This is a genomic window from Streptosporangium subroseum, assembly GCF_900188345.1.
In the GTDB taxonomy this organism is placed as follows: Bacteria; Actinomycetota; Actinomycetes; order Streptosporangiales; family Streptosporangiaceae; genus Streptosporangium; species Streptosporangium subroseum.
In genome coordinates this window covers 1-57671 of the sequence record NZ_FZOD01000058.1, presented here as the reverse complement: position 1 = coordinate 57671, position 57671 = coordinate 1, and the positions used below count along the sequence as shown (strand labels likewise).

Sequence of the window (57671 nt, the reverse complement as noted above, 5' to 3'; positions counted from 1 at the left end):
GGGCTCGCCGCTGCGATGAGCGTGCTGCTGTTCGTGGTGCTCGCCGCGTTCTCCGCCGTCTACCTGCGGCTGACCCGCAACGCCGACTGAGGAGGGCCCGATGACCGTCACCACCCCCAGCCCGGCCCGCGGCCGGGCTCCCGTTCCCGCTCCGCCCGCCGTCCCCTCCCGTACGGCACGCCGCCGGCCGCCCGCCCAGCGGACGGCCGCCACCCGTACGCTGATCTCCGACGCCGACCTCAACCGCGGGCGAGGACGGCTCGTCTACCGGGTCACCCTGGTGACGATGGCGGTGCTGTTCGCACTGATCTTCATCTTCCCGCTCTACTGGATGGTCACCGGCGCGGTGAAGACCCCCGTCGAGCTGGCCCAGCCCACTCCCACGCTGATCCCGCAGACCTGGCATCCGGAGACCTACGCCGAGGCCTGGACGAAGCTGGAGATCGGCAGGTTCCTCCTCAACACCGCCTTCTACACCGTCGGCGGCTGGCTCATCCAGCTGATCGTCGACGTCGCCGCCGCCTACGCGCTGTCCAAGCTGCGCCCGATCCTGGGCAAACTGGTGCTGGGCATGATGCTGGCCAGCCTGATGCTTCCGGCCGCGGCGCTGCTGGTCCCCAGCTATCTCACCGTCGTCGATGTGCCGATCTTCCATGTGAACCTGCTCAACACGCCCTGGGCACTCTGGCTCCCCGGCGCGGCCAACGCGTTCAACATCTACGTGCTCAAGATGTTCTTCGACCAGATCCCCGGCGAGCTGATCGACGCGGCCAGCATCGACGGGGCGGGACGGTTCCGGACGCTGTGGAGCGTCGTGCTGCCGCTCTCCCGTCCGGTCCTCTCCGTGGTGTCGATCTTCGCGGTCGTCGGGGCGTGGAAGGACTTCCTCTGGCCGCTGCTGGTGCTGCGGGATCCGGAGGCGCAGACCATCAGCGTGGCCCTGAGCAGGCTCTCCTTCACCGGCTACGTGACACAGAACGAGATGTTCGCGGGCCTGGCCATCGCCAGCCTCCCCATGATCATCGTTTTCATGATCTTCCAGCGCGGCATCCTCAACGGCCTCTCCGCCGGCGCGCTCAAGGGCTGAGCCGCCCGGCGACCGCCCTCCCCTCCGCTTCGGCCGAGTTCGTCCCCGCCTCCTCCAGCCGGGCCGCGCTCCCTCTCCGACCTCTCCGACTCCAGCCACGCTCACCCCCCACCCAGTCAAGGAGTCCATCTCGCCATGCGCGGAAAAGCTCGCACCCTCTTACTCACCCTCGCCCTCGCCCTGGTAGGCGCCATGATCGTGGCCGCCCCTCCGGCGAGCGCGGCCACCACCACCTACCAGGCCGAGTCGGCGGCACTGTCCGGCGGCGCTGTCGTCGGCACCGACCACACCGGTTACACCGGCGGCGGATTCGTCGGCGGCTACACCGACGCCAACAAGGGCAACGCGGCCACCACCTTCACGGTGAACGCCACCCCCGCCGGCTCCCGTACCCTCTCCCTGCGCTACGCCAACGGCACCGGCGCGACCATGTCCCTGTCGATCTACGTCAACGGCGCCAAGATCCGCCAGACCACCCTCCCCGCCGCCGGTGACTGGAACACCTGGGGGACCAAGGCGGAGGCCCTCACGCTGCGGGCGGGCTCCAACACCGTCGCCTACCGCTTCGACACCACCGACCTGGGCAACGTCAACCTCGACAGCCTCACGGTGGGCGACGTGACCGCCCCGCCCGACCCGCCCGCCGGTCTGCCCTACCAGATGGAGACCGGTTTCCTGTCGGGCGGCGCCGCCGTCGCCACCTCGATCGGCGGCTTCAGCGGCACCGGGTACGCGAGCGGTTTCACCGCCGTGGGTGCCCGCGCCATCCGCACGGTCAACGTGGCCGCCGCGGGCAACGCCGTCACGTCGCTGCGCTACAGCAACACCACCGGCGGCGCGAAGACCCTGAGCACCTACGTCAACGGCCTCAGGACCGGCCAGGTCACCTTGCCCGCGGGCAGTGGCTGGCTCACGGCCACCCAGACGCTGTCGCTGCGCGCCGGTCTCAATCTGATCGGCTACCAGTACGACGCCGGTGACACCGGCGGCGTCGCCCTCGACGGCCTGAGCGTCGCCGGCGACCTCACGCTGAACGCCCGCGGTGCCACCGTGCCCTACACCGAGTACGAGGCGGAGAACGGCTCGACCAACGCCACCCCCGTCGGCCCCGACCGCACCTATCTCACCGTCGCCTCCGAGGCGTCGGGCCGCCGTGCCGTACGCCTCGACGCCACCGGCAAGTATGTCCAGTTCACCCTGACCAAGCCCGCCAACTCGATCGTCGTGCGCTACTCCATCCCCGACAACGCGGCCGGAACCGGCATCACCGCCCCGCTCGCGCTGTACGCGGGCGGCGCGAAACTGCAGGATCTGTCCCTCTCGTCGACCTACAGCTGGGTCTACGGCGAGTATCCCTACGGCAACGACCCCGCGGGCGGAAAGCCGCACCACTTCTTCGACGAGGTACGCGCCCAGTTCCCCACCCAGCCCGCGGGCACCGTGCTGAAGCTGCAGAAGGACGCCTCCTCGACCGCCGCCTACTACGTGATCGACCTCGTCGACACCGAGCAGGTCGCCCCCGCGCTCGCCGCTCCCGCCGACCACCTGTCGATCACCGGCTACGGCGCGGTCGCCAACGACGTCGGCGACGACACCGCCGCGATCAACAACGCCGTCGCGGCGGCACGCGCCCAGGGCAGGGGCGTGTGGATCCCGGCCGGCACGTTCGTCATCAACGCGCGCGTCAACCTGGCGGGCGTCAGTGTGCGCGGGGCCGGTCAGTGGTACACCACCGTCCGCGGCACCGCCGGCAAGGGCGGCTTCTTCGCCACCGGTTCCGGTGTCCAGGTCGCCGACCTGACCATCGCCGGCGACGTGCGCTACCGCGACGACGCCAACTTCGACACCGGCATCGAGGGAAACTTCGGCTCCGGATCGCTGGTGCACAACGTCTGGATGGAACACGTCAAGGTCGGCATGTGGATCGACTCCGGGACCGACGGCCTGTACGTCGCCGGCGTGCGGATCCGCGACACCTTCGCCGACGGCGTCAACATCCACGCAGGCGTCAGGAACACCCGGTTCGACCAGAGCGCCGTACGCAACACCGGGGACGACGGGCTGGCCATGTTCTCCCAGGGCTCCCCCGTCACGAACAGCGCCTTCACCTTCAACACCGTGTCCCTGCCGCTGCTGGCCAACACCGTCGGCATCTACGGCGGCACCGGCAACCGGGTCGAGGACAACCTGCTGTCGGACACGGTCACCGGCTCCTCCGGCATCGCGATCAGCACCCGTTTCTCCCCCGTGCCGTTCAGCGGCACCACCTCGGTGCAGCGCAACACGCTGAGCCGCACCGGTGGGTTCGAACCCAACTGGGGCTCCCAGCTGGGAGCTCTCTGGATCTACGCCGACACCGCCGACATCACCGCCCCGGTGCTGGTCAAGGACCTCACCGTCGTCGACAGCACCTACCAGGCGATCCTGCTCAGCTACCAGAAGACGATCACCAATCTCACCCTTGACCACATCACGGTCACCGGCGCCGGCGGCTACGCCATCGAGGCCAACGCCGCGGGCAACGCCACGGCGAACTACGTGACGGTCGCCGGAGCCGCCTCCGGCGGCCTGAACAACCTGACCGGCTACACGTTCACACGCGGTCCGGGCAACAGCGGCTGGTAGCCGCGGCGAGTACCACCGTGGGCGTCCCGCACAGCGCGGGACGCCCACCGCATGTCCATCAGCATCCAGTCAGGAGAACCCGTCCATGCCTCATTCCCCCGCCGCCTGGTGGCGCACCGCCTCGATCTACCAGATCTACGTGCGCAGCTTCGCCGACGGCAACGGCGACGGCATCGGCGACGTCGCCGGCATCCGCGAGCGCCTGCCGTACCTGCGTGACCTGGGCGTCGACGCACTCTGGCTCACCCCGTGGTACGTGTCGCCGATGGCGGACGCGGGCTACGACGTCGCCGACTACCGGGACATCGACCCGATCTTCGGCACCCTCGCCGAGGCCGAGGCCCTCATCGGCGAGGCCCACGAGAACGGCCTGCGGCTCATCGTCGACCTGGTTCCCAACCACTGCTCCGACCGCCACCCCTGGTTCCGGGAGGCTCTCGCGGCGGCGCCGGGTTCGGCCGCCCGCGAGCGGTTCTGGTTCGTCCCCGGCCGGGGCGAGCACGGCGAACTGCCGCCCAACGACTGGCAGTCCTACTTCGGCGGTCCCGCCTGGACTCGCGTCACGGAGGCCGAGGGCTCCCCCGGGCCCTGGTACCTGCACATGTTCGCCCCGCAGCAGCCGGACCTGAACTGGGAACACCCCGAGGTCCGGGAGGAGTTCGAGGACATCCTGCGCTTCTGGCTGGACCGGGGCGTGGACGGCTTCCGCATCGACGTGGCCCACGGCCTGACCAAAAAACCCGGACTGCCCGACGTCGGCCCCGACCCCGACCCCGCCGACCTGCCGTACCAGGACACCGACGGGGTCCACGCCATCTACCGCTCCTGGCGCGCCATCATCGACGCCTACGAGGGCGAGCGCGTTTTTGTCGGGGAGGTGTGGCTGCCCACCCCCTCCCAGTTCGCCCGCTATCTGCGCCCCGACGAGCTGCACTCGGCGTTCAACTTCGAGTTCCTGTGCTGCGCCTGGGAGCCGGGCCCGATCCGTGAGGTGATCGAGCAGACCCTCGCCGCGCACGTCCCCGTCGGCGCGCCGCCCACCTGGGTGCTCTCCAACCACGACACGATCCGTCACGTCACCCGGTACGGCAGGCAGGAGACCGGGTTCGACATGGGCAACAAGCGCCACGGCGCTCCGACGGACCTCGACCTCGGGCTGCGCAGGGCCCGGGCCGCGGCCCTTCTCACCCTCGCCCTCCCGGGCGGCGTCTACGTCTACCAGGGCGACGAGCTGGGCCTGGCCGAGGTCGAGGACATCCCCGACGACCTGCTCCAGGATCCCACCTGGGAGCGTTCCGGCCACACCGACCGCGGCCGTGACGGCTGCCGCGTCCCGCTCCCGTGGAACGGCGAGCATCCCCCGTTCGGTTTCTCACCGCCGGACGCCGCGACCGAACCCTGGCTTCCCCAGCCCCCGGCCTGGAAGGACACCACCGTCGAGGCTCAGATGGGCGAGCCCAGCTCCATGCTGTCGCTCTACCGCGCCGCCCTGGTCCTGCGGCGCACCGATCTGACCCGGCTGCCGGAAACCGTCTCCTGGCTCGACGCCGGCCCCGGAACGGTCGCCTTCGTCCGGGGCGACGGCTTCGCCTGCGTCGTCAACCTCTCCGAAGCCCCCATCGAGCTGCCCGCGCACCACGGCGTCCTGCTGGCCAGCGGTCCCGTCGTCGACGGGCTGCTGCCATCGGACACCTGCGTCTGGCTCCGTCTGGCCCCAGAGGGTACGGATGATCTTTAACTGGACCGCCGTCGCGGTGGTCGCCGGCGGTGCCACCCCGCCGCGCGACCCCGACGGCGGTCTGGTCGAGACCGATGCCCGCACAGAGCCGTGTCGTACGGGGGCCGCGTCGTACGGGGCCGTATCGCGCGGAGTTACGTCGCATGGAGCCGTACCATGCGGAGCCACGCCATACGGGTCCGTATCGCGCGGAGCCGCGTCACACGGAGCCGGAGCTATGCGGAGAAGCCCGGCTGGTCGCCGACGATGCCGTCGAGGTAGACCCAGGCCCGGTCGTGAAGCACGAAACGACTGTTCTCATGGAGTTCGCCCGCGTGTCCGCGCTCGGTGTAATGGGCGCGGAACTCGACCGTGCCCTCACCGGTGAGCGGGCTGCCGCCGGTGCTGCCGAGGACGTCCAGGCGCAGCCAGCGCGTCGCGGGGTCGAAGTCGATGCCCGGCGGTCTCGTCCTGGGGTGCCAGCTGCGGAGCAGATATGCCTCGTCCTGGACGGCGAACGCGCTGAAGCGGGAACGCATCAGCTGCTCCGGGGTGGTCGCCCGGGCCTCCCCGCGATGCAACCGGCCGCAGCAGTCGTCATAGGCCGCGGGCAGCCCGCAGGGGCAGGTCGTCGTCGAGGTGGCGCGGGCCCGCGGCGAGCGTGGCGTGCGTGAGGACATGCCTCCATTGTGGAGGCACCTGTGAGGGCACCGCGTCGTGAGGATGCCTTGGTACGACAACAACAGGTTGTGATCTGAACTTGTGTGGTGGACGATCCGGTCATGCCGGCGGAGACGGTGGCTCCGTCCCTGCCCGCTCGCTCGCGCCGACCGGCTGGAAGCCGGCCTGAGGCGTTCAGGATCGGGCCAGGTCGTCCGTCGTGTCCGCCCGGTCAGGCAGGAAGATCTCCTCGATGGTCAGGCCGAAGACGTCGGCGATGGTGAACGCCAGGGGCAGGCTGGGGTCGTACCGCTCGGTCTCGATGGCGTTGATGGCCTGTCGGGAGACTTGGCACCGGTCGGCCAGGGCGGCCTGGCTCCACCGGCGGGCTGCCCGCAGTTCGCGTAGTCGGTTCTTCATGGATGCGGCGCCTTCATCGGTGCAGGCGGGTGCGCAGGTCGGCGATCACCAGCCAGATCGCCACCCCGCCGAGAAGGATCAGCTGCGTGAGCTGATGGAGCTGGATGACGCCCACGGCGTCGAGCACGGTGGCCACCTGCAGTGCCACAAGGACCGCTGCGAAGGCGATGGCCATGCTTTCCAGCTGGATCTTGCGCAGGTACTCGTCCGCACGCCGGAACGCCCGCAGCAGGACCCAGGCCACGGCGAGCGCGAACACGGCGGTAGCCGCAATCCACCAGGCCTTCTGAGCGGTGCTCTGATCGGGATCACTGCCTAGCGCCAGGGCCACCGGGCCCAGAACGGCCACGGGTAGGCCATCGATGAGGACAGCGCGGCGGGCCGCGAGCGTCACTTGGTCCTGCTGTTTCGCCATGACACGAAGGTAAAGCGACCGTTCCATATAGTCAAGGATCCTTGACCATATGGAAGGCCAACCTTACATTTTTGCCGTGTTGAACGCGAGACGACCCCTGAGCCTGACCCAAAGCTCGCTGCTCGGCGCTGCCGCGGCGTCGGCCATCGCCCAGCCTCGACGCACCGCGGCTTCACCCGGTCCCGCGGCAGGGGCCCGTACGCCGGAGCGCGCCGAGCGCGTCGCGAACCCCTTCATTCCGCATACCGCCCGCTCGAACCCGTACGACCCACCCAAACGTGACCCTTACGACCTATCAGAAGCGAGCTCGTACGGCCCACTCGAAGCGGAATCCAGGACGCTTCGCACTCGTCATGATCTTCAGACGACCCTGTCGAGCGCCTGCTTCTCCTTGGCGGGGTCGAGCCCGACCTGGGGCCTGTCCGTTCGAAGGTGTGGGTCGCCCTCCGCCTGGAGCCAGGCCCAGGTGTCGGCGACCGTCTCCTGGACCGGTCGGCAGGTGAGCCCGGCGTTGTAGGCGGCGGAGACGTCTCCGCTGATCAGACCGCCGAACTCGGCGTTGTCCGGCAACCAGATCGGCAACTCGACCCACGGGCCGATACCCGCTTCCTCGATCACTTCGGGTGGGGTCCAGACCAGCTCGGCGTCTGACCCGACTGTCTTCACCGCCGTGGCGAGCAGTTCGCCCATGGTGGTGTGCCCGAGGCGGCTGACCGTGTTGAACGCGCCGCCGACACCGCGCTCCGCGGCGACGAGCATCCACGCCGCCAGGTCCCTCGCGTCGATGTACTGGAGCGGACGGGCGGGATCGCCGGGCGCCAGGACCCGGCCGCCGCGCTCGATGCGGCGCAACCACCAGGGCAGCCGCCCGATGTTCTCGTAAGGACCCAGGACCAGTCCGGCGCGGGCGAGCAGGGCTCTGTCACCGAACGCCCGCAGGGCGGCGAGCTCGCCGCCGCGTTTGGCCGCGGCGTAGTCCTCGGCGTCGTCCCCGTCCGGATCGCCGGCGACCAGTGGGGCGTGCTCGTCGGCGCCGATCGGCATCGGCCACTCGTGAACCGATCGGCTGGACACGTACCCGTAGTGACCGGCCCGGCCGGCCAGCAGCCCGCACGCGTCGCGGACCACGCGCGGCGCTCCGCTCCAGGTGTCGATGATCGCGTCCCACTCCCGGTCTCCGAGAGCCGTGCGCAGTGCCTCGGGGTCGGTCCGGTCCGCGATGATCGAGTCCGTCCCCGTCGCGGCGGGCCTGCTCATCCCCCGGTTGAGCGTGGTGACCTCGTCACCCCGCGCCAGTGCCGTCTCGACGACGGCTCGTCCCACAAAATGCGTCCCACCCAGGACAAGAAGCCTCATACCGGCCATCCTGACCCCGGAGGAGTCAACGGCGTCTCGAATTCGCCGAAAGCATGACCGCGTTCACCCGAGGCGTAGCCGACTGGGCATGGCGGACGTCAAGTGCGGCGGACGCTGGGTGCGGCAGCCCGGGTACGGCGGGCGGCCCGGATGCCACCTCCGCGCACGCCGACCGGACAAAGCCGGTCGGCGTGCGCGGGGCCAGGCTGCCCGCGGCCCGGACCGGCTCACTGCGGAGGGTAGTCCCCCAGACCGTCGCGGAGCCGGTCGAAGACCCGGCGGACATCGCGCTGGTGGGCGGACTCGATCGTCTCGTCGTCGTCGCCGCTCGCCACCCGCTCGCGCAGCCGGCGGTACAGCGTCCGCTGCGCGCCGATCAGGGTGGAGGCGACGATGGACGGGATGGGATCGTCGGCCTCCGCGCCGGCCTCGGACGCCAGCGCCTCCGCGAGGGTGCTCATGAGGTGGGCGTTGACCTCGTACATCTTGCGCTGCAGAGACGGGTTGCCGTTCACGAGGTCGTAGAACCCACGAGGACGTGCGAGATCCCGCCGGATCCCCGGAATCAGCCTGGCCTGCGCGGAACAGAGCTGCCGGAACGAGTCGAGGATGGAGACCCCGGGCGGACGCTCACGGACGGCGGCCAACGACATGGCCTCACGCTCGTCGGCCCGGTAGAAGACCAGGTCCTCCTTGGTGGGGAAGTGGTTGAACACCGTCTTCTTCGACACCTGGGCGGCCGCGGCGATCTCGTCGACCGTGACCTCGTCATATCCCTGAGCGCGGAAGAGCGAGGCCGCCGTATCGGCGATGAGCTGGCGTGTCTGGGTCTTCTTCAGCTCCCGCAGTCCACCTGCTCGCATGGTCACAGCCTACCGGTTTTCGACCTTGTCGCCATTTGACTTCACTAAGGGCATTCTTACACTAAGGGTAGCGAAAATGGGAGTACCGCGACGCGACCGGCGATACAACCTCGGTGAGACAGGGGATCGAACATGTGCGGAATCACGGGATGGGTGTCCTTCGAACGCGACCTGCGGGAGGAACGCCCCACCGTCGAGACGATGACCATGACCATGGCTCGCCGGGGGCCGGACGACGAGGGGATCTGGGTGACGGAGCACGCCGCTCTCGGCCATCGCCGGCTTGCGATCATCGACCTGCCCGGGGGGCGGCAGCCGATGAGCGTGCGGACTCCCGACGGTGACGTCACGCTGGTGTACTCCGGCGAGACCTACAACTTTCCCGAGCTGCGGAACGAGCTCCTGCGACGCGGCCACGTCCTGCGCACGACCTCCGACACCGAGGTCGTGCTGCACGGCTATCTGGAGTGGGGCGAAGCGGTCGCCGAGCACCTGAACGGCATGTTCGCCTTCGCGATCTGGGACGGGCGGCACAACAAACTGGTCATGATCCGGGACCGCATGGGCGTCAAGCCGCTCTTCTACTACCCGACCCCCGACGGGGTGCTGTTCGGCTCCGAGCCCAAGGCCATCCTCGCCAACCCGCTGGCCGAGACGGCCGTGGGGCTCGACGGGCTCCGGGAGCTGTTCGCCTTCGTCAGGACACCCGGCCTCGCGATCTGGAAGGGCATGCGAGAGGTGGAGCCGGGCACCGTCATCAGGGTCGACCGCAATGGTCTGCGCATCGACAGGTACTGGTCGCTGCGGACCGCACCCCACCTCGACGACCGTGAGACGTCGGTGGCGCACGTCCGCGACCTGCTCGACGACATCGTCCGCCGCCAGCTCGTCGCCGACGTCCCGCGCTGCGTGCTCCTGTCCGGCGGGCTGGACTCCTCGGCCCTGACCGCGATCGCCGCCGGGCAGCTGTCGGGCACCGGGGAGACCCTGCGCAGCTTCGCCGTCGACTTCGCCGGGCAGGCCGAGAACTTCGTCGCCACCGCGCTGCGCGCCACGCCCGACACCCCCTACGTGCACGACGTCGCCAAGCAGTCCGGCACCGACCACGAGGACATCGTGCTCGACTCCGCCGCCCTCGCCGACCCCGAGACGCGGGCGAACATCATCCGCGCCCGGGACACCCCGATGGGCCTGGGAGACATGGACGCCTCGCTCTACCTCCTGTTCTCCGCCATCCGCCGGCACTCGACCGTCGCGCTGTCCGGGGAGTCCGCCGACGAGGTGTTCGGGGGGTACCAGCAGTTCTTCAGTCCCAAGGTCCAGCAGGCCGACACCTTCCCCTGGCTGGCGTCCCTCACCGGTGAATCACCCCGGCGGACCTTCCTCAACCAGGAGTTCGGCCGGGCCCTCGACCTCGGCCGCTACATCCAGGACAGCTACGACGCCGCCGTCGCCACGATCGAGAGGCTGGACGGCGAGAGCGACTTCGAGTATCGGATGCGCCGCATCTCCCACCTGTATCTCACCCGCTTCGTCCGCGTGCTGCTGGACCGCAAGGACCGCACCAGCATGGCCGTCGGCCTCGAGGTCCGCGTGCCGTTCTGCGATCATCGCCTCGTCGAGTACGTCTACAACGCCCCGTGGGCACTCAAGACCTACGACGGCCGGGAGAAGAGCCTCCTGCGCGGCGCGACCGCCGACGTGCTCCCCCAGTCGGTGGTGGAGCGGACCAAGAGCCCCTACCCCTCCACCCAGGATCCGGCGTACGCGACGACGCTGCGGAACAGCGCACGCGACGTCCTCGCGGACGCCGCCAACCCGGTGTTCGACATCATCGACCGCGAGGGCCTGCGCCGCGCCGTCGAGGCCGACACCCCGCAGGCGATGCCCCTCGCCCGACGCGCGATCGAGCGCGCCCTCGACCTCTCGCTCTGGCTGGACATCTACAGGCCGACCATCACCACCTCGTGACCCGCTCCGCCCTGACGGCTGATTCGCCCCGCCCCGTCGAGACCGGCGGGCCGGGGCGAGGACGCCCATGCATGAAATGTGAACCGTCTGTAGACACAGGTACGACACGGTTGCCCCATGACTGATATCTCCCCTGAGGATGTTGTCCGCAACTACTGGGCGCAGTTCGGCCCGACCTTCGACGACGCGGTGGCGTCCTCCAGGCGCTGGCTGCACGAGGACCTCGAGCTGGTCTCGTTCATGTCTCCGGACAATCCGATCAAGAAGCTCGACGCGATGCTCGAGGACCTCGAACGCGCACGCGCCAACGCGGGCATCCACGGATACGCGGTCGAACTGCCGAACGTCGCGGCCAACGGCAACGTGGTGTTCGCCGAGCGGCACGAGACGATGCTCGACAAGGACGGCAAGCCGCTGACCGCCTTCGACGTCGTCGGCGTGTCCGAGGTCGAAGACGGCAAGATCCGCCGGTTCACCGACTGCTTCTTCGACACCCGGCAGATGGCCGGCGGCTGGAACGACGGCGGCCACGCCCTCGGCTAGGGTCAAGCCCTGTACTCCGGTGGCATTTCGCGATCTTCCTGCATTGTTCCCATCACTTCCGCATGCGGAAAGCCACGAGATTAACCTGAGCCCATGTGGCGGTGGAGAAATCTCGGGTCAGGCGGCTCCAGGGGTGCCGCGGTCACCGGACAGGTGCCCGGCCGCGCGCGGCGGCGGTCCCGCGCCACGGAAATGATCGGGGCCGGGTTACGGATCCACCCGGATGAGGTGGCCGGATCGCCAGGCCCGGGCAGGGGCCTCCGCCCTGTTTCCCACGGGCCGGCGGGGGTCCGGGCGGCGTGACCGTGATCGATGAGGCGTCCCTGTTTCGGGCCTGCGCGGCAGGCCGGGTTCCGCGGGCACAGGACGGCGAGGAACTCGTCGTCGAAGGCAGCCTGGTCCGTGAGCTTTGCCGACGGGACCGCGAGGAGATCGACCCGCGCGGACTGGCGATCGAGCGCGCCAGAATCGGCGGCGATCTCGACCTGAGCGGGATGGAGATCTCCTTCCCGCTCCGCTTCACCGACTGCGTGTTCGACCGGCCCGTCCATCTGGACGGCGCCGACCTGCACATGCTGGCGTTCGACGGCTGCACGATTCCCGGCGTCATGGCCAACGGACTACGGGTCCGCCGCGACCTGGATCTGTCCAGATCGCACATCACCGGCGACCTGTGGACCTCGGCCAGCACCTCCTGCAGCGCGGCCGTCTGGCTGTGCGAGTCGGAGATCGCGGGATTCGTCTACGACCGGTTCGACGGCGCCTGGGACTGGCGGGCCCGTCGCGACTGGCTGCGCGGGATGGTCCCCTTCGACGCCGGTCCCTACGAGCAGGCGGCCAGGGTGTTCCGCCGGCACGGCCATTCGGTGGAGGCCGAGCGGCTGCTCATCGAACAGCGCCGGCAGGCCAGGCGGGCGCCGTCGCCGGGCGGCCGCTCGCCGCGCCGTGTGATCAGGAACGCCCGTGACCTGCTCTACGGGCTCACCGTCGGCTACGGCTACCGGCCGGGCCGGGTGCTGTGGCTGCTGGGCGCCCTGCTCGCCCTGGTGGGCGTCATGATGCTGAGCCCCGCGGTCCAGCAGACCCTGCGAGCCACCGATCCGCGCGGAAACGTCTACGTGGTGGACGGCCGGCTGGTCACCGTGGATGACGTGGCGACGCCCGAAGACGGTACGGCGACCGCGGCGGGGCGCGACGCCCGTCCCGGGCCGTGTGGGGATGGGCAGGTGCGCTGCTTCGACCCGCTGTTCTACACGGTGGACACCGTCGTCCCGCTCATCTCGCTGGGCCAGCGCGCGACGTGGTATCCCGAGACGCGCAGCCCGGCTGGAGCGATGGTCTCGGCGCTGTTGAACGTGGCCGGCCTGCTGGGCTGGCTGCTGTCGACGGTTGTCGTGCTCTCCTTCGCCCGGCTCGCCAGACCTGTGTGAGGGCCGAGGTGCTGGGACGACGCCAGGGCGCGCCTATGGATCATCGGTCCGACCAGCGCCGCCCCCCAGACTCGCCAGCATCTCCGACTCGGCCTCCACGGTCCACCTCCGGGAATTCGAGATCTCAGCCAGCGCCCGGCTTCCGTCCCGCGGCAGGTCGCACCGATCTCCTCGGCGGGGGTGAAGTCCCACGTGTCGCGGTCGCGCCGGTGGCAGCAACCCGGGAGACCGTCCAACCTGCGGTCTCGTCTGAAAATCCGCCTCACCTGAGGCCCATGGGGTGGGTGATGCTCCGGAGACAATCCGGTCACACCCGTTGACACACAAAGAGATCAAGTGATCTATTCACTTTATGAGTTACAGCGAGCAGTCGTTGTCCGAGCGACTGGCAGACGACATCGTCGAGATCATCCACAGTGAGCGACTGGGTCCCGGCGATGTGCTGGCCTCCTCTCGGGAACTGGCGCGTCGCTTCGAGGTCACCACGCCGACGGTGCGCGAGGCGCTGCGCCGGCTGGAGGCCACCGGCGTGGTGGAGTTCCGGCACGGGTCGGGCACCTACGTCGGGCCGGGCATCGACCGCCGGCTGCTGGCCAATCCGCACCTGCCCCGCAGCACGCGGGAGTCGGTGCTCGAACTGGTCGAGGCTCGCCTGGTCGTCGAGCCCGCGATCGCCGCGGTCGCCGCCCGGATCAGGGTTCCCGAGGCCGTCGAGGAGTTGAAGGCGGCGTCGGCCAACGCCCTGCATCCGCCGCAGGAGTCGCTCCGTCAGTCCGTGCACTTCCATGTCGCCCTGGCGGCGGCCAGCGGCAACGCGCTGCTCCGTGAAACCGTCGAGGCGCTGCTCCACGTGCGGGCGCGTGAGCAGGTCGAGATCCGGCACCGCTACAACGACCGGACCCGGGACCACGCCGAGCACGTGGAGATCTTCGAAGCCGTACGCGACGGCGACGCGGAGGCAGCCGAGCGGCTCACCCGCGAGCATCTCACGGCGATCCGGGACGCGATCGCGGCCGCCGAGTTCCCCGAGGCGGACCGTTGAGCCGGCGGCGCCCCGTACGGCTCGGGGAGATGACGACGCTCGAAGCGGCCGAGGCCGTGCGTGCCAGCCCTCTGGTCATCATTCCGGCGGGCGCGTTCGAGCAGCACGGGCCCGGCATGCCCATGGCCACCGACACGATTCGCGCCGAGCACGTCGCCGAGCTGGTGGCCCTGGAGCTCGCCGGCTCCGCGGTGATCGGCCCGTCGGTGCCGGTCGGCGTCTCACCGCACCACCTCGCCTTCGCGGGCACCGTCACCCTGACGACCACCACCCTGGCCGCGGTGGTTCGCGAGTACGCCGACAGCCTCCACCGGCACGGCTGGCGGAAGATCCTCGTGATCACCGGCCACGGAGGCAACAACGCCACTCTCACCACGGTCGCCCAGGACCTGCTCACCACCCATCCGGACCTGCAGTTCGCCTGGACCCCGCTGACCTCGCTGGCCGCCGACGTGGTGGCCGGCATGCGGGTCAGCGAGGTCCACGGGCACAGCGGCGAGGCCGAGACCGCCCAGATGCTCCACCTGGCGTCCCACCTCGTGCACACCGAGCGGCTCGCCCCCGGCACCACCCACCTCGGTGAACTCGGCCCCGTCTCCCGGCTGTCGCTCCAGGGCGGCCACCCCGCCCTCACGATGCGCTACGACCGGCTCAGCCCCAACGGCGTGCTCGGCGATCCCCGCAACGCCACCCCGGAGGACGGCCGGGCCGTCGTCGAGACGGCCGTCGCCCGCATCGTCGCCTTCACCAGGACCTGGCTGGACGCCTAGCCCCGTTCCAGCCCATCACCGCTCACCGGCGTGCGCACCGCACGTACGGCGGTGAGTGCTGTCACAAAACCCCCCAACGGCCGCACGGACGCGGCCGACGACAGGAGCCCCCCATGACAGGCGCGAGAGTTCTCCTACGCACCCTCACCGCGACGGCAACCGCCGGGCTCGTACTGCTGGGCGGCACGCTCGCCCCCGCGTACGCCGCCACCTCGAACACCGAAGCCGCGACGACCCGGTCCGGCGGGTGCCGCACACCGGCGCCCCAGACGCCCGGCACGAGCGTCCTGCACTCCATGACCAGTCAGGGCATCGAGCGGACCTATCAGCTTCATCTTCCGCCGAACTACACCCCCCGCCGCGCGTGGCCGTTGGTCCTCGCCTTCCACGGGCGCGGCAACACGGGCGCCGGAACCGAGGAGTTCTCCAAGCTCTCCACGCTCCCCGCCGTCGTGGCCTACCCCAACGGCGTCATCGGCACCGGCGACGGCGACCGGCAGGCCTGGCAGGGCGCGCCCTACGAGGCGCCCGGTGTGGACGACGTCGCGTTCACCTCGGATCTGCTGAACACGCTGGAGGACCGGCTCTGCGTCGATCAGCGACGCGTGTACGCCACGGGCAAGTCCAACGGCGCCGGGTTCATCGGCCTGCTCGCCTGCCGCATGGCGGATCGGATCGCCGCGATCGCCCCGGTGGCCGGGGCCTTCTATCCCGCCACCGGCCAGGACTGCCGTCCCTCCCGCCCCGTGCCGGTCATCGACTTCCACGGGACGGGCGACGCCACGATTCCCTACACCGGGGACGCCGACCGGGGCCTGCCGGCCATCCCCGACTGGGTCGCCGCGTGGGCACAGCGTGACAACTGCGCGAAGCGAGTTCGCGACCGGGTGACCGGACCCGACATCACGGTCTCCCGCTGGGTGGGCTGCGACAAGGGAGCCGAGGTCCAGCACGTCGCGGTCACCGGAGGTGGCCACACCTGGCCGGGCGCCGACATCTACAGCGGCGGCGGATACACCACCCAGACCATCGAAGCGCACCAGGTCCTGTGGGATTTCCTGCGCCGCCACCGGCTGCCCCGCACCGCGAATCACTGACCCACCCCTTCGACACCACCCGAGCCAACCCCGCCCCTCCGGCATCAGCCCAAGCCCCCGAGCAGCCCCCGCCACTCCCCGCCCCTCCGGCACCGGCCCAAGCTCCCGAGCCGTCCCCGCCTCCCGGATCCGACGCGCCGCCACTCCCGTCCCCGGCGGCCGCCTCCTGACGCCCTGTGGCGATCCGCCCCTCCGCGCCATCGCCGCACCCTCGGCCGCGGCCGTCCCGCCCCGCGGGCGGGACGCCGACGTCCCCTCCCCCACAGCCGCACCCCGTTCATGCCGGGCTGCCCTTCCCCCGTACGGAGCCGCCATGTCCGCCCCCAGTCCCGCGACACCGGAAACATCGCGGGAACCCGCCGAACCCCCGCTGCCGCGCATCGTCAGGGCGATGGCGGTCGTCGAACGCGCCGGCAACGCCCTACCCCACCCGTTCTGGCTGTTCTGGATCCTCTCCGCGATCCTCGTCGTCCTCAGCGCGGCCCTCACCGGGCTGGGCGTCTCCGTGGTCTCGCCCAGCGACGGCGAGACCGTCGCGGTCCGGAGCCTGCTCAGCGGTGACGGCCTGGCCATGGCCGTCTCCACGATGATCGACAATTTCGCCTCGTTCCCGCCCATGGCGACCATCGTCGTGGTCATCATGGGCGTCGCGGTGGCCGAACGCAGCGGATTCCTCACGGCGCTGATGAAGGTCGGGGTCTCCCGCGTCCCCGCCTCCGGGGTCGTGTTCGCGGTCGCCTTCGCGGGCACCGTGGCCCACGTCGCGTCGGCGGCCGCCTACATCATCCTGGTGCCCCTCGGCGGCCTGGCCTTCCGCGCCGTCGGCCGCTCACCGATCCTCGGCATCGTCGTCGCCTACACCTCCATCGCCTCCGGATACGACGCCAGCCCGATCCCCACCCCCAACGACGCCATCTTCGCCGGCATCACCACCGCCGCCGCGAAGATCGTCGGAGGGGAGGCCGCCTACGTGTCGCCCCTGAGCAACTGGTACTTCAACATCGTCTCGTCCCTCGTGCTGGCGGCCGTCATCACGCTGGTGACGAAGTTCGTCCTGAGCAAGCGGCCCGATCTCGACGCCGACCCCGACGTGGACCTTGAAGACATCGGGCAGCTCAACCTCAGCGCACGGGAGCGGTCCGCCCTCCGGTTCGCGGCGATCTCGCTCGTGGCCGCCCTGGTGGCCCTGACCGCCATCATCCTGCCGGAGTCCTCACCGCTGCGAGGCGAGGGGGGCAGCATCGTCCAGTCCCCGCTCCTGGACGGCATCGCCGCGATCGTCGCCCTGCTGTTCGGACTCGTCGGCATCGTCTACGGGATGCGCTCCGGCTCCATCACCAAGCCCGGTGACGTGCCGAAGCTGATGGTGGAGGGCATCAGGCAGATGGCGCCGGTGCTCGTCCTGTTCTTCGCGATCGCCCAGTTCCTCGCCTACTTCGACTGGACCCACATCGGAGACGTCCTGGCCGTCAACGCCGCGGAGGCGCTGAAGCAGAGCGGTGTGCCGATCGTCGTCGTCTTCCTGCTCATCCTGCTCGTGCTGACCCTGGTCAACATCATGGTCACCAGTGGCTCCGCCATGTGGGCCCTGGCCGCACCGGTCCTGGTCCCCATGCTGATGCTCGTCCATGTCCCCGCGGAGACCACCCAGGCCCTGTTCCGCATCGCCGACTCGGGTTCCACCGCCATCACCCCGATGAGCCCGTACTTCCTGATGGCCCTGGGCTTCCTCCAGCGCTACCGCAAGAACGCCGGCATCGGCACCCTCGCCTCCTACACCCTGCCGCTCGCCATCGCCATGACCACCGTCTGGACCCTGCTCTTCCTGGCCTGGTGGGCCCTCGGCATCCCTCTGGGGCCGGGCGCCCCGGTCAACTGACCCAGGCCGCAGCGGTCCCCGACGGGTCGGGGACCGCTGCGGCGCCCTGGTGCGCTGGGGCGCGGCCGAGGTCTGCCGCCTGCCGAAGACCTCGGACGGACGACGCCGATGTAGACGGCATGCGTGTGATCGGGGCATATTCGCTCATGTGTTGTTGCGTGAGCTGGAATATCTGGTGGCACTGGCCAAGGAGCGGCACTTCGCTCGGGCGGCCGCGGCCTGTCACGTCTCTCAGCCCTCCCTGTCGGCGGCCATTCGCAAGCTCGAACGCGATCTCGGCGTGCCCCTCGTCCAGCGCGGTCAGCGGTTCTCCGGGCTCACCCCGGAAGGCGAGCGGGCGCTGCTGTGGGCGCAGCGCATCCTCGCCGAGTGCGACGCGCTGCGGCAGGACCTGTCCACGATGCGCGGAAGCCTGTCGGGCACGCTGCACATCGCGGCGATCCCCACCGCGCTGACCGCCGCCTCCCTGCTGACCTCCCCCTTCTGCGAACGGCACCCGCATGCCCGGGTCTCCCTCACCTCGCTCTCCTCCCGCGAGATCAACCGGCAGCTGGCGGAGTTCGAGATCGACGTGGCCATGACCTACCTCGACGACGAGGAACTCGGCGGCGTCCGGGGCACCCCGCTGTACGAGGAGCGCTATCTCCTCCTCACCCCGGACGACGGGGAGCTGGCCGACCGGACGGTGGTGCGCTGGGCCGAACTCGCCGCCCTTCCGCTCTGCCTCCTGTCCCCCGAGATGCGCAACCGGCGCATCCTGGACGGCATCTTCCGCGAATTCGGGACCACCCCCGTCCCGGTCATCGAGACCGACACGGTCTCGGCCCTGTACGCCCACGTCGCCACGCACCGGTGGTCCAGCGTGATCGCACACGCCTGGCTGTACATGTTCGGCGTCCCCGACGGCATGCGGGTGGTCCGGATGGAAAGGCCGGCGCAGGCGCCCAGGATCGGCCTGGTGGTCGCCGACCGCAGTCCCGAACCCGTCCTGGCCCGAGCCCTGCTGGACGTCACCCGCGAACTCGATCTCCGCGACGAGCTTGACCGGCTGGTGCACCAGCACCTCACATAGCCCTCATGACCCTCGTGAACCACCCGGTGGCCGGATCCGGCGCCGTCCGCCCGTAAATGGCGTCTTCGCCTAACCTGTTCAAAGAATGCGGGGCCGAATATCGGGGCCTCCTCCGAGGGAGGAGAGGTCGCGAACGCATCCGCACCCGTCTGAGCAGGGGTGATAGGCGGCGTCTATCATGCAATAGCAGAAAACGATTGGACGCGCGACGGAAAATGCATGACCTTGCATTTGCGAGGGTCTTATTATCGGAAGGGCTGGCCATGACGTCATTGCCAACGCGATCCCTGGAAGATCAGGTGCGTTCGATCGTCGCGGAGCATCGTGACAAACGGGGTGCTCTGCTGCCGATTCTCCACGCCGTCATGGAAGATCTAGGCTATGTCGATCCGGCGGTGATCCCCATCTTAGCCGACGAGCTGAACCTGTCGAGGGCCGACGTCCACGGCGTTGTCACCTTCTATCACGACTTCCGGCAGACCCTGCCCGGACGCAGGACGGTGCGGATCTGCCGGGCCGAGGCGTGCCAGGCGGTGGGCGCGGCGAAGTTGGCGGACCAGGCCCAGGCCCGGCTCGGTGTCACCTTCGGTGAGACGACCGAGGACGGCGCGGTCACCCTGGAGCAGGTCTTCTGCCTCGGCAACTGCGCGATCGGCCCATCGGTCCAGGTCGACGACCGGCTGTACGGCCGGGTCAGCCCGCAGCAGCTGGACCGCCTGCTGGACGTGAACGCATGAGCGGCCCGGATGAGACCGTGACCGTCTACGTGCCCCGCGACTCCGCGGCCCGCTCCGTGGGCGCCGACGAGGTCGCCGAGGGCGTCGCCGCCACGGCGGCCGGTCGCCCGATCCGCGTCGTCCGTACGGGCTCCCGCGGCATGCTGTGGCTCGAACCGCTGGTCGAGGTGGCCACCGCCGCCGGCCGGATCGCGTACGGCCCGGTCGCTCCGGAAGACGTCGAAGAGCTGGTCGCGGCGGGGATGCTCGACGGCGCGGAGCATCGCCTGCGTCTCGGCCCGGTCGAGGACATCGACTGGTTGCGTGATCAGACACGGGTCACCTTCGCGCGGGTCGGTGTCGTCGATCCGCTCTCCGCCGAGGACTACACCGCGCACGGCGGGATGGCCGGGCTGCGGCGCGCCCTGTCCCTCACCCCCGAGGAGGTCGTCGCCGAGGTCACCGAGTCCGGGTTGCGCGGCCGCGGGGGCGCCGGATTCCCCGCCGGCATCAAGTGGAAGACGGTCCAGCAGGCCGAGTCGGCCCTGAAGTTCGTCTGCTGCAACGCCGACGAGGGCGACAGCGGCACCTTCGCCGACCGGATGCTGATGGAGGGCGACCCGTTCACCCTCATCGAGGGCATGACGATCGCCGCCTGGGCGGCCGGCGCCCAGGAAGGCTACATCTACATCCGCTCGGAGTATCCGGACGCGGTGGCCACGCTGCGGACGGCGATCGAGATCGCCTACACGCGGGGCTGGCTCGGCCGGAACATCCTCGGCTCCGAGCTCTCCTTCGACCTGTTCGTCCGGGTCGGCGGGGGCGCGTACATCTGCGGCGAGGAGACCTCCATGCTGGAGAGCCTGGAGGGCAAGCGCGGCATGGTCCGCGCCAAGCCGCCGATCCCGGCGCTGGAAGGCCTGTTCGGCAAGCCGACCGTGGTCAACAACGTCCTCACCCTCGGCTCGGTGCCGATGATCCTGGCCGACGGCGCGGAGGCCTTCGCCCGCCACGGCGTGGGCCGTTCCCGGGGCACCCAGGTCTTCCAGCTCGGGGGCAACGTCGCCCGGGGCGGCATCGTGGAGACCGCCTTCGGCATCACTCTCGGCGAGCTGGTGGAGGGCTACGGCGGCGGCACCCGGTCGGGACGGCCGGTGCGGACCGTCCAGGTCGGCGGACCGCTCGGGGCCTACCTGCCCACGTCCCGGTTCGACCTGCCCATGGACTACGAGGCGTTCGCCGCGGCGAACGCGATGGTCGGCCACGGCGGTGTGGTGGTCTTCGACGACACCGTGGACATGGCGGGCCAGGCACGGTTCGCCATGGAGTTCTGCGCCGCCGAGTCGTGCGGCAAATGCACCCCCTGCCGGATCGGGGCGGTGCGCGGAGTGGAGGTCATCGACCGGATCGTCGCGGGTGAGGACCGGCCGGCCAACCTGAAGCTCCTCAACGACCTGTGTGACCTGATGACCGAGGGCTCCCTCTGCGCGATGGGCGGCCTGACCCCGATGCCGGTGAAGAGCGCCCTCGCGCACTTCCCCGGTGACTTCGGAACGACGACGGAGGAACAGCGATGAGCCTGATCAAGGAGAAGGACTACGGCACTCCGGCGCGACCGGGTGAGGCGACCGTGGCCGTGGAGATCGACGGCAAGACCGTGACGGTTCCCGAGGGAACCTCGGTCCTGCGCGCCGCCGCCGAGGTCGGCATCGACATCCCCAAGCTGTGCGCCACCGACAACCTCGAGCCCTTCGGGTCCTGTCGTCTGTGCCTGGTGGACATCGACGGTCGCAAGGGCTCCCCCGCGTCGTGCACCACGCCGGTGGCGCCCGGGATGAAGGTACGCACCCAGACGCCCAAGCTGGCCGAGCTGCGCCGCGGGGTCATGGAGCTGTACATCTCCGACCACCCGCTGGACTGCCTGACCTGCCCGGCCAACGGCGACTGCGAGCTGCAGGACATGGCCGGGGTCGTCGGCCTGCGCGAGGTCCGCTACGGCTTCGACGGTGAGAACCACCTCGACGAGCCGACCGACAGCTCCAACCCCTACTTCGACTTCGACGCCAGCAAGTGCATCGCCTGCTCTCGCTGCGTACGTGCCTGCGACGAGGTGCAGGGCACCTTCGCCCTGACGCTTGAGGGCCGCGGGTTCGACACGAAGATCGCCGCGGGCGCGGGCGGCACCTTCATGGAGTCCGACTGCGTGTCCTGCGGCGCCTGCGTGCAGGCCTGCCCGACGTCCACGCTGCAGGAACGCTCCGTGGTCCAGCTGGGCATGCCGAACCGTACCGTGCTCACCACCTGCGCGTACTGCGGCGTGGGCTGCTCCTTCAAGGCCGAGCTGCGCGGCGACGAGGTCGTCCGCATGGTCCCCTACAAGGACGGCAAGGCCAACGAGGGACACTCCTGCGTCAAGGGCCGGTTCGCCTTCGGTTACGCCTCCCATCCCGACCGCCAGCTCAAGCCGATGATGCGCGAGCGGATCACCGACCCGTGGCGGGAGGTGGAGTGGGAGGAGGCCATCGGATACGTCGGCCGGCGCATGCTGGAGATCCAGAGCCTGCACGGTATGGGCGCGATCGGCGGCATCACCTCATCGCGCTGCACCAACGAGGAGGTCTACGCCGTCCAGAAGATGGTGCGCGCGGCCTTCGGCAACAACAACGTGGACACCTGCGCCCGGGTCTGCCACTCCCCGACCGGCTACGGCCTGAAGCAGACCTACGGCACCTCGGCCGGCACCCAGGACTTCAAGTCCGTCGACCAGGCGGACGTCATCCTGGTCATCGGCGCCAATCCGACCGACGCCCACCCGGTGTTCGCCTCGCGGATCAAGCGCAGGCTGCGCAAGGGCGCCCAGCTCATCGTCGCCGACCCCCGCAAGATTGACCTGGTGCGATCCCCGCACGTCGAGGCCCAGCACCACCTGCGGGTGATGCCCGGCACCAACGTGGCGCTGATCAACGCCATGGGGCACGTCGTGGTGACCGAGGGCCTCGTGGACCGCGAGTTCGTCGCGGAGCGCTGCGAGGACTTCTCGGAGTGGGAGCGGTTCATCGCGGACCCCGAGCACAGCCCCGAGGCGGTCGAGGAGATCACCGGCATTCCGGCCGCCGACCTGCGGGCGGCGACCCGCCTCTACGCCGGCGCGCGCAACGCGACCATCATGTACGGCCTCGGGGTCACCGAGCACAGCCAGGGCTCGACCATGGTGATGGGCATGGCCAACCTCGCCATGGCGACCGGCAACATCGGCCGCGAAGGCGTCGGGGTGAACCCGCTGCGCGGGCAGAACAACGTGCAGGGGTCGTGCGACATGGGCTCCTTCCCGCACGAGCTGCCGGGCTACCGCCACGTGTCCGACGACGCGGTCCGCAGCACCTTCGAGACGCTGTGGGGCGCCGTACTGCAGTCCGAGCCGGGCCTGCGCATCCCCAACATGTTCGACGCGGCGGTCGACGGCTCCTTCCGGGCGCTGTTCGTGCAGGGAGAGGACATCGTCCAGTCGGACCCGAACACCAAGCACGTCACGGGCGCCCTGTCGTCCATGGACCTGGTGGTGGTCCAGGACCTCTTCCTCAACGAGACCTCCAAGTACGCGCACGTCTTCCTGCCGGGCACGTCCTTCCTGGAGAAGAACGGGACGTTCACCAACGCCGAGCGCCGCATCAACCGGGTGCGCCCGGTGATGGCGCCCAAGACCGGCAAGCACGAGTGGCAGATCGTGTGCGAGATCGCGCAGGCGATGGGCTACCCGATGAAGTACGACGACTCCTCCCAGATCATGGACGAGATCGCGATGACCACGCCCACCTTCTCGGGGGTGTCGTTCGCCAAGCTCGACGAGGTCGGCAGCGTGCAGTGGCCCTGCAACGAGGGCGCGCCCGAGGGCACGCCGATCATGCACATCGACGGGTTCGTCCGGGGCAGGGGCCGGTTCATGGAGACCGTCTACGTTCCGACCCAGGAGCGCAGCACCCGGAAGTATCCCCTGATCCTGACCACCGGGCGCATCCTGTCCCAGTACAACGTGGGCGCCCAGACCCGGCGCACCGGAAACTCGGCCTGGCACCCGGAGGACCTCCTGGAGATGCACCCGCACGACGCCGAGGTGCGCGGTATCCGCGACGGCGACACCGTGGCGCTGGCCAGCCGGATCGGGGAGACCAGCCTGCGGGTCAAGATCGACGATCGGATGCCGGTCGGGGTGGTCTACACGACCTTCCACCACCCCGTGACGGGCGCCAACGTGGTGACCACCGAGAACTCGGACTGGGCGACCAACTGTCCCGAGTACAAGGTCACCGCGGTCCAGGTGACGCTGACGCATCCCGTCGCCACACATCCCGCCCCGGTATTGGTGAAGTGAGCCGTGACCTCGACGCACACCCCTCCTCACGTTCGCCTGGCGAACGAGATCGCGGCGCAGTTCCAGCGCCGCGATCCGGCCCTCGCGGCCCAGGTGATCGCCGACCACATCCAGAGCTTCTGGGATCCCAGGATGCGGTCCCGGTTGATCGCCGATGCCGGGGTCTCCGGCAGCGGCATGGACCCGCTGGTCGTGGCCGCCGCCGCCCTGTTGCCGCCACCCTCCGACACCCATACGGAACTCAGGCCACTCTGACCCCGCAGGCCGGAGAACGGTTCCCCTGACGGCCGACCACAACGCCGGGCCCTCCTTTTCGACGTCGAAGAGGAGGGCCCGGCGGGCTTTCGAGCACACCTGGCGCGAGCGGCCGGGCAGCACGCACAGGACGGGACGTGCTCTCGGCGACGGGTCCGGCGGCCTCCTCATCCCAACCGAGCCGTACGCGGTGAGCACGGCTCCAGCCCTCGCGCCGCGGCTCCGAGTTGGACATCGGCGGGGCCTGTCTGGTATCGCCGTATACACACTTGAACGTGCCATTGCGCCGCGGCCGAAGATCCGGCCGCGTGAGGGCCGACGGCAGAAGAGCACCAGGGAGCACCTATGAGTTTCAGCCAGCTGACCCACCTGGAGTGTGGCCGGTGCGGAGCCGATCATGACAGCGAGCGGCCGCAGAACCTGTGCACGAAGTGCGGATCACCGCTGCTCGCCCGTTATGACCTGGCGGCGGTCCGTTCCTCGCTGGACCCCGCGGAGTTCGCCCGGCGCTCCCCCGACCTGTGGCGCTATCACGAGCTGCTGCCGGTGAGGAACCCGGAGTCGGTGACCACCCTGGGCGAGGGGATGACGCCGTTGCTGCCGATGGCGCGGTACGGCGAGCGGATCGGCCTGCCGCGACTGCTGATGAAGGACGAGGGGCTGATCCCCACCGGTTCCTTCAAGGCCCGCGGCGCCGCGGTCGGAGTGTCCCGGGCGGCCGAGCTGGGAGTCAAGCGGCTGGCGATGCCGACCAACGGCAACGCCGGTGCCGCCTGGTCCCTGTACAGCGCCCGGGCCGGCCTGACCGCCACGATCGTGATGCCCGTGGACGCACCGGAGATCACCCGGCGGGAGTGCGTGGCCGCGGGTGCGGACCTGCACCTGGTCGACGGCCTGATCAGCGATGCCGGGCGAATGGTCGGCGAGTTGGTCGCGGCCTCGGACGGCCGGGTCTTCGACGCCTCGACGCTCAAGGAGCCCTACCGCATCGAGGGCAAGAAGACCATGGGCATCGAGATCGTCGAGCAGCTCGGCTGGCGGATGCCCGACGTGATCCTCTACCCGACCGGCGGCGGGGTGGGCCTGATCGGCATCCACAAGGCCCTGAACGAGCTGCGGGAGCTGGGCTGGATCTCGGGTCCGCCGCCGCGGCTGGTCGCGGTCCAGGCCGAGGGGTGCGCGCCGATCGTCCGCGCGTTCGAGGCCGGAGAGCGGGAGAGCCGGTTCTGGGAGGGGTCCCAGACCGTGGCGTTCGGCATCAACGTGCCCAAGCCCATCGGCGATTTCCTCATCCTGGACGCGCTGGCCGAGACCTCGGGGACCGCGATCACGGTCAGCGACGCCGAGCTGCTGGCCGAGCTGCGGGAGGTCGCGGCCCTGGAGGGGGCTTTCGTCTGCCCGGAAGGCGCGGCGGCCTTCGCCGCGGCCCGCAAGCTGCGCGCGTCGGGATGGATCGGCGCGGACGAGCAGGTCGTGGTGCTGAACACCGGAGCGGGCCTGAAGTATCCGGGGACGGTCTCCGTGGACGCGCCGATCCTGGCGGTGGACGCCCACCTCACCTGACGCTCACGTCGCGCCACCGGAAGGCCGGACCGGACGAGGACGGCCGCCCCTCCTCGTCACGTGGAGTGCAGCACTTTTTTCGTCTCCGCCATCAGCTTGATTCCCACCAGCAGGGAGATGAACGAGAGCGGGATGAAGACGACCGACAGCTCGTCCGGCCAGTCCAGCAGTCTGGGTAGTGCCGTCGAAACGATGAAGAGCGCAAAGAACAGCAGCGACCGCGCGTACGATCCGACCCGCGACGCCTGAATCCGCCTGGGCGCCCTGCCCGTCACCAGCAGCCAGACGCCGTATACGGCCATCGCGCATCCGACCGCGACGATGGCCCAGCCGAACGCGATCGCCAGTGCGTGCAGACTCATCGGAATCACACCTTCGTCGCCGTCGGCAGGGGGCGGAAACCACCTTTCCGCTCGCCGGCCGTCTGCCCCGCGAGGGGCCGGGCAAACCAGCCGCCCGGATGCCGCGGACGACGGCGTCCGGGGTCGGAGCGGCGGGACGCCGGTGGTCCGCTTTCACCAGGACCGAGCCGCACGCGGGAGCCGTGACTCCCCGTACGGGCGGACCGGCGGCACGGCTGACGGCCGTCACCTCGCGATGACTCCCGCGGCCGGCATCGGCTCGCTGCCAGGGCTCGTCCGCCTGGCCGATCGACCGATCCATCTCCGGAGAGTTCCGTGCCTTCGGATGAGACCTTGATCGACATATGCCCATATGTCGCGATCGATACGAAATCGAGACAAAACAGCCACCAAAGACATTCCGGGAACTTAGATCATTTCTGGGGTCTTCTTGGGGATTTCTTTACCTGTTTTATCCAATTTCCAGTCTCATACCGCTTGCTTGGAAGGTTTGCCGATGTCTTTGCCGCGCCAGAAAACGGGCCGCATGGCACCAACCTCTCTCCGTAGTCCGGGATCAGTACGCCGCGCCGCCGCGGCGCTGGGTCTCGCCGCCACGATGACCCTCGCCGGGGTTGCCACCATCTCGGCCCCCGCCGACGCGGCGGCCCCCGTCGGACCGGTCTTCCAGAACGGCATGGCCCAGCCGGTGTTCTCGTCGAACCGAAACGACTGGATCCGCCAGGAAGTATGGGTCGAGACCCCGGTCGACAGCGACGGAGACGGACGGAACGACCGGGTGCACGCCGAGGTCACCCGGCTCCAGGAGACCGAGACGGGCGGTCTGAAGTCGCCCGTCGTCTACGAGGCCAGCCCCTACTACGCGGGCGGCAACGAGATCACGAACCACAACGTCGACCACGAGCTCAACCAGGCGGTCCGCCCGGACAAGAGCAAGAGCAAGAGCAAGCCGGAGCGCGGTGGTTCGGTACTGGACCCGGCGACCGACGAGCGGCTGGCCGCGGCGGCGGATGACGGGACCAACGGGACCGACGTCAGCAGGCTCACCGCCGACACCGGCCCGCAGCCGGCCATCAGCACCAGCCAGGAGTCCAGCTGGCTGCCCCGCGGTTTCGCGGTGGTTCACGCCGAGTCGCTGGGCAGCGGCAAGTCCGACGGCTGCCCGACCACCGGTGGGCGCAACGAGACCATCGGCGCGAAGTCCGTCGTGGACTGGCTGAACGGTCGCGCGAAGGCCTACGACGCCGCCGGTGGGGAGGTCACGGCCACGTGGACGACCGGCAAGGTCGGCATGATCGGCACCTCGTACAACGGCACCCTGCCCAACGCGGTCGCCAGCACCGGTGTCGAGGGCCTTGAGGCCATCGTGCCGATCTCGGCGATCTCGAGCTGGTACGACTACTACCGCGCGAACGGCGCCGTGGTCGCCGCAGGCGGCTACCAGGGCGAGGACGCCGACGTGCTCGCGGAGTACGTCTACACCCGCGCGGACCAGCAGATCTGCCGAAGCGTCATCGAGCAGCTCGAGAAGGACCAGGACCGGGTCACCGGCGACTACAGCGCCTTCTGGGACGAGCGCAACTACATGAACGACGTCGACAAGGTCCACGCCGCGGTGCTGGTCGCGCACGGGCTCAACGACTGGAACGTCAAGACCAAGCAGGCCGCGCAGTGGTACGAGGCGCTCAAGGCACGCAATGTGCCGCACAAGATCTACCTGCACCAGGGCGGCCACGGCGGCTCCCCCAGCGTCGACGTGCTCAACCGCTGGTTCACCCGCTACCTGTGGGACTACCAGAACGGCGTGGAGAACGACCCCCGGGCGCTGATCCAGCGCGAGGACAGGACGCTGGTGACGTACCCCGAGTGGCCCGACCCGGCCGCGGCGGACGCCAAGCTCAACCTGGCGCCCAGCACGGACGGGACCATCGGTGTCCTCACCCGTGACAAGACCCCCCGGGGCGATCTGGCGACCGAGACCATCGTCGACGACGCGTCCAAGACGGCGCAGACCCTCGCCGACGCGGTGACGTCTCCCAACCGCCTGGCCTACAAGTCGGGGGCACTGTCCGGCGCGGTCCGGCTCAGCGGCACGCCGACGGTATCGCTGCAGATCGGTTTCGGACAGCCTGCCGCGAACGTCACGGCGCTGCTCGTCGACTACGACCAGAACGGCAAGGCGAAGATCATCACCCGGGGCTGGAGGGACCCGCAGAACCGCAAGTCGCTCTCGGAGAGCGAGCCGATCAGGCCGGGCAGGACGTACAACCTCGACTTCGACATGCAGCCGCATGACTACGTGTTCCAGACGGGACACCGCATCGGCATCGTGCTGCTGTCGAGCGACTACGAGTACACCATCCGGCCCGCCCCCGGCGCGACGCTGCAGCTCGACACGGTCAAGAGCACGGTCAAGCTGCCGATCGTCGGCGGAGCGGCCGCGTTCACCGCGGCGAACGGCTGATCCCACTCCCGATCCCGATGACAGGGCGGGCCGCCACCCGGCGGCCCGCCCTGTCCGGCTTTTATGAAGTGGCTCCGTGCCGGTGCACACGCGCCTCCGCGGTGGACTCGGTGCCTCCCCATCGGGGGACACGCGCGGAAGAGCATCCAGCGCTTGTTGTGGATCGTTCCGCGGTGGACTCGGTGCCTCCCTTTCGGGTGGCACTCTTTCCGGCCGGCGAAAACCTGGCCGGGATGACAGGACGTGAACCTGCGCCCCCTTGACCCGCAGGACGCAGGACGCAGGACGCAGGACGCAGGACGCAGGACGCAGGACGCAGGACGCAGGAGGGCGGGGGCCGTGATACGGCCCCCGCCCTCCTGCGGTTCTGACTGTTTCTGCTTAGTTCGAGCCGGTGACCTCGAAGGTCAGCTCGACCCGGGTCGCCGACTTGGCGCCGGCCAGCGTGATGCCGGTCGAACCCGGCTTCGCCGCCCCCGGAACGCTGACGGTCGCGCCGGAGACGACACCGTCGCCGTTCGCGTGCACGGTGCCGGACGAGAGGCCGTCACCGAAGCCGATCGTGACCGCCTCGTTCGGCGCGAACCCGGAACCGTCAACGATGATCGCCGTGCCGCGCGGCCCCGAGGTGGTCGACAGCATCACCTGCGGTCGGTACTCAGGCGTTGCCTGCTCCTCGGCCACCTGGACGGTCGCCGTCGCCGGTGTCTGCGAGGACGCGCCGGCGGCGGTGACGGAGTACCGGCCGGGCTGCGCGTCATCGGACGCCGCTATCGACGCGTGCACCGCTCCCTTCTCCGAGGCCGTGACCGTCACGCTGCGCGCCTGTTCGGTGCCGAGCTTGACGGTCACCCGCTCTCCGGCGGCGAACCCGCTGCCGTCGACGGTGATCGGGTCACCGGCGGCGACGGTGGCGGATGCCGACACCGAGATCGACGGCTGCGACCCGGTCTGCTTCACGGTCACGGTGAACGTCGAGGCGCCGCTCGACAGCGTGTCCCATGTGGTGACGTGCACCGTGTAGGTGCCCTCCTGCGTGTAGGTGTGCTGTCCGCTTATCGCACCGGACGAGCCGACCGTGGCGTCGGCGGGAACCGTTCCGTCACCCCACTGGACGCGGGCCTGGTAGCCCGCTGAGCCGGGGACGCCACCGGTCACCGAACCGAGGTCCGCCGAGAAGGCCTGACCGGGGATGGCCGTCTGGCCCTTGGGCGCGGTGGTCTCCAGCACCGGGATGGGCGTGCCGTCGTCGGCGACGGCGAACACGTGGATCCTGCCCGCCGAGCCCGGCTCACCGGTCTGCGCCGGCAGGGTCACCGAGACGAGCTTCTTGCCCTGCGGGATCTGGTACGGCGCGGTGGCGAACAGGAACGGCTGCGCGCCGTCCCGGCTCGTGCCGAGCAGCCGGTAGGCGGTCTTGGCGACGATGATGTTGCCGTAGGACGGCGTACCACTGGGGTTGCCGCCCAGCGTCCAGTCGCTCATCTGGATCGGGACGGCGGCCGTGCTGCCGTCGCTGAACGTCGCCGTTCCGGTGGTGCTCTGGTTGCCCTGCGTACCGGCGCCGATGAACGCGATGCTCTTCGCGTCGTCCGGCAGGTTCAGCACGATCTTCTTGCCGTTGCCGGTCGCGTCGTCCATCTGCCCCGCCGGGATCGCCGGCAGCGTGAAGTGCAGCGCCGTACCGGGCACGTCGTGCTGCCGGCCCTGGGTCACGCCTGCCGCCACGAGAGCGGCACGCGAGTACGCCCACGACTTGGCGTCGCAGTTCGCCGCCTGGACGCCCTCGTCACCGATGCAGACGGTGTCGAAGGCCGCGGTGAGGCCGGAGCCCGGCGCGTAGGCCACGTCGACCCCGACCGTTCCCGAGCCCAGGCCGGTGCCGTCGGTCACCGTGACGCCGGCCTGGTAGTAACCCGGCTTGGCGTAGGTGTGCGAGCCTCTGACGCTGTACACGCCCCGCGAGCTCAGGGACAGGGTGCCCGCGGTGACCGGTGAGCCGTCACCCCAGTCGACCGTGGCCTGGTAGCCGCTCGCGGTGCCCCCGGTGACGGAGGCCAGCGGCACCGACACCGCGGCGCCGGACGTCGCGTGCACGCTGCTCTCGGCCAAGACCGTGATGGCGCCGCCACCCAGCTGGACGTCGCCGCCGGCGAGCAACTCGATCTCGGCGAGGTTGGTCTGCGCGGCGCCGACGGTCTCCGTCACGACCAGGCGGAACTGCGCGAACTGCGCCGGATGGCTGATTCTGAACGGCCGGGTCTGGTTGCGCGACGGGAACACCTCGTCGCTGTGAGAGTCGATCCCGGTCCAGGTGATTCCGTCGTTGGAGCCCTCCAGCTTCCACTTCGCCGGGTCGCCCGGGCTCGCCCCGGAGGTCAGGGTGTAGTACGTCGGCGTCTGCTTGCCGCTGCGGAAAACCCAGTTCACCTGCGGCGTGCCGGAGGTGAAGGTCATCTGCGTGGTCGACGAGTCGTCGAACAGCTTCGACGCGTTCTGCCCGTCGCTCGTGGTCGCGGTGCCGAGACCGGGACCCGTGGTGTCCTGCAACGGCTTGGGCGTCTCGTCGCCCTTGGTCAGTGACGGCGGTGCCTCGTTCTTGGCGTCGCCCCAGGACGAAGCCTTCGGGCCCATCTCGAAGTCGATCGTGCCGCCATGGGCGAGCACGGACGAGTCGATGGACACATCGCGCTGCTCCTTCCCGTTGACCTTCACGTCCTGCACGTAGACGTTCTTCGTGCTGTTGCCCGGCGCGTTGACGACGATGTCGCCGCTCTGCCGGTGGACGGTCATCTGAGTGAACTGCGGCGAACCGATGACCCAGTTGGACGAGCCCGCCTGCAGCGGGTAGAGGCCCAGCGAGCTGAGGATGTACCACGACGACATCTCGCCGTTGTCCTCGTCACCCAGGTAGCCCTGGCCGATCTCGCCGCCGACGTAGAGGCGCTGCAGGATCTCCCGCACGATCGCCTGCGTCTTGGCCGGCGCGCCGGCGTAGGTGTACATGTACGGGATGTGGTGCGACGGCTGGTTGCTCATGCCGAGCTGGCCCATGCGTACCGCACGCGCCTCGATCATCTCGTGGATCGTGCCGCCGTACCCGCCGGGCTTGTCGGCGTTCTCCGGGGTGGCGAAGAACTCGTCGAGCTTCTGCTCCAGCGCCTTCTGCCCGCCGTACAGGTTGGCCAGTCCCTGGCCGTCCTGCTGCGCGGTGAACGCGAAGTTCCACCCGTTGGTCTCGGTGTAGACGCCGCCCCAGTCGAGCGGGTTGCCGGTGAGGAACGTGCCGTTGGCGCCGCGTCCCTGGAAGAACTTCGTCTTCGTGTCGAAGAGGTTGACGTAGTTGCGGGCACGCTCCAGGAAGTACTGCGACTCTTCCTTGATCCGCTTGCGCTCCGACGCCGGCGTGGCCGGGTCCTTGGCCAGGGCCGCGCCCATGTTGCCGAGACCGTAGTCGTTGATGAAGCCTTCCAGCGCCCACGACACCGACTCGCCGGTGGAGGTCGGAGTGTAGCCGAGGAACAGCGAGGTCTCGATGCCCTTGCGGCCGACCGCGCCGCGCCCGGACGCGACGGTCGCGTCCTTGACCGCGGAGTTGTACGCGGCGAGCGGGTCGGGCAGCTCGACGCCGTTGAGGTAGGCCTGGGCCAGCGCGACGTTCGCGCTGGTGCCGGTCATCAGGTCGGCGTAGCCGGGTGACGACCAGCGGGCGACCCACCCGCCGTCGCGGTACTGCTGGACGAACCCGTCAGCGATCTTGGCTGCGATGTCCGGGTACAGCAGCGAGTAGGCGGGCCACACGGTGCGGTAGGTGTCCCAGAACCCGTTGTTGACGTAGATCTGCCCGTCGACGATCTTCGCGCCGGTCTGCGTGGCGGTCGAGGTGCCGGTCGGCGCCGACACCGGGCTCGCGTACTGCCAGCGCGGCTGGGCGGCGGTGCCGGTGTTCTCCGACTGCGAGTTCGGGTACAGGTTCAGCCGGTACAGGTTCGAGTACAGCGTGACCAGCTGCGTCTCGGTCGCGTCCCGCACCTCGATCCGGCCGAGCCGGTCCTTCCACGCCGCCGCGGCGGTGGCGCGGATCTGGTCGAAGCTCTTGCCGGTGACCTCCAGGTCGAGGTTCTTGCGTGCCTGGTCGGCCGAGAGGAACGACGTCGCGATGCGCATCGTCACCTGCTGCTTCGCGGAGGTGTCGAAGGTGGCGGACGTGGCGGAGGACGCCGTCGGCGCCCGGTCGAAGGCGCCGGACACGAACATCCGGCTGCGACCGGCCGACAGGCCGCTTCCGTTGTCGACCCAGCCGGTGAACGTGCCGTCCGTGCCGATGGTGAACGTGCCGTTGTAGAAGACGAGGCTTCCGGTGGCCTGCCCGGACGGGAAGGTGAACTGCATGATCCCGGCGTGGTCGGTGGGCGCCATCTCCGCGATCAGGCCGTTCTGCAGCTTGACCCGGTAGAAGTCCGGCTGTGCGATCTCGTCGTTGTGGCTGAAGGCGAGTGCCCGGCCGCTGGGCGCTCCGGTGAGCGAGCCGCCGGCCGGCACCGGCATGACCGACATCTGGTTGCGATCGCCCATCCACGGGCTGGGCTCGTGCGAGATCGCGAGTCCCTGCAGCGTGGGCAGGTTGGCCGCGTTGTTGCCTCGCTGGTAGTCGTACTGCCACGAGTTGGACGCGGCGTTGGTGACCGGTGTGAAGAAGTTGAAGCCGTTCGGCACCGCCGAGATCGGCAGGTTGTTGCCACGCGAGAACCCGCCCGTCGCGTTGGTCCCGCGCCGGGTGTCGACGTAGTTGGTCAGGCTGGAGCCGTCGATCGGGGTCGCGACGCCCGTGACGGCGATGTCGTCGAGCCAGCCCTGGAAACGGGTCGAGGCGGTGGCCTGGGGGTCGTCGTAGGCGAGCAGGATGCGGTCGATCGTCTTGCCGTCCGCGACCGACCCGATCTCGGACTGCACCGCGTTCCACTCGTTGACGTAGAGCACCTTCGACGCGCCCTGTCCGGCGGCCGTGAGCGGGTAGCCGTGCTGGTCAAGGGGGGAACGGGCGCTCAGGTAGCTGCCGTCGGTGAAGTGCAGGTCGACGGCCACATGGGTGGACGGGTACTGAGCGTCCGCACCGGTGAACTCGGGGAAGATCTTGTAGGAGAGCCGGGTCTTCGGCCCGACCGGGATGTCGACGTCGAACAGCTTGTCGGTCGCGTACGAGCGACCGGCGGCTTCGGCGTATCCCGCGTACCGCAGCGCGGTCACTCCGGTGAATCCGGCCCCCGGCTTCATGTTGGAGCCGTCGACCGGTCCGGGACCGGCGACGCTGACCATCGGGGTGGCCGGCGGCCTGGTGTCCGAGCCGTCGCTGATGTTCCACTCGGAGAGCTGGATGAGCGGGTCACCGGAGTTCGCGGTGACGTTCAGCCGGTAGTAAGCGTAAGCGGTCGTGTTGGTGAAGCTGTAGACGTTGGTGGCGAACCGCCCGCCGAAGCTCACCCCCGTCCGCCTGTCCAGGTCGGTCCACGTGCCGCCGTCGTTCGACCCCTGCACGGTGAAGTCCTTGGGGTCGCGGCCCGGCGCGTCGCCCGCGGAGGTCAGCGAGTACTTCGCCACCGCCGCCGGCTTGTCCAGCCGGTAGGTCACCCAGCCGGTCGGGTTGAACGCCAGCCACTTGGTCGACGGATCGTCGTCCTTGAGTTTCACGGCGGTTTCGCCGGGCGGGTTCTCCGCGCTCGCGGTCACCGCGCTGACCTGGCCGCGCAGGCTGCCGGGCAGTCCGGGGTTCGATCCGCTCAGGTTCGCCTGGACCGGCTGGCCGTTCGCGACCTCGACGGTGCTCGTCGCGGATTGCGGGTCCGCCGATTCGAATGAGGAGTTGAAGTTGCCCGGCGGCGCCGATGCGCTCGCGGGGGATGCGGCGACGAGTAGTGACAACGGCAGCGACAGTGCCGCGACCGCGGCGAACCGTCGGAGCAACAGGGGGCGGACAAGGGGGGGATACGACATGGCGGGGGCCTTTTGACTCGATAGGGGTCGAGAGTGTCGAACGTCGGGGGTAAACGGTTGGTCGACCGCGATGGAGCGAGAGTGTGCCTACCGGGCACTCGGGACGGGCTTGCCGTACGTCGGTGCAGGCATCGACGTCGTCAGACGTCGTCTGTGCCGGGACGTAGGTCTTGGACCATGCGGAAGCTCCATGAGGGGATGGCGGGCTCGCGGGAACCCGCCGGGTCTGGATCTATAAAGCGCAGCTAAGATTTCCCCCACAAGACAACGTTGTCAAGACTCGATCGTGTAACCTCCCCGAAACAGTCCGTCTGTTTTCCCAGGTCGCCTGGCCCGCTCAGGCGGGCGGGGCGGCGTCGCGACCGCCACGGCCGCCGCGGCACCTCCAAGGCGTGTCCGGCCATCAGTCGCCAGACCGCCTCGGGGTCCTCCGAGCCGGCCGCCGGCCGCACCCGGCGCTCGGCGGCGGTCCCGTCGGCGGCGACCAGGAGGCGGGTGACCTTGGTCCGCCGATGCCGACGACCGGAGCGAGACCGGGCACGGAGCCTCCTGCAACCCGGACAACGTTGTCACGTCGGATGACGGCGTGTCGGTATGGTTCGTCACATGACCAGCGACGTCGGCCGTACGAGACGGCCCACCATGGTGGACGTTGCGACCCTGGCCGGAGTGAGCCTGAAGACCGTCTCGCGGGTCGTGAACAACACGCCGAACGTCCAGCCCGAGCTGGTCGAGCGGGTGCTCGCCGCCGTGGCCGAGCTCGGCTTCCGCCGCAACCACCTGGCCAGCTCGCTGCGCTCCGGGCAGACGACCGCCACGATCGGACTGCTGATCGAGGAGATCGCCAACCCGTTCTACGCGGCGATCGCGGGAGCCGCCGCCGAGGTCGCCCGCCGGCACGACACGATGCTCATCATCGCCAGCTCCGAGGAGGATCCGGCGCGTGAGCAGCAACTACTGCGGGACATGTGCGCCCGCCGCGTCGACGGGCTGCTCGTGGTGCCCGCCGGCCACGACCACTCGTTCCTGCGCGCCGAGGTCGAGCTCGGCACCCCCATGGTCTTTCTCGACCGGCCGCCCGGCGGGGTGCTCGCCGACACGGTGCTGCTCGACAACCGCGGGGGCGCGCGGGCCGGGGTGGGCCGGCTCGTCGAGGCGGGCCATCGCAGGATCGCCATCCTGCTCGACTCGATCGGCGTCTACACGATGCGCGAGCGGCTTGACGGCGCGCAGGACGCGCTGGCCCCGACCGGCGCGCCGTACGACACCCGGCTCGTCCGGGAGGGCATCCGCGACCCGGCGGCGGCGTCCCGCGTCGTCGCCGAGCTGCTCGACCAGCCGGACCCGCCGACCGCCTTCTTCAGCATGAACAACCGCATCACGCTCGGGGTGGTCGAGGAGCTGTGCCGTCGCGGCAGCGACGCCGCGCTTGTCGGATTCGACGACTTCGACCTGGCCCGCCTGATGCCGTATCCGCTGACCGTGATCGCCTACGACACCCGCGAGCTGGCCCGGACCGCCGCCGAGCTGCTGTTCCGGCGGATCGAGGGAGACCGGTCGTGGCCGCGCACCGTGGTGCTGCCCACCGAGCTGGTCGAACGGGGCGTCCCGCCGCGCTGAACCGGACGCGGAACTGGACGATCACTCACCGCGACCGATCGCCGCCGGTCCGGCGCGAGGTGCGCCGGCCAGACCGGGACCGGCCAAAAGGATCAGGTGAGGAAAATCTCACGGAGCGTTGCGATACGTCACGAAATGGCCACATTGGGGGGAGTCCGATTGACACGCCCGTAACACGGGAGGAGTCTCTATCCGCTGCCTGCCTGACAACGATGTCACGACCGATCGGAGGAATGAGAATCGTTATGATCACTGATTCTTTCCTCCTGCGACACCGTGTCTCGTCAGCAAATCCGCTCAGGCGTGGATCCTCCTGCCGGCAGGCGCCGGGACCGAGTGCCCCCACACGATCGCTTCCAGCGGACTTCGTTGCCTGCCACCCACGACGAGGCGGCCGAACTCGCCCCTTGTCGACGGTCGGCTACGCGTAACCACGTACGACAGGGGCAGCACCACACGCCTCTACCCAACCAAGCGAATCGTTCGAAAAATGAGTGAATTGAGCTTTGCGGAACACTCTCGGCTTCGAGATATGTTTCAAGCTGCAGCAAAGTGGACGAACTGATGACGAACCCCCGGAGGCAACCATGTCGGTGGTGACCTGGCGCGGACCCCTGCAGCCGGACACGCGCGGATCCCTCTGGCGGCCCAGAGACGGTGACAACGCTGTCTCGCGGCCGTACCTGGCACAGGCCCGAACCGGGGTGAGCCGGTCATGAGCGACGCACCCGTCCTGTTGGAGATGCGTTCGATCACCAAGGAGTTCCCCGGGGTCAAGGCGCTCTCCGACGTCAACCTGGTGGTGCGGGCCGGCGAGATCCACGCGATCGCCGGGGAGAACGGCGCCGGCAAGTCCACCCTGATGAAGGTGCTCAGCGGGGTCTACCCGTACGGCACCTACTCCGGTGAGATCCTCTACCAGGGCACGGAGAGCCGGTTCGCCGACATCCGGGCCAGCGAACGCTCCGGCATCGTGATCATCCACCAGGAGCTCGCCCTGGTGCCCGGCATGTCCATCACCGAGAACATCTTCCTCGGCAACGAACCGGGCCGCGGCGGTGTGATCGACTGGAAGGTCGCCAACCGCCAGGCACTGGAGCTGATGGCCCGGGTCGGCCTGGAGGAGGACCCGGACACGCTGATCAAGGACATCGGCGTGGGCAAGCAGCAGCTCGTGGAGATCGCGAAGGCGTTCGCCAAGGACGTGAAGCTCCTCATCCTCGACGAGCCCACCGCCGCCCTGAACGAGGCCGACTCCCAGCACCTGCTGGATCTCCTCCGCCACTTCAAGCAGCGGGGCGTCACCTCGATCATCATCTCCCACAAGCTCAACGAGATCGCGCAGGTCGCCGACTCCATCACCATCCTGCGGGACGGCCGGACGATCGAGACCCTCGACATCAAGGCGGACGGCGTCGACGAGGACCGGATCGTCCGGGGCATGGTCGGCCGGGAGCTGCACAGCCGGTTCCCCGACCACACCCCCAAGATTGGCGAGGTCTTCTTCGAGGTACGCAACTGGACGGTCCGGCACCCGATCTCCGCCGACCGCCTGGTGGCCAAGAACTCCAGCTTCACCGTGCGCCGCGGCGAGATCGTCGGATTCGCCGGCCTGATGGGCGCCGGGCGCACCGAGCTGGCGATGAGCATCTTCGGCCGGTCGTACGGCACCTACGTCTCCGGGCAGATCTTCAAGGACGGCCAGGAGATCGTGCTGAGGTCCGTGTCGGACGCCATCGCGCACGGCCTGGCGTACGTCAGCGAGGACCGCAAGTCGATCGGCCTGAACCTGCTCGACGACATCAAGACCTCGATGGTGTCGGCCAAGCTGTCCAAGGTCTCCACCCGCGGCGTGGTCGACTCGGTGCGGGAGTACCAGGCGGCCGAGGGCTACCGGACGAGCCTGCGCGTCAAGGCCCCCACCGTCGACGAGGGGGTCACCAAACTCTCCGGTGGCAACCAGCAGAAGGTGGTGCTGGCGAAGTGGATGTTCACCGATCCCGACCTGCTGATCCTCGATGAACCGACCCGGGGCATCGACGTCGGCGCCAAGTACGAGATCTACGGCATCATCCAGCGACTCGCCGACCAGGGGAAGGGCGTCATCGTCATCTCCTCGGAGCTGCCCGAGCTGATCGGCCTGTGCGACCGGATCTACACGGTGTTCGAAGGGACCATCACCGGCGACATCGACCGGCGAGATGCCGACCCGGAACTCCTGATGAAGCAGATGACCTCAGTGAAGAAGGCACAGCGATCATGAGCCGCGTGAAAGAACTTCAGAAGTCCCTGTTCGGAGGGACGACCTCCAACGCCCGGCAGTTCGGGATGATCTTCACGTTGGTGGCGATCGTCCTGCTGTTCCAGATCCTGACCAACGGCCTGACGCTGAACTCCGGCAACCTCATCTCGCTGGTGAGTCAGTATTCGTACATCCTGATCCTGGCCATCGGGATGCTGATGGTCATCGTCGCCGGGCACATCGACCTCTCCGTCGGCTCGATCGCCGCGTTTGTCGGCATCGTGGTCGCGAAGGTCATGCAGGACTACTCGGTACCGTGGTTCCTGGCCATCCTGATCGGTCTGGCGGTCGGCGTCGTCATCGGCGCCTGGCAGGGCTTCTGGGTGGCCTACGTCGGGGTACCGGCGTTCATCGTGACCCTGGCCGGCATGTTGTTGTTCCGGGGCGGTAACCAGTTCATCGGCAACGCCGACACCATTCCCGTGCCCGAGGGGTTCAGGACCATCGGTGCCGGCTTCCTGCCGGAGATCGGCCCGAACACCGGGTACAACAACCTCACGCTCCTGCTCGGCCTGCTGGTCGGCGTGGCGGTGGTGGTCCGGGAGTGGAGGGCCCGCCGGGTCCGGCAGCAGATGTCGGCCGACGTCGCCCCGATGTGGATCTCAGCGATCCGGGTCGCCTTCCCGCTCGTCGTGGTGGTGTTCGCGACCCTGCAGTTCGCCGGCGGACGCGTCGGGACCAGCTTTCCCATCTCCGGGATCATTCTCGGCGTCCTGGTCGTGATCTACTCGTTCTTCACCCGCAACACGGCCGGCGGCCGGCACATCTACGCGGTCGGCGGCAACTCCCGGGCCGCCGAGCTGTCCGGCGTCAAGCTCAAGCGGGTCAACTTCCTGGTGATGATGAACATGGCGGTCCTGGCTGCCCTGGCCGGCATGATCTTCGTCGCCCGTTCGGCCGCCTCCGGGCCGCAGGACGGCATCGGCTGGGAGCTGGACGCGATCGCCGCCGTCTTCATCGGTGGCGCGGCCGTCTCCGGCGGCCTGGGCACGATCAGCGGGTCCATCGTCGGTGGCCTCGTCATGGCCGTGCTCAACAACGGCCTGCAGCTGATGGGCGTGGGGTCCGACCGGGTGCAGATCATCAAGGGTCTGGTCCTGCTGCTGGCCGTCGCGCTCGACGTCTACAACAAAAAGCAGGGACGCTTCTCGATCATCGAATCGCTGACGCGTCCATTCCGCAGGGAGGCACCAGCCGACCCTGCGCCTGGCACCGGAACGGACCAGGAGCGCGGCAAAAGTCCGGTGGCCGGCTGACAGCCGGGCCACCACTGACGGGCGGAAGGCCTCCGCCCCGTCCTACTTCGAAGAAGGGCACCTGAAAAATGCGCAATACCCTCGTCCGTAGCGTGGCGGCCGGCGCCATCGCGCTCCTGGCACTCACCGCCTGCTCCTCCGAGCGTTCGGCGGACACCAGCACCGGTACCAACGCCGGCGGCTCGACCGAAGCCGCGAAGGGCTTCGCGGCCGACGCCCTGATCGGCGTCGCGCTGCCGGCGAAGACCTCGCAGAACTGGGTCCTGGCCGGTGACCTGTTCACCAACGGCCTGAAGGAGGCCGGCTTCCAGTCCGACGTGCAGTACGCCGGCTCCTCCACCACCGTCGCCGACCAGCAGGCGCAGATCTCGGCCATGGTCACCAAGGGTGCCAAGGTCATCATCATCGGTGCGACCGACGCCGCGCAGCTGTCCACCCAGGTGGAGGCCGCCAAGGCGGCCGGCGCGACCGTCATCGCCTACGACCGGCTCATCAAGAACACCCAGGCCCTCGACTACTACGTCGCGTACGACAACTTCAAGGTCGGCGAGCTCCAGGGCAAGGCCCTGCTGGACGGCATGAAGGCGAAGAAGCCGACCGGCCCGTACACCGTCGAGCTGTTCTCCGGCTCGTCGGACGACAACAACTCGGCGGTCTTCTTCGACGGCGCGATGAGCGTGCTGAAGCCGCAGATCGACTCCGGCGACGTGGTGGTCGGCTCCGGCCAGACCGAGATCAAGCAGACCTCCACCGACGGCTGGAAGGCCGAGAACGCCCAGCGGCGGATGGACTCGCTGCTGACCTCCACCTACAGCAGCAAGACCCTGGACGGGGTGCTCTCCCCCAACGACACGCTGGCCCGCGCCATCATCACCTCGGTCAAGGGCGCCGGCAAGGACATCCCGGTGGTGACCGGCCAGGACTCCGAGCCGGAGTCGGTCAAGTCGATCGTGGCCGGCGAGCAGTACTCCACGATCAACAAGGACACCCGCAACCTGGTCAAGCAGAGCATCCAGATGGTCAAGGACCTGCAGGCCGGTAAGGCGCCCGAGGTCAACGACACCAAGTCGTACAACAACGGGGTGAAGGTCGTCCCGTCGTACCTGCTGGAGCCGCTGATCGTGACCAAGGAGAACGTCGTCGAGGCGTACGCCAACGACCCCGACCTGGCCCCGCTCACCAAGTAGCGGTGCCCGGCTGTAGTCAGCCGGATTCATGGGTCCCCGGAAGCTCCACGCCGGGGACCCATATTTGTTGCCGGGCGGCGTCGCCCGGCCGGCGAAGGGACCTCCCCCGTGGCCGGACGCACGTGCCCGACCGGCTGCGCGAAAGGATCCTGATGCGCCCGTCCGACCGGCTTCGCAAAAAATCTTGATGTGAGCCTGTAGTAGAGGGCCTCTCCCGTTCGTCATCCCCATGACAACCGAGAGGAGAACGCTCATGGACATGGTCACTGGTGCACAGGTGGCGGTCGCCCTGACCGTCCCGATACCGCGCGAGCGGATGTGGGACCTGGTCACCGCGGTGGACCGGATCGGCGAGTGGAGCCCGGAGGCCACCGGCGGAAACTGGTGCGACGGCGCCCAGGACCCGGCTCCGGGCGCCCGGTTCATCGGCCGCAACCGGTTTCCGAGCGGATTTGAAAGTATGGTGACCTGCGTGGTCATCGAAGCGGAGCGGCCGGGCGTTTTCGCCTGGACCGTTCTCGACGACGCCGATCTGGTCGGCTCGACGTGGCGCTACGAGCTGCGCGAGGGCGGCGAGCCGGGGAGCGCCCTGGTCCATCACTCGTTCACCCACGGCCCCGGCGCCAGCGGCGCCCGCGCGGATGCCGAGACCGACCCGCGGATGCTTGACAGCCGTCTGGTCACCCTGTGCCGAAACATGACCACCACGATCTCCGCGATGGCCACCGCCGACTCCACGATGGGAGCAGTCCGATGAAGTACCTGATGCTGGTGTGCACCGACCCCGACTACAAGCCCGGCCAGGACGACGGCGCCCCGGACGTGGAGGACTGGGTCACGGAGATGGACGGCAAGGGGATCCGGCTGATGGGCAACCGCACCCGGCCGGCGAGCGACGCGACCACGGTCCGCGTCCGCAACCGCGAGGTGCTGCTGACCGACGGTCCGTACGCCGAGACCAAGGATCAGATAGCCGGTTTCGACATCATCGAGTGCGCCGACCTCGACGAGGCCATCGACATCGCGTCCAAGCACCCGATGGCGTGGGCCGGGATGATCGAGCTGCGTCCGTTCTGGCCCGACGACCAGGACTAGCGAAGACGGACGACGTCGGTGACGGCTCAGATGAGGGACCGGATCGCCGGAATCTACGCCGACGGGTGGAGCCGGATCGTGGCCACCATGATCCGGTTCACCGGCGGCGACTGGGATCTGGCCGAGGAGTGCACGCAGGACGCGTTCGCGCAGGCACTCCAGATGTGGCCGGAATCAGGCATACCGGACCAGCCACTGGCATGGCTGACCACCACGGCACGCCACCGCGCGATCGACCGGATGCGTCGCGCGTCCACTGAGGCGACAAAGCTGCGGAAGGCGGCCGCGATGAACCCGGAGCCGTCGCCCTACCTGAGCGACAGTGAGATCCCCGACGAGCGCCTGGAGCTCATGTTCACCTGCTGCCATCCGTCGCTGAGTCTCGAAGCCCAGGTGGCGTTGACCCTGCGGAGCCTGACCGGCATGAGCACCGCCGAGATCGCGCGTGCGTTCCTGGTGCCGGAACGCACCATGGGCCAGCGCATCTTCCGAGCCAAACAGAAGGTCGCACACGCGGGCATCCCGTTTCGGGTGCCGCCCGCGCACCTGCTGCCGGACCGCCTTCCCGCCGTACTCCACGTGCTCTATCTGCTGTTCAACGAAGGGTACGGAGACCCGCAGAAGGCCCGGCTGTGCCAGGAGGCCATCCGTCTCGCACGGGTGGTGACGGCGTTGATGCCCGACGAGCCCGAAACGCACGGCATGCTCGCGCTGATGCTGCTGCACGATGCCCGGAGGCCGGCGCGTGTGAACGCGGACGGCGACATGGTCACCCTGGCCGAGCAGGACCGCTCGCTGTGGGATCAGGCGCAGATCGCGGAGGGCGCCGCGATCTGCGAACGAGCATTACGCCGGCGCCGCGCCGGGCCGTTCCAGCTTCAGGCGGCCATCGCGGCGTGTCATGCCACCGCGCCGGTCGCGGCCCAAACGGACTGGCCGCAGATCGTCGGGCTGTACACACAGCTCGCGCGCATCGCACCAAGCCCGATCGTGGATCTGAACCGTGCCGTGGCGATCGGCATGGCCGACGGCCCCGAGGCGGCGCTACCGCTGGTCGACGCGATCGCCCAGGCCGGGCAGCTCAACGACTACTACCTGCTGCACGCCACACGCGCCGATCTGCTGCGACGCGCCGGCCGCACCCAGGAGGCGGCCGACGGCTACCGCGCGGCGCTCGATCTCGCACCCACCGACGCCGAACGCCGTTTCCTGCGCAACCGGCTGCGGCATCGCTGACGCCGGCCTTCGGCCAGGCCTTTATCCCGGTTCCCATTGCCGGAAAGGAGGGGATACGCCAAGATCGACGGGTTGATCCGCTGTGGCATACGCCGCAGCCCCCCATCGAAGGGTAGAAAAGTGATCAGGTCTGTTACGAAGATCGTCACCGTGACGGCCCTTGCCGCCGGCGTTCTCGCGGCCAACCCGGCGTACGCGGCCTCCAACCCCTACACTCCCGAACGCGTCTGCGGGGCGGGGTTCACCAAGGTGAAGGACGGCACCCGCCCCCTCAAGTCCGGCAGTGACACCTTCGGCCACGTCTACCTCATGTACAACCGCAGCACCGGTTACAACTGCGTGGTCACCATCAAGGACGCCTTCTACCGAACCGCCACCCGCACCGTCGCCACCCTGACGGTGAAGGGCGGCAAGAAATATACCGACGTGGGCAACTTCAAGTACTACGCCGGGCCGGTCAAGGTGAGGGCCCGCGGCAAGTGCGTCTCGTACTGGGGCGAGACCCGGGACACCCGGCTGGACTTCGCCGAGGCGACCGGTGGCCGCAAGGCCTTCGGCAACTGCGGGTAGCAGGACCTCGATCGCCCGCTTCCCAGTCCTTGATTATGCGAACCGGGGACCCTCGTCCGGGGAAGCGCTCACGGGTGCGGGCGCCGGCAGCCTTGGGGAGATGTCCCGCCGCGTCCCCAGCCGCTGCCGGCGCTCGGCGGGTGGCCGTACGGCCCAGCCCGGAAGATCGCGCATCGCGCACACCTCGATGAGCGGGCGCGGGCCGCGCCTGTCACCGAGTGCTGGAGCATCCGTCGAGCCGCAACTTTCGCCGATTGTATGAAAGTTTCAATGGTGCGGTGCCGTCCTCCCAGGTTGCCAGGGCGAGCCGATCACGGCGTTTGAGATCCCGCGGCCCGCGTGCCTACGGTGCTGGCATCCGCACAGTGACCCGGCCAAGGAGTCTCCATCATGCGTGCCCGCGTCATCCCGGCCCTGATCATGGCTCTGCTCGCGCTGATCGTCACCGCTCCCGAGGCCCGCGCCCAGGTGATAGGCGGCTTCGACTTCTCCCGGGCGCAGGTCTCCGTCACGGGCCTTCAGGTGCCCTGGGGCCTGGCGTTCCTGCCGGACGGCAGCGCGCTGGTATCCGAACGCAACACCGGACGCATCCTGCAGGTGCGGCCGGGCCAGACGCCCACGGCGGTCGCCACCATCAGTGGGGTGAGCGCCTCGGGTGAGAGCGGCCTGCTCGGCATCGCCGTGTCGCCCACCTACGCCCAGGACGGCTGGGTGTACGCGTACTTCACCAGCACCGCCGGGGACAACCGCCTGGTCAGACTGCAACTGACCGCGCCTCAGACGCAGACGGTGCTCTTCTCCGGGGTCCCGAGCAACACCTTCCACGACGGCGGCCGCATCGCCTTCGGGCCGGACGGCATGCTCTACGTGGCGGCCGGCGACGCCGGCAACTCCGCCAACGCGCAGAACGTCAACAGCCCCGCCGGGAAGATCCTGCGTATGACGCCCACCGGCGGTGTGCCCGCGGACAATCCGATCGCGGGCTCCCGCGTCTGGACCTACGGCCACCGCAATGTCCAGGGCCTGACCTGGGACTCCCAGGGCAGGATGTACGCCGCCGAATTGGGGCAGAACACCTGGGACGAGGTCAACCAGATCGTCGCGGGCTCCAACTACGGCTGGCCGACGTGCGAGGGCACGTGCACCAACCCCTCCTTCCGCAACCCGATCGTCACGTGGACGACCGCCGAGGCGTCGCCGAGCGGGCTGGCCTGGGCCAACAACACGCTCTTCGTCGCCGCGCTGCGCGGCCAGAGGCTCTGGACGGTGCCGCTGACCAGCGCCGGTACGCCGTCCGGCACGCCACTGGCCGAGTTCCAGTCCGCCTACGGGCGGCTCCGCACGGTCGCGGTCGGGCCTGACGGCTGGCTCTGGGTGACGACCAGCAACCGGGACGGCCGCGGCACCCCGGTGGCACAGGACGACCGCATCGTCCGCGTCCCGCCGGCCACCACCGGGGGCGACGCCACCCCGCCGACCGCGCCGGCCGGCCTCGCCGCGTCGGGAACGACCTCCACCGGCACCACCCTGGCCTGGACCGCCTCCACCGACAACGTGGGCGTGACCGGCTATGACGTCCTGCGCGCGCCGGGCGCGTCCGGCGGCACCTTCACGCAGGTGGGAACCTCGGCCACCACCTCGTTCGCTCAGACCGGGCTCACCGCGAACACCACGTACCGCTACCAGGTCCGGGCCCGCGACGCGGCGGGCAACCTCTCGCCGGTGTCGAACACGGCGACGGTCACCACCACCCCGGGCGGTGGTGGAGGCACCGGCGGATGCTCGGTGACGGCGACCGTTCAGACGCAGTGGGGGAACGGGTACGTGATCCAGCCGGTCACGGTCACCAACACCGGCACGTCCGCGATCAACGGCTGGACGGTGACCTTCACGCTGCCGAGCGGCCACACCGTCACCGGCTCGTGGAACGCCACGCTGACCGTCAGCGGGCAGACCGTCACGGCGAGGAGTGCCGGGCACAACGGCGCCCTCAGCCCCGGCCAGAACACCACCTTCGGCTTCCAGGCGAGCCGTCCGAACGGCAACACCCAGACCCCGTCCGGCTACCGGTGCACGAGCCCCTGAGTCCCGCCCACGCCTGAGAGAACAGCGCGCCACCCGGCAACGGCCGGGTGGCGCCTCTCTGCGTGGTGCCGAGTTCACGAATGCCGTGAATGAGATCCGGCTGAGGCTCACCTCATTGTCGGGGATCTCCCACCGGAGTGCCGTTTACACGACGAAGGTGTCCCAGGCCTCCTGCCGTACCTCCAGGTGCGGGGCGTCGCGCAGGTCGCGGAGGAGTTCGCGCCACGGATCGGCCCAGTCGGTCCGCTGCCCGGCGACACGGGTGAGCGCGAGGGCGAACAGGCCCGCGGCGAGGTCGCCCCGGTCCGCCAGGCGCCGCGCCACCGGCAGAACGGTATCGGATCCGATGTCGCGCGCGGCTCCATACCCGAAGCAGCGTGATATCGCGCTGTCCGCGGTCGCCGCCGCGAGGACAGGCCGGTCGCGAAGCAGGTCGGCCAGAGAACAGAGGTCATCCCCGAACTCCACGGGCCCGTGCTCGGCGGATTCACCGAGCAGGGTCCCACCGAGCCCGACGGCCTGGGAGAGCAGAAGCGGCTGAGCGGCCAGGACGTCCACGGCGTCGCGGATCAAACCGTACCGCCAGGAGCGGCCGTCGGAGCGCTGGATGGAGATCAGCTCATTGACGATGGCGGTCACCCGGTCTCGCGAGGGGGTCTCCAGGGAGCCGGCCCGGCCGTCGTCGGGTACGGCGGCGGCCAGGTGGGTGAGGACGTCGAGCACCTGCGGCCCGATGGTCCCGGTTCGCAGCAGGGCGAGGAACACCGGCAGGACGGACGCGCCGCCTTCCGCCCGAGGGTCGCCCACGGCCATCGCGATCGGCTCCACGTCGCCCCGGTACCAGTGCGCCCAGGCCCCGAACGCCTTCGCGCCCCGGAACCGCACGCCGGGAAGGGTGGCCGCCGAAAGGAGCCGGCCCATCAGATCCGCGTAGCCGGGGCGGACGGAGGGTGCGTACTCCATCGGGCCGACCTGGAAGAGCATGCGCAGCATCGGTTCGTCGGCGTGCCGCCCGGCCACGGTTCCGAGCGCGTCCAGGGTCCGTGCGTCCTCCGGCATCCGGAGCAGCGCCGAGGCCACGGCCACTCGTACGTCGCGGTGCAGGCCGGCATCCGCCCACACCCGCAGGAGCAGGTCGGCCGCTCCCGGCGGACGGTTCCGCTCCACCAGGCGCGCGGCGGTCTTGCGCAGGGTCACCTTGCCGCCCGGGTCCGTCAACGCCTGTTCCAGGAGGAGGCCGAGCCGGGACGGGGTGACCGAGCGGCAGCACCGGGACAGGGCGGCCACCGCCACCCGGGAGGCGGCTCCCCGAGCGTGCTCCAGCAGCACGGGCAACGCCTCGGCGGGCGAGTCCGTGCTCGCCATCGCCGCGATGGCCGCTTCGGCCGGCACCGTCTCCTCTCGGGCCGCCCACTCCCTCAGGAGCTCCAGACCACCGCCGATCCGGCCCGCCGCCCGAATGGCGGCCAGCTGATCGGTGACGGGCAGCCCGCCGTCGCCGACGACGGACACGAGCCATGCGCGCACGTGGTCGCGTTGATCGGGGGTCCACCTGCCCGCGACGACGCCGTCGATGGGAGGCACCCACGACCCCTCGGCGAACCGGCCCTGATGGACTCCGCCCAGCGACGGCAGGAGCAGGTCCGTACGCCGTCCGGCCACCATGCGCCAGACGGCGGGCAACCTCATGGCGGACGGGTCCTCCCGCACGAGCTCGACAGCTCGTTCCTCCCGCTCCACCGGGCAGGCCAGCCACAGGTCGGCCGCCTGGCGGGCGATCGACTCCGGCGCTCCGCGTACCGCGGCCCGAAGGTCGTCCTGGAGTTCGTCCAGTGCCCACGATCGCCGGCCGAGCGCCCGGGCCAGCGCCATGGCCAGGGTGAAATCTTCCCGGTCCCGCGCGGCGCGCAGCTCCGGGCGAAGCACTGCGAAAAGGTCATGCTCCTGGTCGCGGCGCAGCACCCGATCGAGGCCGTACGACGCCGCCGGCGGTTCCGTCCACCATCGACGCCTGTGGGAGGGAGGAACCCGTGTCGCCGGGGCGGAGAGCCCATCGGCTCCGTGGCGCGCCACCAGTTTGGCGTACGTCCCCAGCGCCCACGCCGTCAAGGCAGGTGTCGTCACGGGGTCGTGGTGTCGCAGGACCCGTCCGGCCAGGCGTCGCAGCGCCTCCCGGGTGGCCTGGGAGGAATCCGGCGCGTCGACCGCGTCGGTGGCGACGCGGTCCAGGATCTCGGCGAAGGAGTCGTCCAGCAGAGCCGGCGCGACGTCGCCGATCGCGGTCAGCAGGTCACAACGGAGCGGGTCCTGTTCATTGGCGGTGCGCCCGGCCAGCTCGGCAAGGAGCTCCCGCAGCGTCGCGCCGTCCCGGACACGGGCCGTGCAGCGCAGCAGCAGGGATCGGCCCAGCCCCCGCCGTCGCGGATCACCGCCGAAGGCGGCTTCCCGCAACGGGCCTGTGGCCTCCGCGAGCGGCAGGTGGGAGGTGAGTTCCAGCGGGATGGAGGGATCGTCCAGGTGGGCTCGGGGGGACTGCCACACCGAGGCATGCCAGGCGAGCATCCGCCGCGCTTCGGTCGCCGCCCGTTCGGCGGGGAGCGAGTCCAGCAGCGGCATCGCCCACAGGCCCGAGGATCCGCCCATCTGCTCGGCGACGGCATCGAAGATCACGACTCTGCGTCCCGGAGGCAGCGACCGCAGTACGGTGACCAGCTGATGAGGGTTGCCGGAGGCCACGGCCAGGATCTCCGCCTCCGGGTATGACCGCAGACGCTTGACCAGCGCTTCCGGGGGCTCGGACCAGCCTGCCCTCAACCCGCGCGTGAGCACCCGCGCGGCACGGACGGCGTCGGCCTCGAACAGCGCGCCCAGGACCCCCGCCGGGAGCTGGATGCGCGGGAACCGCAGGTCGTGCCGCTCCAGCAGGTCCAGCATGCGCGTCGGCTCGGCGCGCGCCGCGAGTGCCGCTCCCGCACCACGTCGGCACCACCAGTTCCACACGTGGGTCCCGGCGGACAGCTCCTGATCCGCGGCCTCCAGCACGGCGCCGGGATGGCTTCTGCTCAGCGCGTGCCACGACGTCACCGCGTGGGCGAGGTCCGGCAACCACCGCGAGACGGTCGGACCGCCGCACGCCGGCAGCAGTACGGCCGCCTCGCGGTCCCCCCACCGGGCGTGAACGTCCGGCAGCAACCTCTCCGCCGTCTCCCGGCGGCGGGCGATCACCAGCGTGCGGTACAGCGCGAGACGCAGCTCGGCGGGGGCGTCGTGCAGAGCTGCGGTGACCGCCTGGTCCCCGATGGGGAGGGTCCGCACCGCTCGCAGGGCCGCGCGGCGCAGCCCCATGTCCGGCCCGGCGAGCACCGCTTCGACGAAACCGAGTTCCCGGGCCGCCATGGCCATGTGGAGTGCCGTGCGCCGCTCGTCCCGGCCCTGCCGATGGAGATCGGTCAGAAGGTCGCGCAGCTGGGAGGTGCCGGCCATTCGACGGGCGAGCAGTGCCAGCTCTCGCATGCGCCGCGGGTACGGCAGTGGGTCGAGGCGCTTCAGCGATTCGGCGGTGACATGATCGGCCGGTCCCGAGACCGGCTCGTGGGGCCTCAACGGCCTGGGCGGAGATCGCCCTTTCTCGTAGTCATGTCGTCATGATGATCCATTGCTCCCTTGCACGCAAGCCGGACGGCCGGGGACGTCCGCGGACAGGCCACCGCTCAGGCGGCGATGGGCGAGTAGGCGCTGGCGTCGCCCTTGCGGACCACGCTGGTGTCACCGTTGATGCCGATCGGGATGTCACCGGCCAGGGTGATGCGGTGGAGAAGCCGGGGCAGATCGTCGTAGTCCGCGACGGCGTAGTGCTGGGTGGCCCGGTTGTCCCAGATGGCGATGTCCCCGTCGCGCCAGTTCCACCGCACCGTGTTCTCCAGGCGGGTGATGTGCCGCTGCAGCAGGGAGAACAGATCGTGGAAGTCGGCGCTGCTCAGGCCCGTGAACGACCTGACGAAGTGGCCGAGCAGCAGGGACGGCTCGCCGGTCTCCGGGTGGATGCGGACGACGGGGTGCTCGGTCTCGAACTCGCTGCTCCGGAACTGCTCGCGATACTCCTGCTCCCTGACGTCGATCCCGCCGATCTGCGGGCGCTGCGCCGCGTAGTCGTACAGGTTCGAGTGCACCGCGCGCAGCTGGCCCACCAGCGCCTGCAGGCCGGGGTGCAGCCGCCGGTACGCCTCCACCGTGTTGGCCCACACCGTGGTCCCGCCGTAGGGCGGCAGCGTGATGGCGCGCAGCACGCTGATCGCCGGGATCCGGTCGACGAAGGTCACATCCGTGTGCCAGCTGTTGGCCTTGCCCTGCTCGGAGTCGATCGGGAGTACGGCCTCACCGTCGCCGGTCACCGTCGGGTGCGGCTTGGTGACGGTGCCGAGCAGCCTGGTGAACGCGTGCTGGTCGGCGTCGGTGGCGTGCCGCTGGTCTCGCAGGAAGATCACGCGGTGGCGCAGCAGCGCGGCCCGTAGCTCGGCGACCGCTGCCTCGTCGGCGTCGCCGCCCACTCGGATGCCTCCGACGACTGCGCCGATCACGCCGACGACCTGCGTGACGTCGATGTGCCGGTAGGAGTCGTCGGCGACGGGCGTCCCGTGTTCGTGGAGCTGAGTCATTCCCTGACACCTTTCGATGGGCGATGTGCGGATGGGCTCTGTCACAGCGTGTGCCGAGAAAAAGATAATGTCAACTATTCCTACATGTTTAATAGGGAATTCTCTCGCGTTCAACCCGGGAACCACGCATCCCGCTCCCAAAGGAGTGATCATGCCGCCGAATCGACGGATCGCCGACGCCCCCAGGCCGGGCGACCGCCGGGTCCCGGGCCGTCACCGGCCGCCTCTCGTGATCGTTCCGGTAGCCGTCACACCGGGAGGGGTTATCCGGTCTTAGCTGCTGACACCCGGAGAACAGAGGACATCGTGCGGACGACCCCGTTGGCCGGCGGCCACGCCGGCCCTTCCACGACGTGGACACAGGAGCTTCGCCGCGCCCAGGCGTGCTCTCCCGGCCGCGAAGGCGGCGGGATATGACCGAGGTGAACGCCGGGACACTGGCGGAGATGCTCGACGAACGGCAGCATCTGCTCGAGATCGCCCTGTGGATGTTCGGTTCGGCCGAAACCGCTGACCGGATCGTCCAGGAGACCTATCGCCGCTGGTACACCCTCGGTGACGAGGAACGCTCCGGAATCGCGGTGCCGCGTGCCTGGTTGACGCGGGTCGCCGGAGGCATCTGCCTGGAGGTGCTGGCCGCTGCCGCTTCGGCCCACACCCCCCTCGACGTCCCGCAACGAGGCTCGGCCGCGGCGCCCGCTCTCGGCGGTCCGATGCGACGGCCCGAGCCCGTCGGCCTGACAGGACATCGGGCCGGGTCCCGCCCGGCGATGCTCGCCAGGCATGATCGCGTCGCGCGCCGGTTCGCCACGGCGTGCGAGACGGGGGATACGGCGGCACTGAAGGCGGTTCTGGCCGCGGAGGCGATGGTCGTGAGCGATGGTGGCGGCAAGCTGCGTGCCGCGGTACGACCGACCTGCGGCGCCGACGCGGTCGCTCGGTTCGTCACGGCCCTGCTGACCGGTCAGCCGGGCACCGAGGTGGCCGTCGCGTCCGTGAACGGCCGGACAGGTCTGGCGTTGCGCCGGGCGGGCCAGGCCGTGGCGGTGGTCAGCCTGAGCGTCGCCGGAACCAGGGTCACCGCCGTGTGGATCGTGTTGAACCCCGACAAATTAAAGCGCTGGCACCGTCCGTGACCTAGCGGGCAAGGTTCGCGGCCCAGTCGGCCACGGTCGTCACGTCCGCCTGGGAGGGGAAGACCTTCTCGGTCAGCACCCGGTGCACCTCGGGATCGGCATCGAGGCAACCGTCGGCCAGAACGGTGAGGCCGAAGTCCAGGTCGGCCGCCTGGCGGAGGGTGGACAGCACGACGCCGCTGGTGGCGATGCCTGTCAGTACCAGGTGGTCGATCTCGCCCGCCCGTAGGACGATCTCCAGATCGCTGCCGGCGAAGGCGCTGACGCGGCGCTTGGTCACGACGACGTCCTCGGGCCGCGGTGCCAGGTCGGGATGGATCTGGGTGGCCGCGTCGCTGCTCGCGGACATTCGGCCGCCGAGTGCGAGCGCACCGAACATCTTGTTGCGGGCGCTGACCTCGGGATAGTTCGGGCGGAATCCGACGACCACGTAGATCACTGGAAGGCCGGCCGCGCGGGCGGCCTCCGTGGCCTCGCGCAGACGCGGAAGGTAGTCAGGATCCGGGTATCGGTCCACAACGACCCGCTGGACATCCATGACGAGCAGAGCGCTCTGAGACACTGCCGTTCCCTCTCTGGTTGGTTCGTACGATCATGACAAGCCCCTGAAACACCGTCAGATCAGGAGCAGAGTCTTACCCAGGGCACCGCGTGACTCGATCGCGGCGTGCGCGTCCGCGGCGCGCTCCAGGGGGAAGGTCTGCCCGATGACCGGTCTGATCCGGCCCGCCGCCGCCTCCGACATCACCTGCTCGGCCCAGCCTCGCATCTTCGGCCCGAAGCCGAAGAGCTGCTCGATCCCGATCACCTCGACCCCGCGCCGTCGCGCCTGAGCAGGATCGATCACCGTGGCCTCACCACTGGAAGCGCCGTGGACGGAGAAGCGACCGCCGTCCGCCGCCACCTGGAACGCGGCCTGACCGATCTCCCCGCCGACCCCGTCGAACACCACATCGGGACCCGCGCCACCGGTCGTCTCGCGTACCTGCTCCGCCCAGTCCGGATCGGAGTAGTCGACCACGGCATCCGCCCCCAGATCGCGAACCAGGTCCAGCTTCCGTGCGCCGCGCGCGGCTCCGACGACCCTGGCGCCGGCCGCCCGAGCCAGCTGCACCAGCAGCGTCCCGACACCGCCACCTGCCGCCTCGACCAGCACCCACTCCCCGGGAAGGATCCGAGCTCCCTCGACCAGGCCCAACGCGGTGCTGCCGTCGGTGTGCAGAGCGGTGGCCTCGGACAGCCCCAGCCCTTCCGGCACCGGGATCAGATTCTCCACGATGGCCACCGCACGCTCGGCGAATCCGCCGGTCTCCCCGAGATCGGCGATGACGCGCCGTCCGGACCAGCTCGGATCCACGCCCTCCCCCACCGAACTCACCCGGCCGGCCACCGTACCTCCCGGCACGTACGGCAGTGCGGGCCTGCCGTGCCACTTGTCGACGCCCCGCCGGATCTGCGTCTCGACGAACGTGACGCCTGCAACCGATACGTCGACCATCGCCTGCCCCGGTCCGGCGACCGGGTCCGGCACCTCGCCCGGAACCAGCACCTCGGGACCTCCGAACCGCGTCGCCTGCACCACTCGCACGTCAACCGCTCCCCTGCACTCACCTTGTCCGACACCGGCGCAGAGAAGTCTTCAACCTCAACCGCAGTCGAGGTCAAGCGATCCTGCACCGCGGCACACGGCTCTGAGCCCCCTCTGACGAGCCGAGCCCGCCCGTCACAGAACAGAATCGCGTTCGACGAGCAAGCCGCCGTCCTGGGGGCCACCGGCTCCGTCCGAACGTCAGCGCGGGTCGGGTCTGTCCGTCAAACGCCGCCGAACGCTCGGCCTCAGCGTCACGATCTCCGGATCATCGCGGACCGGATCATGGACGCCCGGATGATCGACGGCCCTCTCGCCGTCTAGCGTTGCTTGAGGCGGAGTGCCGCTTTGCGGGCCTCGACCTGGTTGGCCTGCTCGCGCTCCAGCCACTCCGGGTTCTCCGCTTTCAGCGCATCGATTTCAGCGGTGGTGAGCGGTCCGGTGATCCCGCCTCTGAGCAGGCCGGCAATGGAGACCTTGAGCTTCGCGGCGATGACCTGCTTGGTGTGCGGGCCGTTACGGCGCAGGTCAGCGAGCCAGGCCGGCGGCGTCGACTGCAACTCGTTCAGCTCGTCCCTGGAGACGACACTCGCCTGGAACTCGGCGGGAGTGGCCGTGAGGGGGACACCCAGCTTCTTGGCCGCGGTCGCGGGCTTCATCGTCTGGATGGTCTTCGGTTTGGACGAGGTCATGGCGTCAAGAGTAGTCAGCCGAAACGGGTTCCCTTGACATCGGTACCCTGAGGAAGTGACTGATGGAGAGATCGGCAGATTGTTCCGGCTGGCGTACGTGCCCGGGGTGACACCCGCGAAATGGGTCAATGTCTGGACCGAGAGAACGCCGGACGTGCCGATCATCCTGGTCGCGGTTCCCGCTGCCGAGGTGGTGGGGCTCCTGCGGAACGGCGGCGCCAACGCCGGATTCGCCAGGCTGCCGGTCGACCGGGACGGGCTCAGCGTGATTCCTCTCTACCTGGAAACCACGGTGGTCATGGTGCCCAAGGACCACGCGGTGGCCGCCGCCGACGAGGTGTTCATCGCCGACCTTGTCGACGACGAGGTGTTCCACCCTCTGGACGACACCATCGAATGGACGGTCCGGCCCGGGCTGCCCGCGTTCACCCGCCCGGCCACAACGGCGGACGCGGTCGAGCTGGTAGCGGCCGGCACCGGGATTCTCCTGGTTCCGGAGTCGCTGGCACGCCTCCACCGCCGCAGGGATCTCACCTACCGGCCGGTGCCGGACGCGCCGCAGTCTCAGGTTGCGCTGACCTGGCCCACGGACGCGACCACCGACCTGGTGGAAGATTTCATCGGCATCATCCGCGGCCGGACGGTGAACAGTTCGCGGGGCCGTATCCCCGCCTCGCCTGCGGAGAAACCGGCACAGCGGCAGGCACAGAAACCCGCGCAAAAAAAACCCGCACAGAATGGCTCCGGTCGCCGGGCCGCGCCGGCCGGCCGTAAAAAGAAGGGCCGCTAACGCATACGGCCCGGATGGCGCGCGGCCCCGAGGAGGCCGCACCGTGCGACTCCGTGCGCGCCTACCGCAGGCAGAGCGGCTTCCGGTTTGCAGCTCAACGGCTTTCAGGTAGCCATGGAAGCCTCACCACTCCCCGCATCCGCCGCACGTCCGAGACCGACGAGGGGGGGACGCGGACTCCAACCGGTCACGGCCCTGTCGCAGCGCTGGGGCACGCGCTACACCGCCGAGGGCAAACGCATCCGGACCGAGCAGCCGCTGCCCGCAGGACCTCCCGCCTCCGCTTCGGCGATGTCAGCCTTGGGACCGGCAACCATGCTCGGGTAGTCCCTCAACGTAGGACGGATCGTCGAGTGGCACGAGGATCAGGGGGTCCATGGCCGCTCCACCTGGGCAGGTCGAGCTTCCACGCGGGTCGGCGACCGATGGGTGTGACTACTCGCCGGGTCCGGCCCGATCGCCGGAACGCCGCCTCGTGATTTCAGGCTTGGCGACGATTCCGGGCCACAGCACCGCCACGACGTGTTCGGGCAGGTCCTTCTGCTGTTCGCCCCGGTAGAACGCCGCGAAATAGCTACCGAAGCACATCGTCGCGATCGTATGGGTGTCGATGTCGGCACTGACCGCGCGGCGTTCCTGCAGCTCGCTCAGCACCTTCTCGATAAGGGTGACGCGGGGCTCGACGGCATGTTTGCGTAGGATTTCCAACAGGTCGGGCGTGCGAAACGCCTCACCCGCGAAGTTGCCCATCAGCACCATGGCATCGGGATTGTAGTAAGCAGGATCGACACGGCGAACGGCCTCAACCAGCGCGTCCAGAGGCTCCAACTGACTCAGATCGACGGTGTACATGTCACTCTGCTTGCGGAAACCGTAATCGAGGGCATCCACAACCAGCTCGAATTTGTTGCGCCAGCGTCGATAGAGCGTGGGGCGGGTGACCTTGGCGTCGGAGACGATGTCGCCGATCGTCATCTTGGAGTAGCCGTCCCGAACCAGGCGGTCACGCGTCGCCAGGATGATCGCCTCGTCCAGAGCCGCATCACGAGGGCGTCCGCTGGGGCGCGGATGGTCGGCATCGCACGCGGGACCCTCACCGATTGGTTCGCGTGCTCGCGCCATGAACGCACCTCACAGATGACGATTGTCGTCATAGCGTACGAGATTCATTACATCGCTTGACGGTAACGCGAGGGCCTCCGCACTCCCTGTCGTACGGATCGCCAACGTCGCCGGCCCGGCCGCCGGCGCCCAGGGCATCAAGCCGACGGTGTGCCGGATGCCGTCGGCCGGGATGGTATGGCCCCGTGTACGCAGGACAGCGGGGTGTCAGTACATGGACATCCCGCCGTTGACCGTGGCCGTGGTGCCGGTCATGAAGGCGTTGTCCTCGCCGGCGTAGAAGGCGACCGCTTGGGCGACGTCGCCCGGGCGTGCCAGGCGGCCCAGGGGGGTGGCGGCCACCTGCCGCTGCCTGTGCGCCTCGTCGAGCACACCCGCCATGCGGGTGTCCTCCACCGGACCGGGCTCGACGACGTTGACCGTGATGCCCCGCGGACCCAGTTCCTGGGCGAGGTACCGGGCGAACTGTGTCAGTGCGGCCTTGGCCGTGCCCAGTGCGATCATGCTCTCGACCGCCGCCGCCTCGCGCACATCGGCCTGCACGGCCATGGCCTGGCCGCCCGCGGCCTCGATGTCGGCCACGACCTCCTCGGCTGCCGTTCTGCTGCGGAGGTAGTTGACCACCACGCGCATCCCTCGCGCGGCCAGAAGGCGCGCGGTGGCCGCACCGATTCCGCTGCTGGCCCCTGTCACCAATGCCGTCCTGCCGGTTGTCCCCGTCACGGGCCCACCTCCTGCCCATCATCGCGGGCCGCCGGCATGACCGCCCGGGATTGTTCAGCGTCACTGCCGGGGTGTGCCGAGCGGATCGCCCCGTACAGCATGGCGTCCACGGTCGCCCGCAGCGGTCCGGCCGCGGTTCAGTCGAGCTCGCGCGGCGACCGCGAGGTGAGCGGCCGCTCCAACGCGCCACGGGTGATCGCACCCATCCGGCGGAGGAACAGCCGACCGGCCGCCTCCACGATCATGTCAGCACGCTGCTCGTAACCCTCGGAAACTTTGAGGAACCGATCTGGGTTCCATGGCGGCTCCTCGCCCCTACGCTATCAAGTCACGTCTTCCGGGCAGGTGGGGCGCGCGAGGCGGGGTCGGCGTGCCGTACACCTGCTCGGCGTAGGCCGCGTATGTCTTCGGCGCCATCTCGCCGATGATGGTGCGCACTTCCGCCGGCATCTTGTCGATGGCCTCCTGAACGGCCTGAGGGTCGCCCTCGTACATCATCATGCCGACGATCAACGGCGCCTTCTCCTGCGGGGTGCCGGCCATGACTTCCTCGGCCATCTCATCCCACTCAGCTGCGGTGATGTACTTCTCGATCAGCGGAAGCACCTGCTGCTCCTCCACCTCGAGATGCTCGAACAGCAGGGGAAGCATCCGGTCGAGGACCTCGGCCAAGGTCCTGCCGCTTTCGGCGTCGCCGGTGCCGCGCCAGGCCGTCACCGCCGCCGCCAGTTCGGTGCCGATGTTCGCGATGCGCTCGTGGTGAGCCTCCATCATGCGGACGACCGGAGCGATCTCCTCCGGGCAGCGCTCCAACAGGTTCGGCCAGAGGCTCTTGTCCTCGGCGTGATGATGGTGGTGCAGCACCATGTTCGTCAGCTCGATGTGGTCGGCGAGAATCTCCGCGCGCTGCCGGTCCCCATCGGCCACGCCACGGACGAGCGCGGGTG

At 69.4% G+C, this 57671-nt stretch carries 44 protein-coding genes (1 of these 44 running past the window's edge); 29 read left to right on the top strand and 15 right to left on the bottom strand.

Annotated elements, in window-relative coordinates; all coding sequences use genetic code 11:
- The 4 genes from CHC08_RS37305 to CHC08_RS37290 form a co-directional block, all read left to right on the top strand.
- On the top strand, positions 1–90 hold the 3' portion of the coding sequence (locus tag CHC08_RS37305; protein WP_089212101.1) for a carbohydrate ABC transporter permease. It extends 822 nt beyond the left edge of the window; 90 of the gene's 912 nt are visible here — the last part of the coding sequence; its start codon lies beyond the left edge, outside the window; its stop codon occupies positions 88–90.
- A gap of 10 nt (positions 91–100) precedes the next feature.
- A complete protein-coding gene (locus CHC08_RS37300; protein ID WP_089212100.1) occupies positions 101–1087 on the top strand; it encodes a carbohydrate ABC transporter permease in 987 nt (328 codons plus the stop codon).
- A gap of 135 nt (positions 1088–1222) precedes the next feature.
- On the top strand, positions 1223–3712 hold the full coding sequence (locus CHC08_RS37295; protein ID WP_089212099.1) for a CBM35 domain-containing protein: 2490 nt from the start codon (positions 1223–1225) through the stop codon (positions 3710–3712).
- A gap of 85 nt (positions 3713–3797) precedes the next feature.
- A complete protein-coding gene (locus CHC08_RS37290; protein WP_089212098.1) occupies positions 3798–5450 on the top strand; it encodes a glycoside hydrolase family 13 protein in 1653 nt (550 codons plus the stop codon).
- 215 nt (positions 5451–5665) lie between these two features.
- On the opposite strand, the gene CHC08_RS37285 is transcribed toward CHC08_RS37290, so the two are convergent.
- The 5 genes from CHC08_RS37285 to CHC08_RS37265 all read right to left on the bottom strand — a co-directional run bounded on the left by CHC08_RS37285 (position 5666) and on the right by CHC08_RS37265 (position 9143).
- On the bottom strand, positions 5666–6109 hold the full coding sequence (locus CHC08_RS37285; RefSeq protein ID WP_089212097.1) for a YchJ family protein: 444 nt from the start codon (positions 6107–6109) through the stop codon (positions 5666–5668).
- A gap of 175 nt (positions 6110–6284) precedes the next feature.
- Positions 6285–6509, bottom strand: a complete 225-nt coding sequence (locus CHC08_RS37280; protein WP_089212096.1) for a helix-turn-helix transcriptional regulator — start codon at positions 6507–6509, stop codon at positions 6285–6287.
- 13 nt (positions 6510–6522) lie between these two features.
- Positions 6523–6924, bottom strand: a complete 402-nt coding sequence (locus tag CHC08_RS37275) for a hypothetical protein (protein ID WP_089212106.1) — start codon at positions 6922–6924, stop codon at positions 6523–6525.
- Between the two features lie 360 nt (positions 6925–7284).
- Entirely contained in the window at positions 7285–8280 is a 996-nt protein-coding gene (locus CHC08_RS37270; protein ID WP_089212095.1) for an NAD-dependent epimerase/dehydratase family protein, read from the bottom strand.
- Positions 8281–8507: 227 nt separating this feature from the next.
- Positions 8508–9143, bottom strand: a complete 636-nt coding sequence (locus CHC08_RS37265; RefSeq protein WP_143653500.1) for a TetR/AcrR family transcriptional regulator — start codon at positions 9141–9143, stop codon at positions 8508–8510.
- 132 nt (positions 9144–9275) lie between these two features.
- Here CHC08_RS37265 and asnB point away from each other — a divergent pair, with 132 nt between their 5' ends.
- The 13 genes from asnB to CHC08_RS37200 all read left to right on the top strand — a co-directional run bounded on the left by asnB (position 9276) and on the right by CHC08_RS37200 (position 25850).
- Positions 9276–11114, top strand: coding sequence for an asparagine synthase (glutamine-hydrolyzing) (gene asnB / locus CHC08_RS37260; protein WP_089212093.1), 1839 nt, complete (start codon positions 9276–9278; stop codon positions 11112–11114).
- Positions 11115–11231: 117 nt separating this feature from the next.
- A complete protein-coding gene (locus CHC08_RS37255) occupies positions 11232–11657 on the top strand; it encodes a nuclear transport factor 2 family protein (RefSeq protein ID WP_089212092.1) in 426 nt (141 codons plus the stop codon).
- Positions 11658–11956: 299 nt separating this feature from the next.
- Entirely contained in the window at positions 11957–13087 is a 1131-nt protein-coding gene (locus tag CHC08_RS37250; protein WP_089212091.1) for a pentapeptide repeat-containing protein, read from the top strand.
- 352 nt (positions 13088–13439) lie between these two features.
- A complete protein-coding gene (locus CHC08_RS37245; protein ID WP_089212090.1) occupies positions 13440–14129 on the top strand; it encodes a FadR/GntR family transcriptional regulator in 690 nt (229 codons plus the stop codon).
- Between the two features lie 29 nt (positions 14130–14158).
- Positions 14159–14899, top strand: a complete 741-nt coding sequence (locus tag CHC08_RS37240; protein WP_089212089.1) for a creatininase family protein — start codon at positions 14159–14161, stop codon at positions 14897–14899.
- Between the two features lie 113 nt (positions 14900–15012).
- On the top strand, positions 15013–15996 hold the full coding sequence (locus CHC08_RS37235) for a CE1 family esterase (protein WP_089212088.1): 984 nt from the start codon (positions 15013–15015) through the stop codon (positions 15994–15996).
- Positions 15997–16309: 313 nt separating this feature from the next.
- A complete protein-coding gene (locus CHC08_RS37230) occupies positions 16310–17875 on the top strand; it encodes an AbgT family transporter (protein WP_089212087.1) in 1566 nt (521 codons plus the stop codon).
- Between the two features lie 148 nt (positions 17876–18023).
- Positions 18024–18947, top strand: a complete 924-nt coding sequence (locus CHC08_RS37225; RefSeq protein ID WP_089212086.1) for a LysR family transcriptional regulator — start codon at positions 18024–18026, stop codon at positions 18945–18947.
- 56 nt (positions 18948–19003) lie between these two features.
- Positions 19004–19684, top strand: a complete 681-nt coding sequence (locus tag CHC08_RS37220; RefSeq protein WP_338055718.1) for a formate dehydrogenase subunit gamma — start codon at positions 19004–19006, stop codon at positions 19682–19684.
- On the top strand, positions 19681–21240 hold the full coding sequence (locus tag CHC08_RS37215; RefSeq protein ID WP_089212084.1) for a formate dehydrogenase beta subunit: 1560 nt from the start codon (positions 19681–19683) through the stop codon (positions 21238–21240). Before CHC08_RS37220 ends, CHC08_RS37215 begins: the two co-directional genes overlap by 4 nt.
- Complete coding sequence (fdhF, locus tag CHC08_RS37210; RefSeq protein WP_089212083.1) at positions 21237–24032, top strand: formate dehydrogenase subunit alpha; 2796 nt, start codon at positions 21237–21239, stop codon at positions 24030–24032. The genes CHC08_RS37215 and fdhF overlap by 4 nt, the downstream gene beginning before the upstream one ends.
- 3 nt (positions 24033–24035) lie before the next feature.
- Complete coding sequence (locus tag CHC08_RS37205) at positions 24036–24287, top strand: formate dehydrogenase subunit delta (protein WP_143653499.1); 252 nt, start codon at positions 24036–24038, stop codon at positions 24285–24287.
- A gap of 345 nt (positions 24288–24632) precedes the next feature.
- Positions 24633–25850 (top strand): threonine synthase, encoded by a 1218-nt coding sequence (locus tag CHC08_RS37200; RefSeq protein WP_089212082.1) that lies wholly within the window; start codon positions 24633–24635, stop codon positions 25848–25850.
- 56 nt (positions 25851–25906) lie between these two features.
- Here the strand turns inward: CHC08_RS37200 and CHC08_RS37195 are convergent, their stop codons facing one another.
- Positions 25907–26212: a hypothetical protein gene (locus CHC08_RS37195; RefSeq protein WP_089212081.1), complete on the bottom strand. Its 306-nt coding sequence runs from the start codon at positions 26210–26212 to the stop codon at positions 25907–25909.
- Between the two features lie 526 nt (positions 26213–26738).
- On the opposite strand from CHC08_RS37195, the gene CHC08_RS37190 reads away from it, so the two are divergent.
- Positions 26739–28676 carry a Xaa-Pro dipeptidyl-peptidase gene (locus tag CHC08_RS37190; protein WP_218825674.1) on the top strand — a complete coding sequence of 646 codons (1938 nt, stop codon included), beginning with the start codon at positions 26739–26741 and terminating at the stop codon, positions 28674–28676.
- A gap of 381 nt (positions 28677–29057) precedes the next feature.
- On the opposite strand, the gene CHC08_RS37185 is transcribed toward CHC08_RS37190, so the two are convergent.
- The gene (locus tag CHC08_RS37185) at positions 29058–34667 is read right to left on the bottom strand and encodes a GH92 family glycosyl hydrolase (RefSeq protein ID WP_089212079.1); all 5610 of its coding nucleotides are present in this window, start codon (positions 34665–34667) and stop codon (positions 29058–29060) included.
- A gap of 606 nt (positions 34668–35273) precedes the next feature.
- Between CHC08_RS37185 and CHC08_RS37180 the strand changes: the two genes are divergently transcribed.
- The 9 genes from CHC08_RS37180 to CHC08_RS51990 all read left to right on the top strand — a co-directional run bounded on the left by CHC08_RS37180 (position 35274) and on the right by CHC08_RS51990 (position 46018).
- Positions 35274–36287 carry a LacI family DNA-binding transcriptional regulator gene (locus tag CHC08_RS37180; RefSeq protein WP_245878797.1) on the top strand — a complete coding sequence of 338 codons (1014 nt, stop codon included), beginning with the start codon at positions 35274–35276 and terminating at the stop codon, positions 36285–36287.
- 715 nt (positions 36288–37002) lie between these two features.
- On the top strand, positions 37003–38550 hold the full coding sequence (gene mmsA, locus CHC08_RS37175) for a multiple monosaccharide ABC transporter ATP-binding protein (RefSeq protein ID WP_089212078.1): 1548 nt from the start codon (positions 37003–37005) through the stop codon (positions 38548–38550).
- Between the two features lie 5 nt (positions 38551–38555).
- Complete coding sequence (gene mmsB / locus CHC08_RS37170) at positions 38556–39845, top strand: multiple monosaccharide ABC transporter permease (protein WP_218825673.1); 1290 nt, start codon at positions 38556–38558, stop codon at positions 39843–39845.
- Positions 39846–39913: 68 nt separating this feature from the next.
- Positions 39914–41032, top strand: coding sequence for a substrate-binding domain-containing protein (locus tag CHC08_RS37165; RefSeq protein WP_089212076.1), 1119 nt, complete (start codon positions 39914–39916; stop codon positions 41030–41032).
- 253 nt (positions 41033–41285) lie between these two features.
- Positions 41286–41789: an SRPBCC family protein gene (locus tag CHC08_RS37160; protein WP_179282431.1), complete on the top strand. Its 504-nt coding sequence runs from the start codon at positions 41286–41288 to the stop codon at positions 41787–41789.
- A complete protein-coding gene (locus CHC08_RS37155) occupies positions 41786–42127 on the top strand; it encodes a YciI family protein (RefSeq protein ID WP_089212075.1) in 342 nt (113 codons plus the stop codon). The genes CHC08_RS37160 and CHC08_RS37155 overlap by 4 nt, the downstream gene beginning before the upstream one ends.
- 30 nt (positions 42128–42157) lie before the next feature.
- Complete coding sequence (locus CHC08_RS37150) at positions 42158–43363, top strand: RNA polymerase sigma factor (protein WP_089212074.1); 1206 nt, start codon at positions 42158–42160, stop codon at positions 43361–43363.
- Between the two features lie 120 nt (positions 43364–43483).
- A complete protein-coding gene (locus tag CHC08_RS37145) occupies positions 43484–43933 on the top strand; it encodes a hypothetical protein (protein WP_089212073.1) in 450 nt (149 codons plus the stop codon).
- Between the two features lie 390 nt (positions 43934–44323).
- Positions 44324–46018 carry a PQQ-dependent sugar dehydrogenase gene (locus CHC08_RS51990; protein WP_089212072.1) on the top strand — a complete coding sequence of 565 codons (1695 nt, stop codon included), beginning with the start codon at positions 44324–44326 and terminating at the stop codon, positions 46016–46018.
- A 144-nt stretch (positions 46019–46162) separates the two neighbouring features.
- Here CHC08_RS51990 and CHC08_RS37135 read toward each other — a convergent pair whose 3' ends face one another.
- Positions 46163–49531 (bottom strand): hypothetical protein, encoded by a 3369-nt coding sequence (locus CHC08_RS37135; protein ID WP_143653497.1) that lies wholly within the window; start codon positions 49529–49531, stop codon positions 46163–46165.
- Between the two features lie 197 nt (positions 49532–49728).
- Positions 49729–50673 (bottom strand): TauD/TfdA dioxygenase family protein, encoded by a 945-nt coding sequence (locus CHC08_RS37130; RefSeq protein ID WP_089212070.1) that lies wholly within the window; start codon positions 50671–50673, stop codon positions 49729–49731.
- 413 nt (positions 50674–51086) lie between these two features.
- Here CHC08_RS37130 and CHC08_RS37125 point away from each other — a divergent pair, with 413 nt between their 5' ends.
- Entirely contained in the window at positions 51087–51809 is a 723-nt protein-coding gene (locus CHC08_RS37125; RefSeq protein ID WP_089212069.1) for a sigma-70 family RNA polymerase sigma factor family protein, read from the top strand.
- A 1-nt stretch (position 51810) separates the two neighbouring features.
- On the opposite strand, the gene CHC08_RS37120 is transcribed toward CHC08_RS37125, so the two are convergent.
- From CHC08_RS37120 to CHC08_RS37110, 3 genes are all read right to left on the bottom strand, one after another.
- A complete protein-coding gene (locus CHC08_RS37120) occupies positions 51811–52371 on the bottom strand; it encodes a cysteine hydrolase family protein (RefSeq protein ID WP_089212068.1) in 561 nt (186 codons plus the stop codon).
- A 54-nt stretch (positions 52372–52425) separates the two neighbouring features.
- Positions 52426–53397, bottom strand: coding sequence for a zinc-binding dehydrogenase (locus CHC08_RS37115; protein WP_089212067.1), 972 nt, complete (start codon positions 53395–53397; stop codon positions 52426–52428).
- A 320-nt stretch (positions 53398–53717) separates the two neighbouring features.
- Entirely contained in the window at positions 53718–54089 is a 372-nt protein-coding gene (locus tag CHC08_RS37110; protein ID WP_089212066.1) for a DUF5997 family protein, read from the bottom strand.
- Positions 54090–54144: 55 nt separating this feature from the next.
- Here CHC08_RS37110 and CHC08_RS37105 point away from each other — a divergent pair, with 55 nt between their 5' ends.
- Positions 54145–54879: a LysR family substrate-binding domain-containing protein gene (locus tag CHC08_RS37105; RefSeq protein WP_089212065.1), complete on the top strand. Its 735-nt coding sequence runs from the start codon at positions 54145–54147 to the stop codon at positions 54877–54879.
- Between the two features lie 435 nt (positions 54880–55314).
- On the opposite strand, the gene CHC08_RS37095 is transcribed toward CHC08_RS37105, so the two are convergent.
- From CHC08_RS37095 to CHC08_RS37085, 3 genes are all read right to left on the bottom strand, one after another.
- Positions 55315–56001, bottom strand: coding sequence for a TetR/AcrR family transcriptional regulator (locus CHC08_RS37095; protein WP_089212064.1), 687 nt, complete (start codon positions 55999–56001; stop codon positions 55315–55317).
- Positions 56002–56208: 207 nt separating this feature from the next.
- Positions 56209–56724 carry an SDR family NAD(P)-dependent oxidoreductase gene (locus CHC08_RS37090; protein ID WP_089212063.1) on the bottom strand — a complete coding sequence of 172 codons (516 nt, stop codon included), beginning with the start codon at positions 56722–56724 and terminating at the stop codon, positions 56209–56211.
- 315 nt (positions 56725–57039) lie between these two features.
- Positions 57040–57671 (bottom strand): hemerythrin domain-containing protein (locus CHC08_RS37085; RefSeq protein WP_089212062.1); only part of this gene is annotated, 632 nt, incomplete at its 5' end.

Excerpts from the sequence above, each read along its gene's own strand:
- CHC08_RS37200 (WP_089212082.1), top strand. The coding sequence starts at position 24,633 with ATGAGTTTCAGCCAGCTGACCCACCTGGAGTGTGGCCGGTGCGGAGCC.
- CHC08_RS37295 (WP_089212099.1), top strand. The coding sequence starts at position 1,223 with ATGCGCGGAAAAGCTCGCACCCTCTTACTCACCCTCGCCCTCGCCCTG.
- CHC08_RS37270 (WP_089212095.1), bottom strand. The coding sequence starts at position 8,280 with ATGAGGCTTCTTGTCCTGGGTGGGACGCATTTTGTGGGACGAGCCGTC.
- CHC08_RS37160 (WP_179282431.1), top strand. The coding sequence starts at position 41,286 with ATGGACATGGTCACTGGTGCACAGGTGGCGGTCGCCCTGACCGTCCCG.
- CHC08_RS37195 (WP_089212081.1), bottom strand. The coding sequence starts at position 26,212 with ATGAGTCTGCACGCACTGGCGATCGCGTTCGGCTGGGCCATCGTCGCG.
- CHC08_RS37185 (WP_089212079.1), bottom strand. The coding sequence starts at position 34,667 with ATGTCGTATCCCCCCCTTGTCCGCCCCCTGTTGCTCCGACGGTTCGCC.
- CHC08_RS37095 (WP_089212064.1), bottom strand. The coding sequence starts at position 56,001 with ATGGCGCGAGCACGCGAACCAATCGGTGAGGGTCCCGCGTGCGATGCC.
- mmsA (WP_089212078.1), top strand. The coding sequence starts at position 37,003 with ATGAGCGACGCACCCGTCCTGTTGGAGATGCGTTCGATCACCAAGGAG.
- CHC08_RS37110 (WP_089212066.1), bottom strand. The coding sequence starts at position 54,089 with ATGACCTCGTCCAAACCGAAGACCATCCAGACGATGAAGCCCGCGACC.
- CHC08_RS37190 (WP_218825674.1), top strand. The coding sequence starts at position 26,739 with ATGGCACCAACCTCTCTCCGTAGTCCGGGATCAGTACGCCGCGCCGCC.
- fdhF (WP_089212083.1), top strand. The coding sequence starts at position 21,237 with ATGAGCCTGATCAAGGAGAAGGACTACGGCACTCCGGCGCGACCGGGT.
- CHC08_RS37235 (WP_089212088.1), top strand. The coding sequence starts at position 15,013 with ATGACAGGCGCGAGAGTTCTCCTACGCACCCTCACCGCGACGGCAACC.
- CHC08_RS37165 (WP_089212076.1), top strand. The coding sequence starts at position 39,914 with ATGCGCAATACCCTCGTCCGTAGCGTGGCGGCCGGCGCCATCGCGCTC.
- CHC08_RS37240 (WP_089212089.1), top strand. The coding sequence starts at position 14,159 with ATGACGACGCTCGAAGCGGCCGAGGCCGTGCGTGCCAGCCCTCTGGTC.
- CHC08_RS37280 (WP_089212096.1), bottom strand. The coding sequence starts at position 6,509 with ATGAAGAACCGACTACGCGAACTGCGGGCAGCCCGCCGGTGGAGCCAG.
- CHC08_RS37130 (WP_089212070.1), bottom strand. The coding sequence starts at position 50,673 with ATGACTCAGCTCCACGAACACGGGACGCCCGTCGCCGACGACTCCTAC.
- CHC08_RS51990 (WP_089212072.1), top strand. The coding sequence starts at position 44,324 with ATGCGTGCCCGCGTCATCCCGGCCCTGATCATGGCTCTGCTCGCGCTG.
- CHC08_RS37150 (WP_089212074.1), top strand. The coding sequence starts at position 42,158 with ATGAGGGACCGGATCGCCGGAATCTACGCCGACGGGTGGAGCCGGATC.
- CHC08_RS37265 (WP_143653500.1), bottom strand. The coding sequence starts at position 9,143 with ATGCGAGCAGGTGGACTGCGGGAGCTGAAGAAGACCCAGACACGCCAG.
- CHC08_RS37300 (WP_089212100.1), top strand. The coding sequence starts at position 101 with ATGACCGTCACCACCCCCAGCCCGGCCCGCGGCCGGGCTCCCGTTCCC.
- CHC08_RS37155 (WP_089212075.1), top strand. The coding sequence starts at position 41,786 with ATGAAGTACCTGATGCTGGTGTGCACCGACCCCGACTACAAGCCCGGC.
- asnB (WP_089212093.1), top strand. The coding sequence starts at position 9,276 with ATGTGCGGAATCACGGGATGGGTGTCCTTCGAACGCGACCTGCGGGAG.
- CHC08_RS37220 (WP_338055718.1), top strand. The coding sequence starts at position 19,004 with ATGGCGTCTTCGCCTAACCTGTTCAAAGAATGCGGGGCCGAATATCGG.
- CHC08_RS37180 (WP_245878797.1), top strand. The coding sequence starts at position 35,274 with ATGACCAGCGACGTCGGCCGTACGAGACGGCCCACCATGGTGGACGTT.
- CHC08_RS37125 (WP_089212069.1), top strand. The coding sequence starts at position 51,087 with ATGACCGAGGTGAACGCCGGGACACTGGCGGAGATGCTCGACGAACGG.
- CHC08_RS37285 (WP_089212097.1), bottom strand. The coding sequence starts at position 6,109 with ATGTCCTCACGCACGCCACGCTCGCCGCGGGCCCGCGCCACCTCGACG.
- CHC08_RS37245 (WP_089212090.1), top strand. The coding sequence starts at position 13,440 with ATGAGTTACAGCGAGCAGTCGTTGTCCGAGCGACTGGCAGACGACATC.
- CHC08_RS37275 (WP_089212106.1), bottom strand. The coding sequence starts at position 6,924 with ATGGCGAAACAGCAGGACCAAGTGACGCTCGCGGCCCGCCGCGCTGTC.
- CHC08_RS37255 (WP_089212092.1), top strand. The coding sequence starts at position 11,232 with ATGACTGATATCTCCCCTGAGGATGTTGTCCGCAACTACTGGGCGCAG.
- CHC08_RS37215 (WP_089212084.1), top strand. The coding sequence starts at position 19,681 with ATGAGCGGCCCGGATGAGACCGTGACCGTCTACGTGCCCCGCGACTCC.
- CHC08_RS37135 (WP_143653497.1), bottom strand. The coding sequence starts at position 49,531 with ATGCGAGAGCTGGCACTGCTCGCCCGTCGAATGGCCGGCACCTCCCAG.
- CHC08_RS37230 (WP_089212087.1), top strand. The coding sequence starts at position 16,310 with ATGTCCGCCCCCAGTCCCGCGACACCGGAAACATCGCGGGAACCCGCC.
- CHC08_RS37290 (WP_089212098.1), top strand. The coding sequence starts at position 3,798 with ATGCCTCATTCCCCCGCCGCCTGGTGGCGCACCGCCTCGATCTACCAG.